Source organism: Streptomyces cylindrosporus (assembly GCF_022698165.1).
GTDB classification, from domain to species: domain Bacteria; phylum Actinomycetota; class Actinomycetes; order Streptomycetales; family Streptomycetaceae; genus Streptomyces; species Streptomyces cylindrosporus.
In genome coordinates this window covers 226375-281319 of sequence record NZ_JALDAY010000009.1, presented here as the reverse complement: position 1 = coordinate 281319, position 54945 = coordinate 226375, and the positions used below count along the sequence as shown (strand labels likewise).

At 71.3% G+C, this 54945-nt stretch carries 56 protein-coding genes (2 of these 56 cut by a window edge); 22 read left to right on the top strand and 34 right to left on the bottom strand.

Annotation, left to right across the window (positions count from 1 at the left end):
- Window positions 1-887: the 3' portion of an MFS transporter gene (locus MQP27_RS29715; RefSeq protein WP_242769036.1), read on the top strand. The gene continues 280 nt to the left of window position 1, outside the view; only the last 887 of its 1167 coding nucleotides appear in the window; its start codon lies beyond the left edge, outside the window; it ends in the stop codon at window positions 885-887.
- A gap of 16 nt (window positions 888-903) precedes the next feature.
- Here the strand turns inward: MQP27_RS29715 and MQP27_RS29710 are convergent, their stop codons facing one another.
- The 6 genes from MQP27_RS29710 to MQP27_RS29685 form a co-directional block, all read right to left on the bottom strand.
- Window positions 904-1557, bottom strand: a complete 654-nt coding sequence (locus MQP27_RS29710) for a DUF6518 family protein (RefSeq protein WP_242769035.1) — start codon at window positions 1555-1557, stop codon at window positions 904-906.
- Window positions 1558-1657: 100 nt separating this feature from the next.
- On the bottom strand, window positions 1658-3181 hold the full coding sequence (locus MQP27_RS29705; RefSeq protein WP_242769034.1) for an FAD-dependent monooxygenase: 1524 nt from the start codon (window positions 3179-3181) through the stop codon (window positions 1658-1660).
- 151 nt (window positions 3182-3332) lie between these two features.
- Window positions 3333-4127, bottom strand: coding sequence for an SAM-dependent methyltransferase (locus tag MQP27_RS29700; RefSeq protein WP_242769033.1), 795 nt, complete (start codon window positions 4125-4127; stop codon window positions 3333-3335).
- A gap of 105 nt (window positions 4128-4232) precedes the next feature.
- Window positions 4233-4511 carry a DUF6510 family protein gene (locus MQP27_RS29695; protein WP_242769032.1) on the bottom strand — a complete coding sequence of 93 codons (279 nt, stop codon included), beginning with the start codon at window positions 4509-4511 and terminating at the stop codon, window positions 4233-4235.
- Window positions 4512-4523: 12 nt separating this feature from the next.
- The gene (locus MQP27_RS29690; RefSeq protein WP_242769031.1) at window positions 4524-5234 is read right to left on the bottom strand and encodes a ferredoxin reductase; all 711 of its coding nucleotides are present in this window, start codon (window positions 5232-5234) and stop codon (window positions 4524-4526) included.
- Window positions 5235-5236: 2 nt separating this feature from the next.
- Complete coding sequence (locus MQP27_RS29685) at window positions 5237-5836, bottom strand: sulfite oxidase-like oxidoreductase (RefSeq protein ID WP_242769030.1); 600 nt, start codon at window positions 5834-5836, stop codon at window positions 5237-5239.
- Window positions 5837-5989: 153 nt separating this feature from the next.
- Here MQP27_RS29685 and MQP27_RS29680 point away from each other — a divergent pair, with 153 nt between their 5' ends.
- On the top strand, window positions 5990-6733 hold the full coding sequence (locus MQP27_RS29680) for a maleylpyruvate isomerase family mycothiol-dependent enzyme (protein ID WP_242769029.1): 744 nt from the start codon (window positions 5990-5992) through the stop codon (window positions 6731-6733).
- Window positions 6734-6736: 3 nt separating this feature from the next.
- Here MQP27_RS29680 and MQP27_RS29675 read toward each other — a convergent pair whose 3' ends face one another.
- Entirely contained in the window at window positions 6737-7114 is a 378-nt protein-coding gene (locus MQP27_RS29675; protein ID WP_242769028.1) for a MarR family winged helix-turn-helix transcriptional regulator, read from the bottom strand.
- An 86-nt stretch (window positions 7115-7200) separates the two neighbouring features.
- Here MQP27_RS29675 and MQP27_RS29670 point away from each other — a divergent pair, with 86 nt between their 5' ends.
- Complete coding sequence (locus MQP27_RS29670) at window positions 7201-8685, top strand: MFS transporter (RefSeq protein WP_242769027.1); 1485 nt, start codon at window positions 7201-7203, stop codon at window positions 8683-8685.
- A 72-nt stretch (window positions 8686-8757) separates the two neighbouring features.
- Window positions 8758-9042 carry a DUF6332 family protein gene (locus tag MQP27_RS29665; protein WP_242769026.1) on the top strand — a complete coding sequence of 95 codons (285 nt, stop codon included), beginning with the start codon at window positions 8758-8760 and terminating at the stop codon, window positions 9040-9042.
- On the opposite strand, the gene MQP27_RS29660 is transcribed toward MQP27_RS29665, so the two are convergent.
- The 3 genes from MQP27_RS29660 to MQP27_RS29650 form a co-directional block, all read right to left on the bottom strand.
- Window positions 9003-9668 (bottom strand): response regulator transcription factor, encoded by a 666-nt coding sequence (locus MQP27_RS29660; protein WP_242769025.1) that lies wholly within the window; start codon window positions 9666-9668, stop codon window positions 9003-9005. The two genes, MQP27_RS29665 and MQP27_RS29660, sit on opposite strands and share 40 nt — an antisense overlap.
- Window positions 9665-10918, bottom strand: coding sequence for a sensor histidine kinase (locus tag MQP27_RS29655; protein ID WP_242769024.1), 1254 nt, complete (start codon window positions 10916-10918; stop codon window positions 9665-9667). Before MQP27_RS29655 ends, MQP27_RS29660 begins: the two co-directional genes overlap by 4 nt.
- 92 nt (window positions 10919-11010) lie before the next feature.
- A complete protein-coding gene (locus MQP27_RS29650) occupies window positions 11011-11691 on the bottom strand; it encodes a TetR/AcrR family transcriptional regulator (protein WP_242769023.1) in 681 nt (226 codons plus the stop codon).
- A gap of 223 nt (window positions 11692-11914) precedes the next feature.
- Between MQP27_RS29650 and MQP27_RS29645 the strand changes: the two genes are divergently transcribed.
- Complete coding sequence (locus MQP27_RS29645; protein WP_242769022.1) at window positions 11915-12364, top strand: nitroreductase family deazaflavin-dependent oxidoreductase; 450 nt, start codon at window positions 11915-11917, stop codon at window positions 12362-12364.
- Window positions 12365-12416: 52 nt separating this feature from the next.
- Here MQP27_RS29645 and MQP27_RS29640 read toward each other — a convergent pair whose 3' ends face one another.
- Window positions 12417-13721, bottom strand: a complete 1305-nt coding sequence (locus tag MQP27_RS29640; protein ID WP_372511349.1) for a geranylgeranyl reductase family protein — start codon at window positions 13719-13721, stop codon at window positions 12417-12419.
- Between the two features lie 131 nt (window positions 13722-13852).
- On the opposite strand from MQP27_RS29640, the gene MQP27_RS29635 reads away from it, so the two are divergent.
- The 3 genes from MQP27_RS29635 to MQP27_RS29625 all read left to right on the top strand — a co-directional run bounded on the left by MQP27_RS29635 (window position 13853) and on the right by MQP27_RS29625 (window position 17099).
- Window positions 13853-15208, top strand: coding sequence for a dipeptidase (locus MQP27_RS29635; protein ID WP_242769021.1), 1356 nt, complete (start codon window positions 13853-13855; stop codon window positions 15206-15208).
- A gap of 67 nt (window positions 15209-15275) precedes the next feature.
- Complete coding sequence (locus MQP27_RS29630; protein ID WP_242769413.1) at window positions 15276-15983, top strand: MBL fold metallo-hydrolase; 708 nt, start codon at window positions 15276-15278, stop codon at window positions 15981-15983.
- A gap of 42 nt (window positions 15984-16025) precedes the next feature.
- Entirely contained in the window at window positions 16026-17099 is a 1074-nt protein-coding gene (locus MQP27_RS29625; RefSeq protein ID WP_242769020.1) for a protein kinase family protein, read from the top strand.
- Here the strand turns inward: MQP27_RS29625 and MQP27_RS29620 are convergent.
- From MQP27_RS29620 to MQP27_RS29595, 6 genes are all read right to left on the bottom strand, one after another.
- Window positions 17069-18109: an NUDIX hydrolase gene (locus tag MQP27_RS29620; RefSeq protein ID WP_242769019.1), complete on the bottom strand. Its 1041-nt coding sequence runs from the start codon at window positions 18107-18109 to the stop codon at window positions 17069-17071. The genes MQP27_RS29625 and MQP27_RS29620 overlap by 31 nt on opposite strands.
- Before the next feature lie 146 nt (window positions 18110-18255).
- Entirely contained in the window at window positions 18256-18468 is a 213-nt protein-coding gene (locus tag MQP27_RS29615; RefSeq protein ID WP_242769018.1) for a hypothetical protein, read from the bottom strand.
- Between the two features lie 38 nt (window positions 18469-18506).
- Entirely contained in the window at window positions 18507-18662 is a 156-nt protein-coding gene (locus MQP27_RS29610) for a hypothetical protein (RefSeq protein WP_242769017.1), read from the bottom strand.
- A 734-nt stretch (window positions 18663-19396) separates the two neighbouring features.
- Window positions 19397-20323, bottom strand: coding sequence for a carbohydrate ABC transporter permease (locus MQP27_RS29605; protein WP_242769016.1), 927 nt, complete (start codon window positions 20321-20323; stop codon window positions 19397-19399).
- Window positions 20320-21237 carry a carbohydrate ABC transporter permease gene (locus MQP27_RS29600; RefSeq protein WP_242769015.1) on the bottom strand — a complete coding sequence of 306 codons (918 nt, stop codon included), beginning with the start codon at window positions 21235-21237 and terminating at the stop codon, window positions 20320-20322. The genes MQP27_RS29605 and MQP27_RS29600 overlap by 4 nt, the downstream gene beginning before the upstream one ends.
- 36 nt (window positions 21238-21273) lie before the next feature.
- Window positions 21274-22542, bottom strand: a complete 1269-nt coding sequence (locus tag MQP27_RS29595) for an ABC transporter substrate-binding protein (protein WP_242769014.1) — start codon at window positions 22540-22542, stop codon at window positions 21274-21276.
- Window positions 22543-22808: 266 nt separating this feature from the next.
- Between MQP27_RS29595 and MQP27_RS29590 the strand changes: the two genes are divergently transcribed.
- Window positions 22809-24830 (top strand): NPCBM/NEW2 domain-containing protein, encoded by a 2022-nt coding sequence (locus tag MQP27_RS29590; protein WP_242769013.1) that lies wholly within the window; start codon window positions 22809-22811, stop codon window positions 24828-24830.
- A gap of 102 nt (window positions 24831-24932) precedes the next feature.
- Here MQP27_RS29590 and MQP27_RS29585 read toward each other — a convergent pair whose 3' ends face one another.
- Complete coding sequence (locus MQP27_RS29585) at window positions 24933-25880, bottom strand: ROK family protein (protein WP_242769012.1); 948 nt, start codon at window positions 25878-25880, stop codon at window positions 24933-24935.
- 234 nt (window positions 25881-26114) lie between these two features.
- Between MQP27_RS29585 and MQP27_RS29580 the strand changes: the two genes are divergently transcribed.
- Entirely contained in the window at window positions 26115-27164 is a 1050-nt protein-coding gene (locus tag MQP27_RS29580) for a LacI family DNA-binding transcriptional regulator (protein WP_372511347.1), read from the top strand.
- 505 nt (window positions 27165-27669) lie between these two features.
- Complete coding sequence (locus MQP27_RS29575; protein ID WP_242769410.1) at window positions 27670-28482, top strand: hypothetical protein; 813 nt, start codon at window positions 27670-27672, stop codon at window positions 28480-28482.
- Here the strand turns inward: MQP27_RS29575 and MQP27_RS29570 are convergent.
- Window positions 28428-30344, bottom strand: coding sequence for a serine/threonine-protein kinase (locus MQP27_RS29570; protein WP_242769010.1), 1917 nt, complete (start codon window positions 30342-30344; stop codon window positions 28428-28430). The genes MQP27_RS29575 and MQP27_RS29570 overlap by 55 nt on opposite strands.
- A gap of 99 nt (window positions 30345-30443) precedes the next feature.
- On the bottom strand, window positions 30444-31748 hold the full coding sequence (locus MQP27_RS29565; protein ID WP_242769009.1) for a DUF6986 family protein: 1305 nt from the start codon (window positions 31746-31748) through the stop codon (window positions 30444-30446).
- 211 nt (window positions 31749-31959) lie between these two features.
- Between MQP27_RS29565 and MQP27_RS29560 the strand changes: the two genes are divergently transcribed.
- Window positions 31960-32904: an endonuclease/exonuclease/phosphatase family protein gene (locus MQP27_RS29560; RefSeq protein ID WP_242769008.1), complete on the top strand. Its 945-nt coding sequence runs from the start codon at window positions 31960-31962 to the stop codon at window positions 32902-32904.
- Between the two features lie 67 nt (window positions 32905-32971).
- On the opposite strand, the gene MQP27_RS29555 is transcribed toward MQP27_RS29560, so the two are convergent.
- The 4 genes from MQP27_RS29555 to MQP27_RS29540 form a co-directional block, all read right to left on the bottom strand.
- The gene (locus MQP27_RS29555; RefSeq protein ID WP_242769007.1) at window positions 32972-33934 is read right to left on the bottom strand and encodes an electron transfer flavoprotein subunit alpha/FixB family protein; all 963 of its coding nucleotides are present in this window, start codon (window positions 33932-33934) and stop codon (window positions 32972-32974) included.
- Between the two features lie 61 nt (window positions 33935-33995).
- Window positions 33996-34784 carry an electron transfer flavoprotein subunit beta/FixA family protein gene (locus MQP27_RS29550; protein ID WP_242769006.1) on the bottom strand — a complete coding sequence of 263 codons (789 nt, stop codon included), beginning with the start codon at window positions 34782-34784 and terminating at the stop codon, window positions 33996-33998.
- A 220-nt stretch (window positions 34785-35004) separates the two neighbouring features.
- Entirely contained in the window at window positions 35005-35520 is a 516-nt protein-coding gene (locus MQP27_RS29545) for a flavin reductase family protein (RefSeq protein ID WP_242769005.1), read from the bottom strand.
- A gap of 208 nt (window positions 35521-35728) precedes the next feature.
- The gene (locus MQP27_RS29540; RefSeq protein WP_242769004.1) at window positions 35729-36142 is read right to left on the bottom strand and encodes a TlpA family protein disulfide reductase; all 414 of its coding nucleotides are present in this window, start codon (window positions 36140-36142) and stop codon (window positions 35729-35731) included.
- 75 nt (window positions 36143-36217) lie between these two features.
- Between MQP27_RS29540 and MQP27_RS29535 the strand changes: the two genes are divergently transcribed.
- The 3 genes from MQP27_RS29535 (at window position 36218) to MQP27_RS29525 (ending at window position 38510) form a co-directional block, all read left to right on the top strand.
- The gene (locus MQP27_RS29535) at window positions 36218-36634 is read left to right on the top strand and encodes a DUF4395 domain-containing protein (RefSeq protein ID WP_242769003.1); all 417 of its coding nucleotides are present in this window, start codon (window positions 36218-36220) and stop codon (window positions 36632-36634) included.
- A gap of 188 nt (window positions 36635-36822) precedes the next feature.
- Window positions 36823-37551, top strand: coding sequence for a lysophospholipid acyltransferase family protein (locus MQP27_RS29530; RefSeq protein WP_242769002.1), 729 nt, complete (start codon window positions 36823-36825; stop codon window positions 37549-37551).
- Between the two features lie 221 nt (window positions 37552-37772).
- Window positions 37773-38510: a class I SAM-dependent methyltransferase gene (locus MQP27_RS29525; protein WP_242769001.1), complete on the top strand. Its 738-nt coding sequence runs from the start codon at window positions 37773-37775 to the stop codon at window positions 38508-38510.
- Between the two features lie 11 nt (window positions 38511-38521).
- On the opposite strand, the gene MQP27_RS29520 is transcribed toward MQP27_RS29525, so the two are convergent.
- From MQP27_RS29520 to MQP27_RS29500, 5 genes are all read right to left on the bottom strand, one after another.
- A complete protein-coding gene (locus MQP27_RS29520) occupies window positions 38522-39223 on the bottom strand; it encodes a B3/B4 domain-containing protein (RefSeq protein WP_242769000.1) in 702 nt (233 codons plus the stop codon).
- 9 nt (window positions 39224-39232) lie between these two features.
- Entirely contained in the window at window positions 39233-39805 is a 573-nt protein-coding gene (locus MQP27_RS29515; protein ID WP_242768999.1) for a transglutaminase domain-containing protein, read from the bottom strand.
- Window positions 39806-39892: 87 nt separating this feature from the next.
- The gene (locus MQP27_RS29510) at window positions 39893-40963 is read right to left on the bottom strand and encodes a threonine aldolase family protein (protein ID WP_242769407.1); all 1071 of its coding nucleotides are present in this window, start codon (window positions 40961-40963) and stop codon (window positions 39893-39895) included.
- Window positions 40960-41709: an SDR family NAD(P)-dependent oxidoreductase gene (locus MQP27_RS29505; RefSeq protein ID WP_242768998.1), complete on the bottom strand. Its 750-nt coding sequence runs from the start codon at window positions 41707-41709 to the stop codon at window positions 40960-40962. Before MQP27_RS29505 ends, MQP27_RS29510 begins: the two co-directional genes overlap by 4 nt.
- 62 nt (window positions 41710-41771) lie before the next feature.
- The gene (locus MQP27_RS29500) at window positions 41772-43169 is read right to left on the bottom strand and encodes a DUF6421 family protein (RefSeq protein ID WP_242768997.1); all 1398 of its coding nucleotides are present in this window, start codon (window positions 43167-43169) and stop codon (window positions 41772-41774) included.
- A gap of 382 nt (window positions 43170-43551) precedes the next feature.
- Between MQP27_RS29500 and MQP27_RS29495 the strand changes: the two genes are divergently transcribed.
- The gene (locus tag MQP27_RS29495) at window positions 43552-44235 is read left to right on the top strand and encodes a glycerophosphodiester phosphodiesterase (protein WP_242768996.1); all 684 of its coding nucleotides are present in this window, start codon (window positions 43552-43554) and stop codon (window positions 44233-44235) included.
- Window positions 44236-44238: 3 nt separating this feature from the next.
- Here the strand turns inward: MQP27_RS29495 and MQP27_RS29490 are convergent, their stop codons facing one another.
- Window positions 44239-44781, bottom strand: a complete 543-nt coding sequence (locus MQP27_RS29490; RefSeq protein WP_242768995.1) for a GNAT family N-acetyltransferase — start codon at window positions 44779-44781, stop codon at window positions 44239-44241.
- A 71-nt stretch (window positions 44782-44852) separates the two neighbouring features.
- Between MQP27_RS29490 and MQP27_RS29485 the strand changes: the two genes are divergently transcribed.
- Window positions 44853-45245: a VOC family protein gene (locus tag MQP27_RS29485; RefSeq protein WP_242768994.1), complete on the top strand. Its 393-nt coding sequence runs from the start codon at window positions 44853-44855 to the stop codon at window positions 45243-45245.
- A gap of 26 nt (window positions 45246-45271) precedes the next feature.
- Here MQP27_RS29485 and MQP27_RS29480 read toward each other — a convergent pair whose 3' ends face one another.
- Window positions 45272-46189, bottom strand: coding sequence for a GNAT family N-acetyltransferase (locus MQP27_RS29480; protein WP_242768993.1), 918 nt, complete (start codon window positions 46187-46189; stop codon window positions 45272-45274).
- 176 nt (window positions 46190-46365) lie between these two features.
- Between MQP27_RS29480 and MQP27_RS29475 the strand changes: the two genes are divergently transcribed.
- Window positions 46366-47130 carry a VOC family protein gene (locus MQP27_RS29475; RefSeq protein ID WP_242768992.1) on the top strand — a complete coding sequence of 255 codons (765 nt, stop codon included), beginning with the start codon at window positions 46366-46368 and terminating at the stop codon, window positions 47128-47130.
- A 10-nt stretch (window positions 47131-47140) separates the two neighbouring features.
- On the opposite strand, the gene MQP27_RS29470 is transcribed toward MQP27_RS29475, so the two are convergent.
- The 3 genes from MQP27_RS29470 to MQP27_RS29460 all read right to left on the bottom strand — a co-directional run bounded on the left by MQP27_RS29470 (window position 47141) and on the right by MQP27_RS29460 (window position 52076).
- Complete coding sequence (locus MQP27_RS29470; RefSeq protein ID WP_242768991.1) at window positions 47141-49744, bottom strand: carbohydrate-binding protein; 2604 nt, start codon at window positions 49742-49744, stop codon at window positions 47141-47143.
- Window positions 49745-49872: 128 nt separating this feature from the next.
- A complete protein-coding gene (locus tag MQP27_RS29465) occupies window positions 49873-50412 on the bottom strand; it encodes a MarR family winged helix-turn-helix transcriptional regulator (RefSeq protein ID WP_242768990.1) in 540 nt (179 codons plus the stop codon).
- Window positions 50409-52076 carry an FUSC family protein gene (locus MQP27_RS29460; protein WP_242768989.1) on the bottom strand — a complete coding sequence of 556 codons (1668 nt, stop codon included), beginning with the start codon at window positions 52074-52076 and terminating at the stop codon, window positions 50409-50411. Before MQP27_RS29460 ends, MQP27_RS29465 begins: the two co-directional genes overlap by 4 nt.
- 196 nt (window positions 52077-52272) lie before the next feature.
- Here MQP27_RS29460 and MQP27_RS29455 point away from each other — a divergent pair, with 196 nt between their 5' ends.
- From MQP27_RS29455 to MQP27_RS29440, 4 genes are all read left to right on the top strand, one after another.
- Entirely contained in the window at window positions 52273-52815 is a 543-nt protein-coding gene (locus tag MQP27_RS29455) for a DUF5134 domain-containing protein (RefSeq protein ID WP_242768988.1), read from the top strand.
- 89 nt (window positions 52816-52904) lie between these two features.
- Window positions 52905-53840, top strand: a complete 936-nt coding sequence (locus tag MQP27_RS29450; RefSeq protein WP_242768987.1) for a M56 family metallopeptidase — start codon at window positions 52905-52907, stop codon at window positions 53838-53840.
- 75 nt (window positions 53841-53915) lie between these two features.
- On the top strand, window positions 53916-54587 hold the full coding sequence (locus MQP27_RS29445) for a phosphatase PAP2 family protein (protein ID WP_242768986.1): 672 nt from the start codon (window positions 53916-53918) through the stop codon (window positions 54585-54587).
- Window positions 54584-54945 carry the 5' portion of a hypothetical protein gene (locus MQP27_RS29440; protein ID WP_242769404.1) on the top strand. The gene runs 154 nt beyond the window's last position, so the window shows 362 of its 516 coding nt (coding positions 1-362); the start codon lies at window positions 54584-54586; its stop codon lies off the right edge, out of view. Before MQP27_RS29445 ends, MQP27_RS29440 begins: the two co-directional genes overlap by 4 nt.

Here is a 54945-nt window from a genome sequence, read left to right as displayed (position 1 = left end):
ACTCCGCGCTCGCCCTCGGCGCCGTACTGCTGGTCTTCGGCAGCGCCTACGGCGGGATCAACGTCGCCTTCAACAGCGCGGCCGTCGACCTGGTGAGGGCCCTGCGACGCCCGGTCATGCCCAGTTTCCACGCCGCCTTCAGCCTCGGCGGCATGATCGGCGCCGGGCTCGGCGGACTCGTCGCCGGTCATCTCTCGCCGACCCGGCATCTGCTGGGTCTCACCGTCATCGGCCTGGTCGTGACCGCCGTCGCGGGCCGGACCCTGCTGCGCATCGAACCCCCCGCGCCACCGGAGAACCTGGCGCCGGAGAAGTCCGTGCCGCGCCGCCGCCTCGACTCACAGACCCGTGGGCTCGTCGTCACCTTCGGTCTGATCGCCCTGTGCACGGCCTACGGCGAAGGGGCCCTGGCCGACTGGAGCGCCCTGCACCTCGAACAGGACCTGCACGCCTCGGCCGGCGCCGCGGCCGTCGGCTATTCCTGCTTCGCTCTGGCCATGACGATCGGCCGCCTCACCGGCACCAGGCTGCTCGAACGCCTGGGCCGCACCCGCACCCTGACCATCGGCGGCACGACCGCCGCCGTCGGCATGCTGCTCGGCGCGCTCGCCCCCTCCCTCTGGGCGGCCATCCTCGGCTTCGTCGTCACCGGACTCGGCCTCGCCAACCTCTTCCCGGTCGCCGTGGAACGCGCCGGCACCCTGGCCGGCCCCGACGGAGTCGCGATCGCCTCCACCCTCGGTTACGGCGGCATGCTCCTGGGTCCGCCCGCGATCGGCTTCATGGCCGACTGGTTCTCTCTCCCGGCCGCCCTCACCAGCGTCGCGGTCCTCGCCGCCACGGCCGCGGTCATCGGCGTCGCGACGCGGCACGCCGCCGAGCACTGAGCTGCCGTCCGCTGCGTCAGCCGGAGATCATCTGGAGGGGCAGTTCGACGATCGCGTAGGCGAGGAGGGCGCAGGGCACGGCCGCCGCCAGGGTGAGGGCTCGCTCGCGATGGGTGCGGGCCATGAGCAGGGGTACGAGGGCGAACGCCGCGAGACAGGCCCAGGCCTGGGACGCGTAGTGGAGGTCCCACGCGGCCGTCACGCCCTCCATGCCGAAGAGCCCGGCGAAGGCGGCAAGGCCGATGATCCGGCGCCCTGCGTCCGGGCCGCGCCGCCACCAGTGCGCGGCGACGCCGAACAGAGGCCCGGCCACGCAGGCCATGCCGAGCCAGACGAGCGGGAAGAGGAGGTCGCCCATGCCGTCGCGGCCGAACTCGGCACAGCCGTAGTAGCCGAGGACCAGTCCGGCCTCGGCGGCAAGACCGCCGGCCGCGGCCCGGGGCACGCCCCCTTCGCGGGCGAGCAGCGCACCGGCGACGAAGGCCACGGCGGACCAGACGGCGCCCGAGTTGGCGAGCTGGTTCCAGGCTCCCGGGAGCAGGCCCTGCGCGAGGTTGGTGAGCACGCCGAGCAGCAGCCCGCCGCCCGCGGCCGCCGGGACGGCCGCTGACCAGGTGCCACGGGCGCCCTCGCGCACCGCGAGTCCGTCGGGTGTCGTGGTCGTAGCCATCCCGGCCTCCGCGCTCGCGCTCGTCCCTGTGCCGCTTGTCGTGCACTGCGCGAACTATACACACCACGTATACGCGAAGTGTATAGAAGGTCGGTGCGTCTCACCAGGCGGAGGTGGCGGCGCTCCGGGCCGGGCGGCGGGCGCACCAGTGCTCCAGGGCGGCCGTGAGCTCACGGCCCCGGTGGGCGGGGTCCTGCTGGTCGGTGGCCCAGGCGATGTAGCCGTCGGGCCGTACCAGGACGAGCGGCGGTACGGCGGTGGCGCGCGGCTCCGCCACCGCGTGCACGTCCACGTCGTACCCCTCCACCTCGCCGGTGTACGACTGCCCGTCGGCCGACACCAGCAGGACGAACCGGCCGGTGCGCAGTGCCTCGTGGAGCCTGCTCGGTCCGTCTTCGGGGGACAACGGCAGGTCGGGGGCGCGCGCTCCGGCCGCCGGATGGGCGCCGAGCGGGGACGGATAGCGGATGGCGATACCGGACAGCGCGCCCGCGACCTTGTCCGCGACGGCCGGCACACGCAGGGCGCTGCCGCCGACGAGGCCGCGCAGCGCCCGCAGGGGCCGGGCGCGCAGTACGACGAGCCGGAGGAGCATTCCCGTCATACGCACCACTTCCCGGCCGACGGGGTGCCGTTCGGCGTCGTAGCTGTCCAGGAGTGCCTCGTCGGCGTCGCCGCGCACGGTGGCGGCGAGTTTCCAGCCGAGGTTGAAGGCGTCCTGCAAGCCGGTGTTCATGCCCTGGGCCCCGGCGGGCGAGTGCGTGTGCGCGGCGTCTCCGGCCAGCAGGACCCTGCCCTGCCGGTAACAGGGCACCTGCCGTTCGTCGTTGTGGAACCGGGACATCCAGCGGGCGTCGTGCATGCCGAAGTCGGTGCCCAGCACGCGACGCGTGTCCTCGCGCACCTCGTCGAGGTCCACGGGTGCGTCGTCGGGCAGTTGGCGCCGCCGGTTCCAGGTGATGACCCGGTACCAGTCGTCCCCGAAGGGCGCGACGAAGGCGAACCCGTCGCCGCTGCTGCTCACGGTGAGCACCTGGGACGGGGGTTCGGCGAGCCGTACGTCGGCGAGCACGACCGAGCGCATCACCGACGAACGCCCCACGTACGGCATGCGCAACTGGCGGCGCACGGTGCTGTGCACGCCGTCGGTTCCGACCAGGTACGCGGCGCGCTCGGTGCGCAGGCTCCCGTCCGGGGTGCGCAGTTCGGCGTCCACGCCGTCGGAGTCCTGCCGCAGCGAGACGAGTTCGGTGCCGGGGCGCACGCCCACGCCCAGCGCCTGAGCCCGTTCCCGGAGCACGCGCTCGGTCTCGTACTGCGGGGTGACCAGGACGTACGGGAACCGCGTGGGCAGCCGGCCCAGGTCGAGGTCGGCCCGGCCGAAGAGGCGGACGCTGTCGATCGTGACGCCGCCGGCGATGAGCTCGTCGGCGAGGCTGCGGCAGTCGAGCAGTTCGAGGGTGCGGGCGTGGACCGCGAACGCGCGCGTCAGGTTCGACTCCTCGGCCCGGCGCTCCACGAGCGTGGCCGCCACACCGGCCTGGGCGAGCTCGGCCGCGAGCAGCAGCCCGGTGGGACCGGCGCCCACCACGAGAACATCCGTGTCCGGGGTCTTGTCGGTCATCTCGGGTCCTCCGCCCGGTCCGACGTGCATACGGGGATACGACGGCCATGACGACCTTCGTGCCCGCGTGCCCTTGCGACAGCCCCGTAAACCCGGAGGAGTTGTGGCCCGGCCGGGCGGCCGGACGCGCGCGCCCCTCCCTCTGCTCCCTCTACGCCTTCAGCGCCACCCCGCCGAAGCTGTCCACCTCGGCCGGCAGCCCCGCACCCGTGCCCTCCGGGCGCCAGCGGGAGACCGAGACCAGGCCCGGCTCCAGGAGCTGCACTCCGTCGAAGAAGCGGGCCAGTTGCTCGGGGCTGCGGTTGACGCGGGGGTTGTCGCTCGCCGAGTTCCACTGCTCGACCATCGCGCGCTGCTGCTCCGGGTGGATCGCGTCGGTGCTGTCGCAGAACACCAGGTAGCTGCCGGACGGGAGGGCGTCGACGAGGCGCTCCACGATGCCGTAGGCGGTGTCGTCGGTGACGTGCGCGACGATGCCGAGCAGGATCAGCGCCACGGGCTGGGTGAAGTCCAGCGTCTTGGCGGCCTGTTCCAGGATGCCGTCGGGGTCGCGCAGGTCGGCGTCGATGTAGTCGGTCCGGCCCTCGGGCGTGCTGGTGAGCAGCGCCTCGGCGTGGGCCAGCACGATCGGGTCGTGGTCGACGTAGACGATCCGCGACTCGGCGGCCGCCCGCTGGGCGACCTCGTGGGTGTTGTTGGCGGTGGGCAGTCCGGTGCCGACGTCCAGGAACTGCCGGATGCCGATGTCGCGCACGAGGTGTTCGACGGCACGGACCAGGAAGCCTCGCTGGGCCCGGGCGATGTCGATGATGTGCGGGTTGGCGGCGACGATCTGGTCGCCGACCTGCCGGTCGATCTCGTAGCAGTCCTTGCCGCCCAGCCAGTAGTTCCAGATACGGGCCGAGTGCGGCACGTTGCTGTTGATGAGCGAGCCTTCAAGCGGCATGGGGACTCCCCGAGTTGGCCTGGTGTCCCCCACAACTTACGTCCTCGTGGCGTGAAACGCGCGTGAAGGTTGGATCTTCGCCGCATGAGCCTCGGCACAGGCGTTTCACGAGGTCACGGCGCGGAAACGGAACGCACCGGTTCCGCTGCCCAGAGTGAGCCAGACGTACTCCCCCTCCCGCACCAGCCGCAGGGCGACGTACGCGCACCCGGGGCAGCGCGCGGTCAGCCCCGGGTCCGGTCCGAAGACGTGCAGCTCGGCGAGCGGCCCCGAGCGCGCGCACTCGGGACAGCGCCACCAGGCCGTGGTCGCCTCCACGGCGAGGATCTCCGAGAGCGGCCCGGCGAGACAGTTCCCGTCGAGGTGGGCGGTGTCGTCTGCCATGGAGGCCTCCGGTCAGCCGAAGCGTTCGGTGCGGATGGTGGCGGGGTCGCGCCCGAGGTCGAGGAGCAGATCGCCGACGGTCTCCACGAAGCCGGTGGGACCGCAGACGTAGACGGTGCCGGTGGATTCGAGCCGGGCGGCCGGCTTCTCCAGGTCGGAGAGGGTGAGGCGGGCGGGGGCGCGGGCGGTGCCGGGCGGGGCCTGCCGGGTGTACAGGAGGCGGACGTCGAGTCGGGGATCGTGGTCGGTGAGCTCGTCGGCGTACCAGACGTCGGCGGGGGTCCGGACGGAGTACAGCAGCTGGAGGAGGCTCGGTGCGCCTGCCCGGCGGTGGGCGCGGATCATCGCCGCGAGGGGTACGACTCCGGAGCCGCCCGCGATCAGCAGGGCGGGCTCGGTCTGCTCGGGGCGCCGGACGAACCAGTTGCCGAGCGGCCCGCGCACCTCGACCTCGGCGCCGGGCGGCAGCTCCTCGGCGAGGTAGGGCGAGACCTCGCCGCCGGGCACGGACTGCACGCCCAGCTCGATCCGGTCGCCGTCGGCGGGCGCCGCCAGCGAGTAGCTGCGTACGGCCTGATAGCCGTCGTCGGCCGTGAGCCGCACGTCGACGTGCTGGCCGGGCAGATGGCCGGGCCAGCCGGGCACGGTGAAGACGAGGGAGCGGGCGGTGGCGGTCTGTGGGCGGCGCTCGTCGAGCCGGGCCGCGCGCCAGGCGAGGGCCACGGTCAGTCCCCCCAGTTGCGCTGCTCGCGCCAGGGGTCGCCGTACTCGTGGTATCCGACGGACTCCCAGAAGCCCGGCTCGTCGTCGTCGCTCAGCCGCAGTCCGCGCACCCATTTCGCCGACTTCCACAGGTACAGGTGCGGCACGAGCAGCCGGGCCGGGCCGCCGTGCTCCGGGGAGAGCGGGTAGCCGTCGTAGGTGTGGACGAGCCAGGCCTTGCCGTCGAGGAGGTCCTCCAGCGGGAGGTTGGTGGTGTAGCCGCCGTAGCTGTGCGCGAGGACGAAGTCCGCGGCCGTCTCGACGTCCTCGAAGAAGGCGTCGAGGGAGACTCCTCGCCAGGGGGTGTCGAACTTCGACCAGCGGGTCACGCAGTGGATGTCCGTCACCGTCTCCTGCTGCGGCAGGGCCATCATCTCGGTCCAGGACCAGGAGTGGGTCTCGCCGGTCTCGGTGGTGATGGTGAAGGCCCAGGTGTCGGTGGAGACGCGCGGTGTGGGCCCGGCGGACAGCACGGGGAACTGCTCGGTGGGGTACTGGCCGGGCGGCAGCCGGTCCGCGAGGGAACGGGCTCTTCCCCGGAATCCGGGTGAGAAGGAGCTCATACGGCATCGGTCCCCTCGACTCGCCGAGCACGACAGCCGGTCGCCTCCCATCATCGGCCGCCACCGCCTCGCCCGCATGCCGTTCCCCTCACCCGCACCGGAAACCCGCGGCGCTCTTCCCCTCGACCGCACTCCATCCGGCACACTCCCCCCATGGAGACAGCGGAGTTCGTGCGGATCCTGGACCGCGAGGGCGGTCTGCTCGCCGCGGCCGCCGAGGAGGCCGGGACCGAGGCCAAGGTGCCGCCCTGCCCCGAGTGGCAGGTGCGGGACCTGCTGCGGCACACCGGGATGGTGCACCGGTGGGCGACCGCCTACGTCGCCGAGGGGCACACCTCGTACCATCCGGACGGCGGGCTGCCCGACCTCGACGGCGCGGAGCTGCTGACCTGGTTCCGCGAGGGGCACCGCCGGCTGGTCGACACGCTCGCCTCGGCCGCGCCGGACGTGCGGTGCTGGCACTTCCTGCCCGCGCCGTCCCCGCTCGCCTTCTGGGCCCGGCGGCAGGCCCACGAGACCACCGTGCACCGGATCGACGCCGAGTCCGCGAGGGGCGGCACACCGGCCGCGGTCGACCCCGCCTTCGCGGCGGACGGCATCGACGAGCTGCTGCGCGGCTTCCACGCCCGCGCCCGGAGCAGGGTCCGCAGCGTCGAGCCCCGGGTACTGCGGGTGCGGGCGACGGACGGCGACGGCGCGGTGTGGACCGTACGACTGTCCCAGGAGCCCCCGACGACCGAGCGCGGCGGGACGGGTGAGGAGGCCGACTGCGAAGTGGCGGGCCCCGCCGTCCAGTTGTACCTGGCGCTGTGGAACCGGGTGCCGTTCCCGCAGGTGACGGGCGACGCTTCCGTCGCCGCGCTGTGGCGCGAGAAGTCGGCCGTCACCTGGAGCTGAACGTCACTCGCTCAGCATCCGCCCCAGTACCGCGCGCTGCACCGGCAGCACCTCGCCGTGCAGTGCGCGTCCCTTCGGCGTGAGGGCCACCCGGACGCCGCGGCGGTCCTCGGCGCACATGGCGCGCTCGACGAGGTCGTCCTTCTCCAGCCGGGCGATCAGCCGGGACAGGGCGCTCTGGCTGAGGTGCACGCGCTCGGAGATCTCCTGCACGCGGTAGGCGCAGGAGTCGCCGGACAGTACGTCCAGCACCTCGAAGTCGCTGGCGCACAGGCCGTGTTGGTGCAGCGCACGGTCCAGTTCGCACTGGGTGCGCGCATGCAGCGCGAGGATGTCCCGCCACTGGTCCACGAGCGCCTGCTCGGCCTTCTTCGCCGCCATGCGCGCACCGTAGCAGAGAAACAACTTTATTGCACGTGAATTAAATGCGTTTGCATCTCATGCACATGCATGTAGTGTCTGTCGTCATGACCTCTCCGCTCACCACTCCCGCGGCCCCGTCCTCGGCGGTCCGCTGGACTCCCCGGCTGTGGGGCACCCTGCTGGTGCTCTGCGCCGCGATGTTCCTCGACGCGCTCGACGTGTCGATGGTCGGCGTCGCCCTGCCGTCCATCGGCTCCGACCTCGACCTGTCCACCTCGACGCTGCAATGGATCGTCAGCGGCTACATCCTGGGTTACGGCGGTCTCCTGCTCCTGGGCGGACGCACCGCCGACCTGCTCGGCCGGCGCCAGGTCTTCCTGGTCGCCCTGGGTGTCTTCGCGGTCGCCTCGCTGCTCGGCGGTCTCGTCGACTCCGGACCGCTGCTGATCGCCAGCCGCTTCGTCAAGGGCCTGAGCGCCGCCTTCACCGCGCCGGCGGGCCTGTCCATCATCACCACGACCTTCGCCGAGGGCCCGCTGCGCAACCGCGCCCTCTCCATCTACACCACCTGCGCGGCCACCGGCTTCTCCATGGGCCTGGTCCTCTCCGGCCTGCTCACCGAGGCCAGTTGGCGCCTGACCATGCTGCTGCCCGCGCCGGTCGCCCTGACCGCCCTGCTGGCGGGCCTGAAGCTGCTGCCCCGCAGCGAACGCGAGAAGGACCACAACGGTTACGACATCCCCGGCGCCGTCATCGGCACCGCGTCGATGCTGCTGCTGGTGTTCACCGTCGTACAGGCGCCGGAGGTCGGCTGGGGATCGGCGCGCACGCTGCTGTCCTTCCTCGCCGTCGCCGTCCTGCTGACCGTGTTCGTGCTGGTGGAGCGGCGTTCGCCCGGTCCGCTGGTCCGGCTCGGCGTGCTGCGCTCCGGCAACCAGGTCCGCGCCCAGCTCGGCGCACTGGCCTTCTTCGGCTCGTACGTCGGTTTCCAGTTCCTGACCACCCTCTACATGCAGTCCCTGCTCGGCTGGTCGGCGCTGCACACCGCGCTCGCCTTCCTGCCCGCGGGCGCCCTGGTCGCGGTCTCCTCGACCAAGGTGGGCTCGATCGTCGACCGGTTCGGCACCCAGCGTCTGATCGCGGCGGGCTTCGCGCTGATGGTCGTCGGGTACGCGCTGTTCCTGCGCATCAACCTCGACCCGGTGTACGCAGCCGTGATCCTGCCGTCGATGCTGCTGATCGGCGCGGCCTGCGCGCTGGTCTTCCCCTCGCTCAACATCCAGGCCACCAACGGGGTCGACGACCACGAGCAGGGCATGGTCTCCGGTCTGCTCAACACCTCGGTGCAGGTGGGCGGCGCGATCTTCCTGGCCGTGGTGACGGCGGTCGTCACCGCCGGAGCCCCCGAACACGCCACCCCGCAGGCCGTCTTGGACAGCTATCGGCCCGGACTGGTGGTCGTCACCGGCATCGCGGTCGCCGGGCTGCTGATCACCCTCACGGGGGTGCGCACCCGCCGTACGACCAAGTCCGTCGTGGTCGCCAAGTCCACTTCCCCGGAGGCCGATCGCGTACCCGTACGCGACTAGGGGGACGCCTCCTCACGTGTGCCCGGCGGGGCCTGCTTGCCCCGCCGGGCACACGGCCGTGAGACTGGGGGCATGGACGGGTACGGGGGACGGCGTCACAAGGCCGAGCAGGACGCGATGGTCGTCGAGGTCGGTTACGCACTGGTCAGCGCGGTGTTCGCGGCGGCGGTGGTGTTCGGGGCGGTGGCCGGGCCGGCGCTCCTCTTCGATCTGCCGGACACCGTGGAAGGCGTACTCCTGCGTACGGGGCTGACGCTCGCGCCCGTCCTGTTCGTCGCCCGGGTCGTCAGCGTCCTGGTGCGCTTCCGGCGCGGGCCTCAGCCCAGCCAGCCCGGCCGCACCAACCCGGACTCGTAGGCGAGGACGACCAGTTGGGCCCGGTCCCGGGCGCCCAGCTTGACCATGGTGCGGCTGACGTGGGTCTTCGCGGTGAGCGGGCTGACGACCAGGCGGCGGGCGATCTCCTCGTTGGACAGGCCGATGCCGACCAGGGCCATCACCTCCCGTTCCCGCTCGGTGAGTTCGGCGAGAGCGCCCTCGGCCGCGGGCTCCTTGGAGCGGGCGGCGAACTCCGCGATCAGGCGCCGGGTCACCCCCGGCGAGAGCAGAGCGTCCCCTTCGACCACCGCCCTCACCGCGCGCAGGAGTTCGTCCGGCTCGGTGTCCTTGACCAGGAAGCCGGAGGCGCCGGCGCGGATCGCCTCGAAGACGTACTCGTCGAGTTCGAAGGTGGTGAGCATGACCACCTTGACGCCCCGCAGTGCCTCGTCGTCGGTGATCCGGCGGGTCGCGGCCAGCCCGTCCAGCGCGGGCATGCGGATGTCCATCAGGACGACGTCGGGCCGCAGTTCGCGCACCCTGCGCAGCGCCTCCTCGCCGTCCGCGGCCTCGCCGGCCACCTCGATGTCCGGCTGCGCGTCGAGCAGCGCCTTGAAGCCGGCCCGCACCAGTGACTGGTCGTCGGCGAGCAGTACGCGGATCACCGGTCGTCCTCCTTGCCCTTGGGCGGTAGTACGGCGAGGTCCTTGAGCGGTAGTACGGCGAGCACCCGGAACCCCCCGTCGGGGCGCGGGCCCGCCTCGATCGTGCCACCCAGGGCGGCGGCCCGCTCCCGCATTCCGGCCAGGCCGTTGCCGCTGCCGCCCGCGTCCGCGCCGGTCGCGGGCCCGTCGTCGTCGATGCGCAGCCGCAGCGCACGCGAGTCGTGCTCGACACGCACGCGCGCCTGCCGCGAACCGGAGTGCCGTACGACGTTGGTGAGCGCCTCCTGGACGATCCGGAACGCGGCGAGGTCCGTGCCGGGCGCGAGCCGGGGCGGCTCCCCCTCGACCGACACCGTCAGTCCGGCGCTGGCGGCCTGCTGCACCAGCTCCGGCAACCGGTCGAGGCCGGGCGCCGGCGCGCGCGGGGCGTCCCCGGGCGTGCGCAGGGTGTCCAGGACCTGGCGGACCTCGCCGAGGGCCTCCTTGCTGGCGGCCTTGATGGTGGTGAGCGCGGTGCGGGCCTGTTCGGGGTCGGTGTCGAGGAGGGCGAGACCCACACCGGCCTGGACGTTGATCACCGAGATGCTGTGGGCGAGGACGTCGTGCAGTTCGCGGGCGATCCGCAGCCGCTCCTCGTCCGCCCGCCGCCGGGCCGCCTGCGCCCGCTCGGCCCGCTCCCGGGCCCACTGCTCCCGCCGGGTCCGGGTCAGCTCGGCCACCGCCGTGATCGCCACCACCCAGGCGGCGACCACGGCCTCCTGTCCCCAGGGCATCTCCGCGTCCCCGGTCGGCGGCAGCCACCGGTACAGCCAGTGGGCCACCAGCACGTGCCCGGCCCAGAGCATGCCCATCGCGGCCCAGGCGGCCCGCCGGTGCCCCGCGACGATGGCGCCGAAGCAGGCCACGGCGACCGTGAGGAAGACCGGCCCGTACGGATAACCGGCGCCGAGGTAGACCATCGCGGCGCCGGCCGTGCCGAACGCGACGAACACCGGATACCGCTTCCGCCACAGCAGCAGCCCCGAACCGACGATCAGCAGCACACGCGCGAACACGTCGAGGTCGGCGCGCACACCGTGCTGCTGATGTGCGGCGTAGTTGGAGCCGCCGAGCACGAAGAAGGTGAGCAGCACGGTGGACGGCCACGGCCACTGTCGTGCCGGCCCCTCCTCACCCCGGCCCCGCAACCACGGCGGCCCGTGCCCCCACCACTGCGGCGGCCCGCCCCCGCGCCCACGCTGCTCGTCCATGCCCGCCACGCTAGACGGCATCCGCCCTGGTGAGCGTCAGCCGGGCGGGGTGACCGGGCGTACTCCCCGGGAAGTACGCCGGCCGACCGCGCCTATCTCAGCCCCACTCCACGGGCCAGCTGCCCCACCGCGTGCCGGAAGAACGGCTCCCGGTCCTCGACCACGCGGTTGAACTGGCCGAACAGTTCGAAGCCGACCAGCCCGAACAGCTGGGCCCAGGCCGCGACCAGGGCCGCCGCCACCTGCGGGGGCAGGTCGGGGGCGATGTCGGCGGCCAGGCGTTCGGCCTCGGGGCGCAGTTCGGCGGCGAGCGGGGGGAAGGTCACGCCGCGGCCCTTGACGGCGTCGCGGACGATGCCGATCAGGACGAGGCCGACGCGGCTGGCGGGGGGGACCGTGGTCTGGGGCGCCGTGTAGCCGGGGACCGGGGAGCCGTAGATCAGCGCGTACTCGTGCGGATGCGCGAGCGCCCACCCGCGTACCGCCTCGCACACGGTGACCCAGCGGCGAACCGGGTCGGTGGCGGTGTGCTGCACCGCCTCGGCGGCCTCGCCGAGCGAGTTGTACGCGTCGATGATGAGGTCGGTCAGCAGGTCGTCGCGGCTGGGGAAGTAGCGGTAGATGGCGGAGGAAGCCATGCCGAGTTCGCGCGCCACGGCCCGCAGCGAGAGTTTGGCGGCACCCTCGGCCGCGAGCTGTCTGCTCGCCTCTTCCTTGATGGCCGCGGTGACTTCGATCCTGGCTCGGGCGCGGGCTCCGTGTGCGCTGCTCATGCGGTTCAGTGTCCCACGAAACCAGAGCAGTGCACACAAACGAGAGCACTGCACAAAAAAGAGAGCGGTGCTCTTGCTTTGGATCACCGATCCGGTGCAGACTCTTCAACAAGCGAAGCGAGAGCAGTGCTCACAAAAGCGAGCGGCGCTCTCGTAAGTGAAGATCGCACCCGAAGATCGCAAGCGAAGATCGCAACCGATGTCTCAACCGATGGGGGTCACCATGTCCACGCACGTCCAGAAGCCCGGCTGGTTCACCGTCAACGTCTTCAACCGCGCCGTCGCCTGGATGACCCGCCGCGGCATCAGCATCTGGGGCTCCCGGGTCCTCGCGGTCCGCGGCCGCAAGAGCGGCGAGTGGCGGACCACCCCGGTGAACCTGCTGACGGTGGACGGCGAGCAGTACCTGGTGGCACCACGCGGTCACGTCCAGTGGACGCACAACATGCGCGCGGCCGGTGGCGGCGAGCTGCGCCTGGGCAAGAACGTCGAGGCGTTCACCGCGACCGAGGTCGCCGACGACGACAAGGTCCCGCTGCTGCGGGCGTACCTCAAGCGCTGGAAGGCCGAGGTCGGCGTCTTCTTCAACGGCGTCGGCCCGGACTCCCCCGACTCCGAGCTGCGTCGCATCGCCCCCGACCACCCGGTGTTCCGCATCACGGTCACCGGCTGACGGCGTCGCACTCGGCCCACCGGGAGCTCACGGCTCGACGCTCAGCCCCTCGTCAGGAGCCGGCCCCCTCCGTCTCCGTCGCGGGAGCCGACTCGGGCGTGGCTGCCGGCTCGGTGTCCGCCTGGCGTCGGTCGAGGGCCGTCAGCGCGCGCTGCGCCATCGGGTGGGTGCGGACGAGTTCGCCGAGGGACGTGGAGCCCTGGGTGATCCCCTTGAACGCGTTCCACGCCGGCCGGAATCCGGTCAGGGCCGCGTGGAACAGGCCGGGGCGGCGCTCGAAGACCGTCAGGAGCCGTCGGCCGACGCTCATCTCGACGCCGAGGCCCGCCTTGATCGCGAACGCGTAGTTGAGGGCCTGGCGGCGGGCGTCCACCGCGTCGTGCGCCTCGGCGATCCGGACCGCCCACTCCCCCGCGAGCCGCCCCGAGCGCAGCGCGAACGAGATGCCCTCCCGGGTCCACGGCTCCAGCAGTCCCGCCGCGTCCCCGCACACCAGCACCCGCCCGCGCGAGAGCGGCGAGTCGTCGGCGCGGCAGCGGGTCAAGTGCCCGGAGGAGATGCTCGGTTCGAACCCGGCGAGCCCGAGCCGCCCGATGAACTCCTCCAAGTACCGCTTGGTCGCGGCGCCTTCACCGCGCGCCGAGATCACACCGACCGTGAGCGTGTCGCCCTTGGGGAACACCCAGCCGTAACTGCCGGGAATCGGCCCCCAGTCGATGAGCACCCGCCCCTGCCAGTCCTCGGCGACCGTCTCCGGCACCGGGATCTCCGCCTCCAGGCCGAGGTCGACTTGGTCGAGCTTCACCCCGACATGTGCTCCTATCCGGCTCGCGCTGCCGTCGGCGCCGACCACGGCCCGCGCCAGCAGCGTCTCGCCGCCCTGCAGCACCACGGCGACCGTGCGCCGGTCCGGCACCGCCGAGCCGTGCTGCTCGACGCGCTGCACGGTGACGCCCGTACGCAGCTCGGCGCCCGCCTTCTGCGCGTGCTCGACCAGCTGCTGGTCGAACTCGGGCCGGTTGATCAGCCCGAACAGCATCTGCTTGGAGCGGCGGGTACGGGTGAAGCGGCCGTTGTTGGAGAACGTGACCGCGTGCACCCGGTCCCGGAAGGGCAGCTCGAAGCCGGGCGGCAGGGAGTCGCGCGAGGGGCCGATGATGCCGCCGCCGCAGGTCTTGTAGCGGGGCAGCTCGGCCTTCTCCAGCAGCAGCACGCGCCGTCCCGCGACCGCCGCCGCATAGGCGGCCGAGGCCCCCGCGGGTCCCGCGCCGACCACGACGACGTCCCACACCCGCTGCACGTCGTCCTGCACGCCGTCCGCCGAAGGGTCGTCCGCCGAAGAGTTCTCGCTGCTCACGATGGTCTGCTGCTCCCGATCAAACCGCTGCCGCACTGTCCCCCGCATCCTACGACCGACGTCGCCGCAGGCCACTGTGGGAGGATCCCGATATCCACTCGTACAACGTCGCACCCACGAGGAGCGTGCCCATGTCGTCGAATCCGGTCGCCGAGACCGTCGCCTCGCTGATGCCGAGAGCAAGGGCGGAGCTCGCCGAGCTCGTCGCCTTCAAGTCGGTGGCGGACTTCGACCAGTTCCCGCGGAGCGAGAGCGAGGGCGCCGCGAACTGGGTCGCCGACGCGCTCACCGCCGAGGGCTTCCAGGACGTGGCGCTGCTCGACACCCCCGACGGCACCCAGTCCGTCTACGGCTACCTGCCCGGCCCCGAGGGCGCGAAGACCGTCCTGCTCTACGCCCACTACGACGTGCAGCCGCCGCTGGACGAGGCCGCGTGGACCACTCCGCCGTTCGAGCTGACCGAGCGCGACGGCCGCTGGTACGGGCGCGGTGCCGCCGACTGCAAGGGCGGCGTGATCATGCACCTGCTGGCGCTGCGGGCGCTCAAGGCGAACGGTGGCGTGCCGGTGCACGTCAAGTTCATCGCCGAGGGTTCGGAGGAGATGGGCACGGGCGGCCTGGAGCGGTACGCCGAGGAGCACCCTGACCTCCTCACGGCCGACACGATCGTCATCGGCGACGCGGGCAACTTCCGCGCGGGTCTGCCGACGGTCACCACGACCCTGCGCGGGATGACGATGCTCCGCATCCGCGTCGACACCCTCGAAGGCAACCTGCACTCCGGCCAGTTCGGCGGCGCGGCCCCCGACGCGCTGGCCGCGCTGATCCGCGTACTCGACTCGCTGCGGGCCCAGGACGGCTCGACCACGGTCGACGGGCTGACCTCCGGATCCCGCTGGGACGGCCTGCAGTACGACGAGCAGCAGTTCCGGCGGGACGCGAAGGTGCTGGACGGTGTCGAGCTGATCGGCTCGGGCACGGTCGCCGACCGCATCTGGGCCCGCCCTGCCGTCACCGTCCTCGGCATCGACTGCCCGCCGGTCGTCGGCGCCACCCCGTCCGTGCAGGCCGGCGCCCGGGCCACGGTCAGCCTCCGGGTGCCGCCGGGCGTGGACGCCACCGAGGCGACGAAGCTGCTGCAGGCCCACCTGGAGGCGCACACGCCGTGGGGTGCCCGGGTGAGCATCGAACAGGTCGGCCAGGGCCAGGCGTTCAGCGCGGACACGACCAGCCCGGCGTACGCGGCGATGGCCCGGGCCATGTCGGTGGCCTACCCCGGCCAGGAGATGCAGTACGCCGGCCAGGGCGGCTCGATCCCCCTCTGCAACACCCTCGCCTCCCTCTACCCGCAGGCCGAGATCCTCCTGATCGGCCTGAGCGAGCCGGAGGCCCAGATCCACGCCGTCGACGAGAGCGTCTCCCCGGAGGAGCTGGAGCGCCTGTCGGTGACGGAGGCCCTGTTCCTGCGCAACTACGCGGCGAGCTGACCGCTCTGCCGTCAGCAGAGGGCCCTCGTCCGGGGACGGGGGCCCTTCTACGGTCGCGTCCATGTCCATGGAAGTCGTAGAACTCATCCCCGGCCACCTCCACCTCCTCCGCTTCCCCGTCGGCCAGGCCTACGTCTGGCGCGACGGTGAGGACTTGACACTGGTCGACGCGGGTCCGCCGGGTTCAGGGGCGGCCATCGCCGCCGTGGCGGCGTCCCTCGGCGACATCCGGCGCATCGTGTTGACCCATTTCCACGAGGACCACGCGGGTGGAACGGCCCAACTCGCGAGACTCAGCGGCGCGGAGGTCCTCGCCCACCGCATGGACGCCCCGGTCGTCCGGGGTGAACTCCCGGCCCCGCCGCCGGTGTTCGAGGACTGGGAGCGCCCGCTCCACGCACAGGCTGTCCGGCGTCTCCCACAGGGCGACTGGTCGCGGCCGACGGCCATCACCGAACTCTCCGCCGACGAGGTTCTCGACTTCGGCGGCGGAGCACACGTGATCCACGTCCCCGGTCACACCCACGGCAGTGTCGCCCTCCATCTCCCGGCCCACGGCGTCCTGTTCACGGGCGACGCCGTCGCCGCTTCGCCGGTCGACGGCAAGGTGATGCCCGGCGTCTTCAACCTGGATCGCGCGCAGGCCATGGCCTCTTTCCACCGGTTGGCCGAACTCGACACCGACGTGGCCTGTTTCGGCCATGGCGATCCGGTGGTCGGGAGGGCTTCGGCGGCGATCCGGCGATCGGCGGACACGTACGACGCCTCTCGCTGAACATGGGGATACGTACGACGCCTCTCGCCGAAGATGGGGCTCATGCCACGCAGCCCCCGCCTCACCCACCACACCACCACCGCCACCACCCTCGCCCAGCTCAGCGACACCGAACTCGGCGCGCTGGTGGCGGGCGGTGTGCCGGCTGGGCACGGAGTCGGTGGGCGGGCGACGTTGATCGATGTCGACGGTGTTCAGGTCTTCGTCAAGCGGGTGACGCTCACCGACGTCGAGCGGCGCCCGGACAACCATCGCTCCACCGCCAACCTCTTCGGCACACCGCCGTACTGCCACTACGGCATCGGCAGCATCCCCAGCCCGGGCTTCGGCGCCTGGCGGGAGCTCGCCGCGCACGAGATGACCACCGACTGGGTACTGGCGGACGCGGTTTCGGGGTTCCCGCTGCTGCACCACTGGCGCGTCCTGCCCGAGTCCGGGAACCTCCTCCCACCCCAACTGGCGGACACGGAAAGGGCCGTCGCCTACTGGGGCGGCGATCCGGGGTTGCGTCGGCACCTGGAGGCCTTACGGACGGCCACCGCGAGCGTCACGCTGTTCCTGGAGTACGTGCCGCACACCCTCCACGACTGGCTCCGCGCCCAACTCGCCGCGGGCGACGCGGACAAGGCCTGCCGCCTGGTGGACGAGGGGCTGGAGGCCATCACCTCCTTCCTCCACGCCCGCGAACTCCTCCACATGGACGCCCACTTCGGGAACATCCTCACCGACGGCCGCCGCCTCTACCTCACCGACTTCGGCCTCTCCCTCTCGTCACGCTTCCGACTCGCCCCGCCCGAGCGCGAGTTCTTCGACCGCCACCGTCCCTACGACCGCGCGTACACCTCCCTGTACCTGGTTCTGTGGCTGGTCACGGAGTTGTACGGCCATCGCGGCGAGGAGCGCTCCGCCTTCATCCGCGCCTGCGCCGGCGGTGCCCGGCCGGAGGGCATCCCGGAGGCCGCCGCCGAGCTCGTCTCACGGCATGCGCGGACGGCCGCCGCGATGGACGCGTTCAGCGGACGGTTCCAGACGGAGAGCCGGCTGACCGCACCTCCGTACCGGATCTGGGAGTACGGCTCCCGCGGTCACGGCGCCGGGATGCCGGCCTCCAGGTAGAGCGCCGCGCCGCGTTCCCGGGCCCGCAGTGCCCAGCGGAGCCGCTCGTAGCGCACCGGTGGCAGCAGTTCCGCGGCCTCCTCCTCGGTCGCGAAGCGCCAGTCGCGCAGTTCGGGGCCGGGCAGCATCAGACGGGCGGCCTCGGCGGAGTCGAGGCGGCCGCCGTCGAAGAGGAGGCGCAGGCCGCCGTAGCCGGGCGGGCGCGGTGCCTCCCAGTCGACGACCAGGAGGCGCGGTACGTCGACGAGGTGGATGCCGGTCTCCTCGACGACCTCGCGCATCCCCGCCCGGGCGGGCGCCTCGCCCGGCTCGACGACACCGCCGGGGAACTCCCAGCCGGCCTTGTAGGTGGGGTCGACGAGCAGCACCCGGTCCTGCTCGTCGAAGAGCAGCACGCCCGCGGCGATCGTCTCGGCCGTCGGCTCGGGCGTCTGCACGATGTCGCACGCGCCGGCCTCGCCGGTGGCGACGGCCTCGGCGATGCGGACGGCGGTCTCGTACGGGGTGAGGGCGCCGCTGTCGACGGGATGGGCGTCCGCGGTGAGCCAGGAGGCGAGGGCGGCGCGGTACGGCTCGATGTGGTCGTACGACCACTGCCGTACCCGCATCTCGCCGTCGGGGAGGTCGGGCGGGACCTCCCGGCCGGCTATTCGCTCGCGCAGGATCGTTTCGGCCGGGGCGAGGAGAATGTGCCGGACGCCGATCCGGCGGGCGGCGAGGCCGCCGAAGATCTCGTCGCGGTACTCCTGGCGCAGCAGGGTCATGGGGACCACCAGGGTCCCGCCGAGCTCGGCGAGCATGGCGGCCGCTGTGTCGATCACGAGCCGTCGCCAGATCGGCAGGTCCTGGTAGTCGCCGACCTCGGCGAGGTGCTTGGCCGGCAGCAGGTGTGCCAGTGTCCCGCCGACGACCTCGGGGTCGAAGAGCGTGCTGTTCGGGATCAGCTCGATCAGTTCCCGTGCGGTGGTGGTCTTGCCCGCACCGAACGCGCCGTTGATCCAGACGATCACGGACTCCCCCTCTTATGTTGGCCCCCTGAGGCTTGCCCGCTCCACCCTGCCACGGAAACCAGCCCCAGTTGAGGGCGCACATGGGGCGGCGCCGGTGCCCCTTGGAGCAGGGGGCACCGGCGCCGTTTCTCCGGCCTCGACCGGGGTCAGTCGTTCTGCCCGAGGACCTTCCCGGTGTCCGAGAGACTGCCGTCGCCGACGGTGTCGGCGACCGTGCCGACGGTGTCCTCGACACTGAGGTCACCGAGCGACTGATGGTCACCGAGCGTCTGGTGGTCGCCCCCGTGCGAGGGGGTGATGGCCGCGACGACGAACCCGGTGGCGAGGGAGGCGATGGCGAGCATGCTGCGCTTCTTCATGCCCGGTTCAACTGCCGGGACGGGCCGAGGGTCACGGTTCAACCGGTCGACCGGCGCGAAGTCCGGCGCCTGCCCAGCAGCATACGGAGCACGACCAGGGCCGCGTTCCGGCGTTCGGGCTTGCGCGACCAGATGGCCGGCACCGCCGCGACCATGAGCACGGAGAGAAGTGCGACTACGGCCGACGCGGTCATGAAAACGACTGCGTGATCACGGACGGCGGCGGCAACTGTCGCAGCGGTAACGGCAACACCGGCGGGCACAGCCCGAGTGCGGCCCGAATGCGATGGCACGGTTTCGTTCCGGGGCCGACGCCCCGTATTCTGGGTATTGATGATTCCCTCCTTGAGCCGAGCGAATTGTCACCAGCGGCTCCCCGTCGTCAGCGGGGGGCCGCATTTTCATTGTGCTCGGCCTCGAGGAACGCTCTGTCGGAAACCGGCAACCAGCAGTAGCCGTCGGAGCGGCGAAGGTGGTTAACAGTGCGCCCGTGACCAACCCGGAGGGAGGAAAGACGCTTCGCGGGGCGGGTTCAGGGCGCGTCACCAGCGGAAACGTCCACGCGCCCGCAGGCCGTCGGACATCGCGCACACTGGGCCAACGCGCCCAAGAGAAAACTACTGGACACCAACTTGGTGACGGTTGGCGGTTTCCATGCCGAGTCGGCTTCCATCCTCCGCCAACCCGCCCGGCCATCCCGGATCGCGCCGCATGCACAAACAGTCATTCATCTGCGGCGAAATTCATGATCCAGACAAGTTGCGGCCAACTCCCTGCCAACTACGCATCGATCGATCATTTCCAAGATCCCCGATGATCGAATAGAAGATCATCCGAATCTACCAACTTGCAATTGAATGGCCGAAAGTCGTCGGCGAGCGGTCGGGCTGTCTGCTGATGGACCCGTCCAGTCATGCTCACCCGCCCGTCATCCCTTCGTCGACCCCAGCGTCAGCCCCGCGATGAAGTGCCGTTGCAGGAGCAGGAAGACGAGGATCGTCGGGAGTGCCACCAGGACGGAGCCCGCGGCCAGCAGGTTGTAGTCGGTGAAAAACTGGCCCCGGAGGTTGTTCAGGGACGACGTGATGGGCAACTTGTCGGGGTTGGAGATGAAGATCAGGGCCCAGAGGAAGTCGTTGTAGATCCAGGTGAATTCGAGGGTGGCCAGGGCCGCGAGCGCGGGGCGGCACAGGGGCAGGGTGATGCGCCAGAACTGGGTCCACACGCCCGCGCCGTCGACGATCGCCGCCTCCAGGATCTCCTGGGGCAGGGTGCGCATGAAGTTGGCGAGGACGAAGACGCAGAAGCCCATCTGGAAGCCGATGTTGACGAGGATCACGGCCCAGTAGGAGTCGTACATCGTCAGTGAGTCGGACATCCACCAGGGCAGCGGGATCTTGTTGAACAGCACGTACAGGGGTGTCACGAGCACCTGTTGGGGCAACAGGTTGCCCGCCGTGAACAACATCAGCAGGACCAGGCCGCCGCGCAGTCTCAGGCGCGAGACGGCGAAGGCGACGAACGCGGCCAGGAAGAGCGTGACGATCACCGCGGGGACAGCGATCAGCAGGGTGTTGGTGAAGTACTTGCCCATGCCGGACTCGGTGTAGGCCCGGCGGTAGTAGTCGAGGGACAGGTGCCTCGGCCAGGAGAGGTAGCCGTGCTGCGCCGTCTCGTCGTACGGGCGCAGGCTGGCGTAGACGGCCAGCAGGAGGGGAGCGAGGAAGAGCAGCGAGACGGCCGTGAGGAAGATGTGCACCCCCCAACGGCCGCGCCGGGGATGGGACTTCGGCGGCCGGGCGGCCGGCGCGGCCGAGCGGTGCACGGGTGCGGTGGTGCGGATGTCTGCCGTCATCGGTCGCGCGCACCTCGCAGCTCTTGGACCAGGAACGTCACGATGAATCCGAGCGATACGACGAGCAGGACGACCGCGATCGCCGAGCCGAAGCCGATCCGGCTCGCCTCGCCGATGATGTTGTCGGTGATGAGGACGGAGAGGAGTTCCAGGCCGTTGCGGCCCTTGTTGACGGCGTAGACGATGTCGAAGGCACGCAGGGCCTCGATCACCGTGATGACGCCGACGATGACGTTGACCGGGCGCATGGTCGGGAAGACGACGCGGAAGAAGGTCTGGCGCTCGTTGGCACCGTCGATCGCCGCCGCCTCCTTCAACTCCGGGTCGACGGACTTCAGTCCGGCGAGGTAGAGGATCATCACGTAGCCGACGTGCCGCCAGCCCGCCGCGATCATGATCATCCAGAGGTTGAGGTGGGAGTCGCCCAGCCAGTCGATCGGGTCGTCGTGATTGTTCAGGACCGTGTTGACCACGCCTTGGTCGGTGCCGAGGATCAGCTGGGCAATGAAGCCGACGATGGCGAGCGAGAGCACGACCGGCATGTAGAGGACGGACTGGTAGAAGCGGCTGAAGCGGACGCCCCGGTCGATCAGGACGGCCAGCAACAGGCCGAAGGGCGTGGCGATCAGGCCGAGGAAGAGCAGCCACATGATGTTGTGGCGGACCGCCGGCCAGAACGGCGGGTAGTTGTCGGCGAGGTTGCGGTAGTTGTCCAGGCCGACCCAGTGGATGTCGCCGATGCCGTCCCAGGCGGTGAAGGACAGCCCGATCGAGGCGAGCGTCGGGCCCCAGACGATGACGATGTCGAGCAGGACCGGGATGCCGAGCAGCAGGCCGAGGACGACGGCGTCGCGGCGGGTGAACCGCCTCAGCCGCCGCCGTCCTCCGGCGCGCCGCGGGAAGGTGAGCGCCACGAACGATTCCCCCAGTGATCAGCCGTCGGACGGTGCTCAGCCGACGGGCTGCGAGAAGATGGTCTTCTTCTGCCGCTCGATGCTGTTGCACAGCCCGTCGACGTCCTTCGGGTTGCCGATGAAGTCCTGGATGGACTGGATCATCACCGTCGAGGCGAAGTCGGGCCGGGTGTCGCGGTCGAGGAACTGCGAGATCTGCTTGGCGGCCGAGACGAGTTGCGCGGACTTCTTCTGCAGCGCGCTGTACGACGACGTGTCGGCGCCGTCGTTGACGGCCACGTTGTTGGGGTCGTACTTGAGGTAGGTGTTCTCGGCCTCGGGCGTCCCGAGCCATTTCAACAGGGCCTTCGCACCGGTGACGTTCTTGGACTTCTTCGCGACGAGGAACCCGTCGATGGGCGCCTCGACCGCGTCCTGACCCCACTGCGGGTCGATCTCGGGGAAGGCGAAGAAGTCGATGTCGTCGCGTTCGTCCGCCGGGAACTGGGTGCCGGGGTGCGGCATGCCGAACACCGCCATGCCGGTCTGCCGCTTCTGGAGGCTCTGCCCGGCCTCCTCCCAGGTCCGGCCGAGGGCGCCCTTCTGGTAGTACGGCATGAGTTCACGCCAGGTGTCGAAGACGTTCTTCACCTTGGTGTCGGTCCACGATTCCTCACCGGCCATGAGGGACTTGTGGAAGTCGTATCCGTTCAACCGCAGATTGATGTAGTCGAAGGTGCCCATCGCCGGCCAGCCGTCCTTGTCGCAGAAGGCGACCGGATTTCCGTCCTGCTGCATCTGTTTGGCGAGGGCGATGAAGTCGTCCCATTTCGCGGGCTGTTGATAGCCCTTCTGCTGGAACAGGCTCTTGCGGTGGAAGACGGCCCACGGATAGTAGTAGTACGGCACGAAGTACTGCTTGCCGTCGTGCGTGGACTGCGCCTTCAGGGCGTCCGAGAAACCCGAGAAACCGCTCCAGACATCGCTGATCTCGGTGAGCAGGCCCTTCTCCGCGAAGTACTGCATGCGGTATCCCGCGAACCACATGAAGATGTCGTCGGGGGTGCCCTGCAGATAGCGGTTGATGTTCTCCTGGAAGTCGTTGTGGTCCTTGGTGTTGACCTTCACCTTCTTTCCGGACTTCTTCTCGTACGCCTGGAAGGCCGCCGCGTACGCCTTCTTCGGTACGGCGTCCGAGGCGTTGGAGCCGACGGACACCTCCTTCTTGTCGCCGCCGGGGCCCTCACCGCACGCCGACAGCAGGGCGGGGAGCGTGACCGCACCGACGCCAAGGGCCGCACCACGTAAGAGATTTCGCCGGGACATCCGATGACCTGCCCATACTTGGGCTGGACCAATCCGCTGGAACGATGACTGTGCCATGTGCCCCTCCCGGGAGTGCCACGCAACACAACCGAACGCGTGGCTTGGATCTCACCTCCATGTGGCCTCGGCGTCAAGGGTTCTGACGGGATATCGAACAACCGTTACCCATCTCTTCCAACACAGTCAGACACGTCCTACCGTAAACGCGCAGCCATGACGAGGACATGACGTCATCCAACCTTTCGCGTGTTTGGAGGAACGTAACGATGCGTCACCTGCACACCCGCACAACCCGTCGAAGAGTGGCCGGAGGGATCGCCGCGGCACTCCTCGCCGCGGCCGGACTCACCGTCCCGGCCGTCGCGGCACCCGCCACCGAGCCCGCCGCACCCACCCTGGCCGACGGCCTGGCCCTCACCCCTCCGATGGGCTTCAACAACTGGAACTCCACGAACTGCCGTGCCGAGTTCAACGAGTCCATGGTCAAGGGAATCGCCGACCTCTTCGTCGAGAAAGGCCTCAAGGACGCGGGCTACCAGTACGTCAACCTCGACGACTGCTGGGCCCTGCCGAGCCGCGACTCAGACGGCAGACTCGTACCGGATCCGGTCCGCTTCCCGAACGGGATCAAGGCGGTGGCCGACTACGTGCACTCCAAGGGACTCAAGCTCGGCATCTACACCAGCGCGGGCACCAAGACATGCAACAGCGCCGGATTCCCGGGCGCCCTGGGCCACGAGTACAGCGACGCCCGGCAGTTCGCGGACTGGGGCGTCGACTACCTCAAGTACGACAACTGCAATAACCAAGGTGTAGACGCCAAGTTGCGTTACACGACCATGCGCGACGCACTCAGGGCGACCGGGCGGCCCATCGTCTACAGCATTTGCGAATGGGGCGAGAACAATCCCTGGGAATGGGCCTCGGACGTGGGCCATTTGTGGCGCACCACCGGTGACATCAGCGACAGCTGGGGCTCCATGCTGGGCATCCTGAAGAAGAACCTCCCGCTCGCCCCGTACGCCGGACCCGGCCACTGGAACGACCCCGACATGCTGGAGGTCGGCAACGGCGGCATGACCGACACCGAGTACCGCTCGCACTTCTCGATGTGGTCGGTCATGGCCGCGCCGCTGCTCATCGGCTCCGACCTGCGCAAGGCCTCCCAGGCAACCTTCGACATCCTGGACAACAACGAGGTCATCGCCGTCGACCAGGACCCGCTGGGCAAGCAGGGCACGGTCGTCTCGTCCGAGGGCGGACGCTGGGTGGTGGCCAAGGAGATGAAGGACGGCAGCCGCGCGGTGGCCCTCTTCAACGAGACCGGCACCGCCCAGCACATCTCCACCACCGCCACCGCCGTCGGCCTGCCCGGCGCCCGCGCCTACACCCTGCGCGACCTGTGGCAGCACAGGAGCTACAACACCGCCGGCACCATCGCCGCGACCGTCCCGGCCCACGGCACGGTCCTCGTACGAGTGTCCGCCGACCGCAAGTGGGCCGCGCACCCGCCGGCCGTCGAACTCGGCCTGGAGGGCAGCCCGTTGGTCGAGGCGGGCAAGGCGGCCATGCTGACGTCCGCCGTCACCGACCTCGGACGCACACCTGCCGAGCACGTGTCCGTCGGCCTCACCGGACCCAACGGCTGGACGGTGAAGGCCACTTCGCACACCACCGCCAAGGCCCTCCCGACCGGCCGCTCCCTGCGCACCAGTTGGTCGGTCACCGCTCCGGAGGGAACGCCGACAGGATCGTACGACCTCACACTCAAAGCGAGTTACCGCTCGCCGACAGGCATGCGCGTCGACAGCGCGCTGCCGCTGACGGCGTCCGTGGTCGTGCCGCCGCCCTCCGGCACGTCCGGGCTCGGCGACCTTCCCTGGCTGTCGGCGACCAACGGCTACGGCCCGGTCGAGCGCAACACCAGCAACGGCGAGAGCGCCGCGGGCGACGGGCATCCGATCACCCTCGGCGGAGTCGTGTACGCCAAGGGACTCGGCGTCCACGCGGAGAGCGCCGTCGAGTACTACACCGCCAAGGCGTGCGAGAAGGTCACCGCGGACGTCGGGGTCGACGACGAGAAGGGCGCGAACGGCACCGTCGCCTTCGAGATCTGGGCCGACGGCACCAAGGTCGCCTCGACCGGCGTGCTCACCAACGCGATGCCGGCCCAGCCGCTCACCGCGGATGTGACCGGCGCCCAGGTGGTCCGGCTCGTCGTCACCGACGGCGGCGACGGCATCGACTCGGACCACGCGGACTGGGCGGACGCGCAGTTGAGCTGCTGAACCCGCGCCCCCGGCGGCTCAGCAGCATGCCCGAACGTTCCTGCTGCTGAGCCTCCGCGAGGCCCGGTCCCGCACGACCCTCACGGGCGCGCCGAGCGCCCCTCAGACCGCGGCCGCGTCCGCCCGCTTGGCGAGCGCGGCCGCGGCGGCCCCCACCAGGCCCGCGTCCGTGCCCATCTGGGCCGGCGCGATCTCCAGGCGCTGCACGAAGGAGAGGGTCGCGTAGTCGCCGAGGGCCTTGCGCAGCGGTGTGAACAGGACCTCCCCCGCGTTGCCCACTCCCCCGCCGATCACCGCGATGTCGATCTCGACTAGGGTCGCGGTGGCCGCGATGCCGGCGGCCAGCGCCTGGGCCGCCCGTTCGAAGGAGGCCACGGCGACCGGGTCGCCGGCCCGGGCCGCGGCGGCGACCGCGGCGGCGGACGTATCGCCGTCGGGGCCGGGCAGCCAGCCGTTCTCGACGGCCCTGCGGGCGATGTTGGGCCCGCTCGCGATGCGCTCCACACAGCCGCGCGAACCGCACGGGCACAGGTCGCCGTCCAGGTCGACGCTGATGTGGCCGATGTGGCCGGAGTTTCCGGTGGGTCCGGGGTGGAGCTGGCCGTTGAGGACCAGACCGCCGCCGACGCCCGTGGAGACCACCATGCACAGCGCGTTGTCGTGACCGCGGGCGGCGCCCTGCCAGTGCTCGGCCGCGGTGATGGCCACTCCGTCGCCGATCAGCTCGACCGGCAGTCCGCCGGCCGCCTCCCGGACCCGCCGCACCAGCGGGTAGTCGCGCCAGCCCGGCACGTTCACCGGACTCACCGTGCCGGCGGACGCGTCCACCGGGCCGGCGCTGCCGATGCCGAGGGCCGTGGCCCGTCCCCACAGGGGCGAGGCGGTCAGTTCGCCGAGGACCTCCTCCACGGCGCCCATCACGGTGTCGCCGTCCTCCTGCGCGGGCGTCGCGCGCTGGGCACGCACCAGGATCTCGCCGTGCCCGTCCACCAGGGCGCCGGCGATCTTGGTGCCGCCGATGTCGAGCGCGGCCACGAGGTCGGTGTGCATCAGTGTCGGATCTCCCGAAACCATCGGTTCCCCGTCGACCAGGGGAAAGGTTCCCCCTTCAACTACGGAGAAGTGTGGGCCGGTCTCGCGGTGGGGGCGCAGGCCGGAGATTGCGGTGGACAGTCTCTCTCGCATATGACAACGTTGTCCAGGCTCTATGCTCGACGCCACATCCTCATACAAACTCATGGTCCGACGCATCCCCGTGGACGAGACGAGACAGGACAGCGCATCGTGCCCGAGACCGCCCGCCGTACAGACCGCCATTCCGGAGCCAGATACGGCAATCGTCCGACCATGAAGGACGTTGCCGCGCGTGCCGGAGTCGGTCTGAAGACCGTCTCGCGCGTGGTCAACGGCGAGCCGGGCGTCACCCCGGAGACCGAGCGCCGCGTCCAGGAGGCCATCGACGCGCTGGGCTTCCGGCGCAACGACAGCGCGCGCGTGCTGCGCAAGGGCCGCACCGCCAGTATCGGCCTGGTCCTGGAGGACCTCGCGGACCCGTTCTACGGCCCGCTCAGCCGCGCGGTCGAGGAGGTGGCTCGTGCCCACGGGGCGCTGCTGATCAACGGCTCCAGCGCCGAGGACCCGGACCGTGAGCAGGAGTTGGCGCTCGCGTTGTGCGCGCGGCGGGTGGACGGGCTCGTGGTGATTCCGGCGGGCGACGACCACCGGTATCTGGAGCCGGAGATCAAGGCGGGCGTCGCCACGGTCTTCGTGGACCGCCCGGCCGGGAGGATCGACGCCGACGTGGTCCTGTCGGACAACTTCGGCGGTGCCCGCGACGGGGTCGCCCATCTCATCGCCCACGGCCACCGCAGGATCGGCTTCATCGGCGACATGCCCCGCATCCACACGGCCGCCGAGCGGCTGCGCGGCTACCGGGCCGCGATGGAGGACGCCGGCATCCCGGTCGAGGACTCGTGGATGTCCCTGGGCGTCACGGACCCGCAGCGGGTGCGCCGGGCGGCCGAGGAGATGCTCACCGGTCCGGACCCGGTGACGGCGATCTTCGCGGGCAACAACCGTGTGACGGTGACCGTGGTGCGGGTGCTGGCCGAGCAGAGCCGCCGCGTCGCCTTCGTCGGCTTCGACGACATCGAGCTCGCGGACCTGCTGCAGCCGGGCGTGACGGTGGTGGCGCAGGACGCGGCGGCGCTCGGCCGTACCGCCGCCGAGCGGCTCTTCCGGCAGCTCGACGGCGACCTGATCACCCCGGAGCGCATCGAGCTGCCGACCCGCCTGATCACCCGCGGCTCGGGCGAGCTCCCGCCGACGGACTGAGCCGGTCATGGATCCGTCGGAGGACCGCACGCCCCGGGCCACGCCGACCGGGCCGCCGAAGGAACCCGGACTGGAGGCCCCGCTGCGGCCGGTGGAGAAACGCGCCCCGCAGCGGCCGACGGACCCGACACGGCAGGCTACTGCGACGGGGCCGCCGGACGACTACACACGGCAGACCGCTCCCACAGGACCGCCGACGGACCAGACACGACAGGCCGCCCCCACAGAACCGCCGACGGACCAGACACGACAGACCGCCCCCACAGAACCGCCGGACGACTCCACACGGCAAACCGCGCCGACGAGGCCGTCGGACGACCGCACGCTGGAGGCGCCGATGGGGCCGCCGGAGAACCACGCGCCGCGGACACCGACGGAACCGCCCGAGAACCACACGCCACGGACGCCGACGGAACCGCCCGAGAACCACACGCCACGGACGCCGACGGAACCGCCCGAGAACCACACGCCACAGGCACCCGCGCAGCCGCCGCAAGGCCGCACGCTGGAGGCGCTGGGGCTGGCCGAGGCGCCGCTTGACCATCCGCTGCTCTACCCGGGTGCGTGGCCGGCCGAGTCGGGGCTGCTCGACGGTGACCGGCTGCTGCCCCTTGACCGGCTGGTGCACGAGGACCGCACGCCCGTCCTCGCCGTCGGCTCCAACGCCTGCCCGGGCCAACTGCGGCGCAAGATGGCCGAGTTCGGGATCGTCTCGCCGATCCCGATGGTGCGCACCCGGGTGACGGGCATCGACATCGGCGTCTCCGCGCATGTCAGCCGCCTCGGGTACGTGTCGGCGTCACCGTTCGAATCGCCGGGCACGGTACGGGAGTTGTTCGTGACCTGGCTCGATGCCGAGCAGCTCGCGGTGATCGACGCGAGCGAGGGCGTACCGCTGCCGGAGGGCAACTACCGGCGCGCCTGGCTGCCTTCGGCCGACGTGCGGATCGAGTCGGCGGACGGGGCGGTGCTGCCGGGCGCGTTCGTGTACGTCAACCGGCGCGGGGTCCTGCACGACGGCACCGGCGCTCCCCGCTCACACCCGGGCCAGCGGGAGCTGATCACCGAACTCCTCCTCGCGTCCGCCCGGTTGAGAGAGCTCTTCGGGATCACGCCCGAGGAGTTCTGCGCGCGGGCGCGGGCCGACCGGCGGCTGTGCGAGCGCGGCACACGGCTGTTCGCGGAGGAGAAGCTGGTGACGGAGTCCGGCGTGGAGCGGTTCGTGGCGGGTCTTTCCTCGGGGTCAGCAGAAGTCAGCAGAGGTCAGCAGACCGGGAGTCCCGGGATCGGTTCGTCGTTGTCCCCGCCCTTGATGTAGACGTCGCTGACGTAGACGTTCGTGTTGCCGCTGTCGTCGTCGGTCTTCGCCCACCAGACGTTGGTCCACTGGCCGTAGGTCTCGCGACGGCCCAGGTTCTGCTGGCAGAAGAAGTAGTTGGTGCCGGCGCCGAGGACTCCGACCTCCGTGCCGGAGGCGGTGTGGGACTTGGCCTCGCGCCAGACTGTGCAGTTGTACTTGCCGCCGCCTATGGAGGTGCAGGCCGGGGCCGGGCTGGTGGAGCCGCTTCCGCCGGTCGTGCCGCCGCTTCCGGAGCCGCCGCCGTCGCTTCCGCCGGTTGTGCCGCCCGACGTACCGCCGCCTGTCGTCCCGCCGCCCGAGGAGTGCGCCGGGGAGGACTCGGAGGCACCGCTGCTGGGCTCGCTCCCGCCTTTTCCGCCGGGCGTCGCCGTCGCGGTGGGCGTCTTCTTGCCGCCCCGCTCAGGGGACTTGGAGCCGCTGGGGTGACCGGCATCGGCGCGCTCGGACGCCGAGGAGGTGGCCGTGGCGCTCGTGGCGGAGGAGGAAGGCCGGTCCCCGGCCTCGGCATCGCCCTTGTCGTTCAGCAGCGCCACGGCGGTTCCGGCCGCCGCGAGGACGAGGACGACAGCGACGGCGGCGAGCAGGACGCGGCCCTTGTTGCGCCGGGGCGAGTCGGAGGTGGCGGCCATGGGGCCGGTGATGGCCTGGTCCGGGGGCACGGGAGCGCCGTAGCCGTGCGGGGCGGGGGCCGGCTGACCGAACGGGCCGACGCCCTGCGCTGGGGTCCCGAAACCCGGTGTGCCCGCGGGACTTGGCGGCTGGGCGGCTCCGAAGCCCTGAGCGACGGCTGGGCTGGTCGCGTCCCGGCCACCGGGGCCCTGGGCCGCGGCGGGCCCCGTCGTCCCGGGCCCGGCCGACCCCACCGGTCCCGGCACCGGGGGCACGCTGCGTTCCGTCTCCGACCGCGGTGGTGTGGCGCCGCGCAGCGTGGTGGTCGGCGTGTCCGTCCCCGTCGCGTCCGCGACCCCCTGCAGCAGCGCCACGGCCTCCTCGGCCTCCGGGCGGGCCTCCGGGCGCTTGTCCATGAGCTGTCGGAGGACGGGGCCCAGGGCGCCGGCGCGCTGTGGTTCCGGGAGGGGCTCGCCGATGATCGCGGTGAGCGTGGAGTACGTCGACGTACGGCGGAAGGGCGAGGAGCCCTCCACCGCCGCGTACAGCGTGGCGCCCAGGGCCCAGATGTCCGAGGGGGGGCCGGGGTCGCCGCCCTGGGCCCGCTCGGGTGCCAGGTAGTCCAGGGAGCCGACGAGCGCGCCGGTGCGTGTCAGATGGGTCTCCGAACCGTCGTCCGGGTCCTCCATCGTGGCGATGCCGAAGTCGGTGAGGACCACTCGGCCGGAGCGTTCGAGCAGGATGTTGCCGGGCTTCACGTCGCGGTGCAGCACTCCGGCCCGGTGGGCGGCGGCCAGCGCGTCCATGACCTTGGCGCCGATCCCGGCCGCCTCGCGCGGGTCGAGCGGTCCGCGCTCGCGCAGCACGTCGTCCAGGGACGGCCCGTCGACCAGTTCCATGACGATCAGCGGGCGGCCGTCGACCTCGCCGATATCGTGCACGGCGACGACTCCGGGGTGGCGTACCCGGGCCGCCGCCCGTGCCTCCCGCTGCATCCGCACGCGCAGATCGGCCAGTTCGGGTCCGTCGGCGTCGCTGTAGGTGCGCAGTTCCTTGACGGCGACCTCGCGGCCGAGGACCTCGTCGACGGCTCTCCAGACGACGCCCATGCCGCCGCGGCCGAGCTGGGACAGGACGCGATAGCGCCCTGCCAGCAGCCGGCCGGTGCCGTCCGCCTGGCCGTTCCCGCCTGAGGATTCCCCCGAAGCCACCGCTGCCTGCCCCGTTCCTGTGACACACCAATGCGTGCCGTACAGACTACGTGGCGGGTGTGACAACGCCAGGCGCCCGTGAGTGCTGTGACAGGTCCGCTACTTGGCGGACGCCGTCAGGTCACCGCGCCGCGGCGAGGCGAAGCCCTCCAGGTCGGCCCGGGTCAGCCCGGTCACCCGCGCGACCTCGGCGATGTCGAGGGCGCCGCAGTCCAGGCCGCGCAGCAGATAGCCGCTGAGGGCCTTGGCGGTGGCGGGCTCGTCCATGACGTCGCCGCCGGCCCGGTTGGCGTAGCGGGCGAGCCGGGCGGCGGCCTGCTCGAAGCCCTCGCGGTAGAAGGCGAACACGGCCGCGTAGCGGGTGGGGATGTGGCCGGGGTGCATGTCCCAGCCCTGGTAGTAGGCGCGGGAGAGCGCGCGGCGGGTGAGGCCGTAGTGCAGCCGCCAGGCGTCGTGGACCTTCTCCGTCGGGCCGACCGGCAGGACGTTGGTCGAGCCGTCCGAGACGCGTACGCCCGTGCCCGCCGCCGCGACCTGCATGATCGCCTTGGCGTGGTCGGCGGCCGGGTGGTCGCTGGCCTGGTAGGCGGCGGAGACGCCGAGGCAGGCGCTGTAGTCGAAGGTGCCGTAGTGGAGTCCGGTGGCACGCCTCTCGGCGGCCTGGATCATCCGGGCGACGGTGGCGGTGCCGTCGGTGGCGAGGATGGACTGGCTGGTCTCGATCTGGATCTCGAACCCGATCCGGCCGGCCTCCAGCCCGCGCGCCTTCTCGAACTCCTCCAGGAGCCGCACCATGGCGGTGACCTGCTCGGGGTAGGTCACCTTGGGCAGTGTCAGCACCAGCCCCTCGGGCAGCCCGCCGGCCTCCATCAGGCCGGTGAGGAAGACGTCGAGGGTGCGGATGCCCCGGTCGCGGACCGGCGCCTCCATGCACTTCATACGGATGCCCATGTACGGCGCCGCGGTCCCGTTCTCGTACGCCTCCGCGATCAGCCGCGCCGCACGGGCGGCCGCCGCGTCCTCCTCCGCGTCCGGGCGGGGGCCGTAGCCGTCCTCGAAGTCGACCCGCAGGTCCTCGATGGGCTCGCGCTCCAGCTTGGCCCGCACGCGCGCGTACACGGGCTCGGCGAGTTCGTCGGAGAGGCCGAGGACCGCGGCGAAGGAGGCGGCGTCCGGGGCGTGTTCGTCGAGCGCGGTGAGGGCCTGGTCGCCCCAGGAGCGGATGGTGTCGGCGGCGAAGACGTCACCGGGGACGTACACCGTGTGGACGGGCTGGCGGGTGCCGGGGCCCCCGGGGTAGCGCCGCTCCAGCTCCGCGTCGACCGGTGCGAGGGAGGCGCTGATCTCCTCGCTGACGGCGCCCGCGAGGCTCGTCGCGACGTTCTCCTGCTGGCCCTGACCCATTCCCAGACCCTCCTGTTTTCCGCCCTACGGAATCAACAATCCGTTGAATGAAGTTATCCGGGCCCTTCGGGATGGTCAACACCATGTCCACGCGGAGCCACGCCTTGATCTGGGCATGTTCACGCCGGGCTCACCCCCGGGTATGACACTGCCCTACGCACGACTCTCTTCACGCCCGCCCCGTCCGGCCGCCGCCACCGAAGGAGCCTCCGTGCAGATCCAGCGCCGAGTCACCCGCCGTCTGGGCCTCAAGGCCCTGTTGGCCGCGGCGGTCACCCTGCCCCTGTCCAGTGCGGCGGCCCCCACCTCGTCCGCCTCCTCGCGCTCCGCGTCACCCGCGTCCGCTCCACCCGTCTCGGCAAAGGCCCTCCGCGTGCCCCCTCTTGAGGTCATGACCTTCAACCTGCGCTTCGCGAGCACCGCCGAACCCAACAGCTGGCGCGACCGCCGACCCGTGATGCGCGAACTCCTGCGCCGCGCCCGCCCTCAGATCATGGGCACCCAGGAGGGTCTCTACCAGCAGCTGCGGGACATCGACGCCGACCTCGGCCCGGACTACGACTGGATAGGCACCGGCCGCGAGGGCGGCAGCCGCGACGAGTCCACAGCGATCTACTTCGACAAGCGGCGCCTGGCCCCCTTGGAGCACTACACCTTCTGGCTCTCCGACACCCCGGAGGTCATCCGCTCCAACACCTGGGGCGCGGCCTTCCCCCGGATCGTCACCTGGGTCCGCTTCCGCGATCTCGCCGACGCCGGACGGGAGTTCTACGTCCTCAACACGCACTTCGACCACCGCAGCCAGTACGCCCGTGAGCGCAGCGCCAGGCTGCTGACGGAGCGGATAGCGCAACTCGGCGGCTCGCTGCCGGTCGTGGTGACCGGTGACTTCAACGTCGCCGCGCACGACAACCCCGCCTACGACACCCTGGTGGACTCGGGACTCGTCGACGCCTGGGACTCGGCGGCCCGGCGCGGCCCGCTGTACGCCACCTTCCACGCCTACCGCGGGCTCAAGCCGGGCGGCGAGCGCATCGACTGGATCCTCACCTCGCCGGGCGTGCGGACGCTGCGGGCGACGATCGACACGTATTCCAGGGACGGCCAGTTCCCCAGCGACCACTTCCCCGTCCAGGCCTCGGTCGTCCTGGGATGAGCCGAGGCCCCCGTGACCGTTCGCGCGGTCACGGGGGCCTCGTACAGCCTTGGAGCGATCGGGGTGATCAGCCCTTGCGGGTGTTGATCTCCTCGGTGAGCTGGGGGACGACGTCGAAGAGGTCGCCGACGACGCCGTAGTCGACGAGGTCGAAGATGGGGGCCTCGGCGTCCTTGTTGACCGCGACGATGGTCTTGGAGGTCTGCATGCCCGCCCGGTGCTGGATGGCGCCGGAGATGCCGTTGGCGATGTACAGCTGCGGCGAGACGGACTTGCCGGTCTGGCCGACCTGGTTGGTGTGCGGGTACCAGCCCGCGTCCACCGCCGCCCGCGAGGCACCCACGGCCGCGCCGAGGGAGTCGGCGAGGGCCTCGATGATCGCGAAGTTCTCGGAGCCGTTGACCCCGCGGCCGCCGGAGACCACGATCGCCGCCTCGGTCAGCTCCGGACGCCCGGTCGACTCGCGCGGGGTACGCGCGGTCACCTTGGTGCCGGTCGCCGCCGCGGAGAAGGCGACGGTCAGGGCCTCGACGGCGCCGGCGGCCGGGGCGGCCTCCACGGCCGCGCTGTTGGGCTTGACGGTGATGACCGGGGTGCCCTGGGACACGCGGGTCTTGGTGGTGAAGGACGCGGCGAACACCGACTGGGTCGCGACCGGACCGTCCTCGCCGGCCTCCAGGTCGACGGCGTCGGTGATGATGCCGGAGCCGAGGCGCAGCGCGAGGCGGGCGGCGATCTCCTTGCCCTCCGCGGAGGACGGCACCAGCACCGCGGCCGGGGACACGGCAGACACGGCGGCCTGCAGGGCGTCCACCTTCGGCACGACCAGGTAGTCGGCGTACTCGGCGGCCTCGTGCGTCAGCACACGCGTCGCACCGTGCTCGGCCAGCGTGGCGGCGGTGTCACCGGCGCCGTTGCCCAGCGCGACGGCGACCGGCTCGCCGATGCGGCGGGCGAGCGTCAGCAGCTCCAGGGTGGGCTTGCGGACGGCACCGTCCACGTGATCGACGAAGACGAGAACTTCAGCCATGGGAATGCTCTCCTGCGAATTGCGAAGTCTGAGGGGCGGTAAGGGAGTTGAGCCGCGCGGCTCAGATGAACTTCTGGCTCGCGAGGAACTCGGCGAGCTGCTTGCCGCCCTCGCCCTCGTCCTTGACGATCGTGCCCGCGGTCCGAGCCGGACGCTCGGCCGCGGAGTCGACCTTGGTCCAGGCGCCCGCCAGACCGACCTCGTCGGCGTCGATCTCCAGGTCCGACAGGTCCCAGGACTCGACCGGCTTCTTCTTGGCCGCCATGATCCCCTTGAAGGAGGGGTAACGCGCCTCGCCCGACTGGTCGGTGACCGAGACGACGGCCGGCAGGGAGGCCTCCAGCTGCTCGGTGGCGGAGTCGCCGTCCCGGCGGCCCTTGACGACCCCGTCCTCGACGGAGACCTCGGACAGCAGCGTCACCTGCGGCACCCCCAGCCGCTCCGCCAGCAGCGCCGGCACGACACCCATCGTGCCGTCCGTGGAGGCCATACCGGACACCACCAGGTCGAAGCCGGCCTTCTCGACCGCCTTCGCCAACACCAGCGACGTGCCGATCGCGTCCGTGCCGTGCAGCTCGTCGTCCTCCACATGGATCGCCTTGTCGGCGCCCATCGACAACGCCTTGCGCAGCGCGTCCTTGGCGTCCTCCGGGCCCACGGTCAGCACCGTGACCTCGACGTCGTCGTCGGAGTTCTCGGCGATCTGCAGCGCCTGCTCGACCGCGTACTCGTCGAGCTCGGAGAGCAGACCGTCCACGTCGTCCCGGTCGACGGTCAGGTCATCGGCGAAGTGCCGGTCGCCAGTGGCGTCGGGCACGTACTTCACAGTGACAACGATCCTCAAGCTCACGCCGGCTCTCCTACTGCAATCGTCATTTCGGTGCTGCCTACTTTCAGGCAGCATAGGCGCCTCAAGCGGCCGATCCCGATCGGGGCGACCCGCGCTCCGAGCGAAATATTACTCGCCAGTACACCCAGTTCGTTCCCGCTAAGCAAGCGCTTTGAACTGTGACCTTTGCAACGCAGCGTAATCGGAACTCGACCGCTTCGCAGCGGGAGCCGGCGGTGGATCAGTCGCGCAGGCCGTTGAAGCGGCCCTGGTGATACAGCAGGGGACGGCCGGGCCCCGCGGGGTCGCCGAGCACGACCTCGGCCAGCACGATCCGGTGGTCCCCGGCGGGCACACGGGCGACGACACGGCAGACCAGCCAGGCGAGGACGTCGTCGAGGACGGGCACGCCCTCCGGTCCCTCGCGCCAGGCGGTGGGGGCGCCGAAGCGGTCGGCGCCGCTCCTGGCGAAGGTGGCGGCCAGCTCCTGCTGGTGGTCCCCGAGTATGTGGACGCCGATGTGCTCCGTGCCCGATATCGCGGGCCAGCTGGAGGCTCCGGTGCTGATGCCGAAGGAGAGCAGCGGGGGTTCGGCGGAGACGGAGGTGAGCGAGGTGGCGGTGAAGCCGACCGGGCCCGCGTCACCGCGTGCGGTGATCACGGCGACTCCCGCGGCGTGCCGCCGGAAGACGGAACGGAGCAGGTCGGGAGAGGCGAGCTGGGGAGTACGGGTGCCGAGGTCCGGCGTGGCCGTCATGGAGTTGTCCTTCTGCGAGGAGGGGCGAGCGGGGTCGGGGCTGCTCAACAGCCGGGACAGCGCGCGCTCGCGGTGCGGGCCAGGTCGACGTGGACCCGCGCGAAGAGAAGGAGTTCCTTGGGCATACGGTCAGGCTGACGATAGGTGGTGCGCCCAGTCAAGTACGTTCCGGCATATGGGAGATGCCTCACCGTCCCGGTCACAGCCGTCAGACCGCCTCCCCCAGCGCCGCGATGACGTCGGCCTTGCGGGGCTGGCCGGTGGCGCGCCGCACGATGCGGCCGTCGGCGTCCAGGACCAGCACGGTCGGCGTCTTGAGGATGTCGAGTTCGCGTACGAGTTCCAGCCGGTCCTCGGCGTCGATCTCGACGTGGGTCACGCCGGGGACCATGCCCGCGACCTCGCCGAGGATGCGCCGGGTGGCCCGGCAGGGCGCGCAGAAGGCGCTGGAGAACTGCACGAGCGTCGCCCGCGGTCCCAACTCCTCGCCCAACTCGGCCGTCCCGAGCCGCTTTTCGCCGTCGCGCCCGCGCACCCGCACTCTCCCGCTCCGCTGCCGATGAAGCACTCCGTAGGCGCTCGCCATCGCGAGCACCGCCACGCACACCACAAGTCCGGTCATCCACTGCTCCAGCGTTCACGAGACTGCAAAGATTCCCGATGTCCTGAATCGTTTCCCGTGCGGAATGCTTGATTCATGGACATCGACGTGAGGGGCCCCCGCTTCGGTGCGGCCGTGACCACTCTGGTGCTGGCCATTGTGCTGATCACCGGGAACATCTGGCTGCTGGCCTGGCAGACGCTGGCGTTCGCGCTGGGCGCGGCCGGTGGAGTGGGCCGTTCGCCGTACGGCCTGCTGTTCCGCAAGGTGGTACGGCCCCGGATCGGGCCGCCGACCGAGTTCGAGTCGCCTCAGCCGCCGCGGTTCGCGCAGGCCGTGGGGCTCGTCTTCGCGGGCGTGGGCCTGGTCGGGTACGGCCTGGGTCCCGAGTGGCTCGGGCAGGCCGCGACGGGGCTGGCGCTCGCGGCCGCTTTCCTCAATGCCGCTTTCGGGTACTGCCTGGGTTGCGAGATGTACCTGCTGGTGCGCCGGGTGACGGTGCGCACGCAGTAAAGGCGAGTTAAAAGTACGAGGTGGATCACCGGGCGACGTGACGAGGATCTCCGCCTTTGCCCGGAACTTGGACTGGCTCCCCGGCCGTTCTTCGGGCACGATCTGCGAGATGCCGTAAACCTACGGCTGCGTAACTTTCCCGCCGGGAGCGCCTTCCCAGGCTGAGAAGGAAGGGTCCACCCCGTCCCATGGCAGAGCTTGTCTACCGCCCCGTCGTCGGTCTCGCCCTCACGTTGTTCAAGGCGTGGGACCTGAAGATCGACTGCAAAGGGTCGGAGAACATCCCGCGCTCGGGCGGCGCCGTGCTGGTGAGCAATCACATCAGCTACCTGGACTTCATCTTCGACGGTCTGGCGGCCCTTCCGCAGAAACGTCTCGTTCGCTTCATGGCGAAGGAGTCCGTCTTCCGGCACAAGATCTCCGGGCCGCTGATGCGGGGCATGAAGCACATCCCGGTGGACCGCAAGAACGGCGAGGCCGCCTATCAGCACGCGCTGGAGTCGCTGCGCGCCGGCGAGATCGTGGGTGTCTTCCCCGAGGCGACCATCTCGCAGTCCTTCACCTTGAAGAGCTTCAAGTCGGGTGCCGCGCGCATGGCTCAGGAGGCCGGCGTCCCGCTCATCCCCATGGCCCTGTGGGGCACCCAGCGTCTGTGGACCAAGGGCCACCCGCGCAACTTCAAGCGCAGCCACACCCCGATCACGATCCGGGTGGGCGAGGCGATCGAGGCGTCCAAGGACAAGTACGCCGGCGCGATCACCCGCCAGCTGCGCGAGCGCTGCCAGGAACTCCTGGAGGCGGCCCAGCGCGCCTACCCGGTCCGCCCGAAGGACGCGAACGACACCTGGTGGATGCCTGCCCACCTGGGCGGCACGGCCCCGACCCCGGAAGAGGTCCGGGCGGCCGAGGCACGCTGAGGCCGGTCGAAAGTCGAAAAAGGCCCCCTCGCTCCGCCGGGAACGGCCCCGCGAGGGGGCTTGGCAGGCCAACGGGCCGCATCCGTAGACCACTTGGGCACCAGTCCCCCGCCTTCCGCCGACAGCTCGTCACACGGCCGTACGGAGCCTCCGCAGCAAGCCTTTGACCTGCGCCTTTTCACTCACCGGGCCTAGGATCTCCCCGACTGAGAGGGGATCCCATGGACCGGAACACGCGCACGGTGGAGGACGTACTCCGCCTCCTGGACGGGCTGTTCGTCTCCGGCGGTGACCGGTGGACGGCGGATGCGGGGGCGTCCTGGTGGGACGGGTTCTACGCGGATCCCGGCCGGCCGGTTCCGTTCTTCGTCGCCAAGCCCGACGAGAATCTGGTCTCCCACGTCGACCGCGCTCTCCTCGCCGCCCCGGGCCGCGCCCTCGACCTGGGGTGCGGTCCCGGCCGTAACGCGCTGTATCTCGCGTCTCTCGGGTTCGAGGTCGACGGCGTCGACCTGTCGCCCGTGGCGATCGGCCGGGCGCGAGAGCGGGCCCGTGCGGCGGGAGCCGACGCCCGCTTCCTCACCGGTGACGCCTTCGCACTGCTCGGCACCGAACTCGACGAGCCGTACGACCTCGTCTACGACTCCGGCTGCTTCCACCACCTGCCGCCGCACCGCCGTATCAGCTACCTCGCGCTCCTCGACCGGCTCCTCGCGCCCGGCGGCCTGTTCGGCATCACCTGTTTCGCCGCCGGTGCGATGGGATCGGAGCTTCCGGACGCGGAGTTCTATCGCCGCGGCCGACTGGAGGGCGGACTGGCGTACACGCCGGAGGCACTGCGCCGGCTGTTCGGCGACCTCACCGAGGTGGAGTTGCGGCGGATGCGCGACGAACCGCCCGAGTCCCCGCGCTTCGGCGAACCCTTCCTCTGGACCGCTCTGTTCCGCCGGGACGCCTGACGGCCGCGCCCTCAGCTCGCTGATTCCGGCGCGCGCAGCTCGACCCGTGCGCCAGGGCTGAACTTCTGCAGCAGCTCGGCGAGTTCGGTGCCCGCAGCCGCGACCTCGGCGACCGGCATGGGCGCCAGGCTCTCCAGCAGGAAGATGCCCGAGACGGTCTCCTCGGTGAGCCGAGTGCGCGGCCCCTGGCGCCAGTTCCAGCGGCGGCAGGTCACGCCCGCGTCGTCGCGCCACACCACCTCGCCCGCGTCGGGGTGTTCGACGACCTCCTCGCCGCCGGCCACGGTCACGAAGTCCTCGTCGCCGGTGGCCCGGACGAGCCGCATACCACCCTGGATCCGGTCGACGTCCTCGCCCCCGACGGGGATCAGGTGGGCGACGCTGATGGCGTTGTAGAGGTCGACGAGGAGATTGATCCGGGGCAGACCGCCGTCCGCCAGGGCCCTCTTGGCCAGTGCCTCCGCGGAGTTGCGGGTGCGCGAGGGCTTGGAGCCGAACGCCGTGTACGCCTCGCGCCAGGCGGCCATGTGCGGGTCCTCGTGCGGGGCACGGCCGTCCAGGCGTACGGCGAGACGACGGGCCGCGTCGTCCAGGAGGGCCGAACTCTCGGCCGTGGACGGCCCGTTGGTGAGCCCGTGCGCCTCGATCGCCACATGGGTGAAGCCCGGCGCGAGGGCGCGCACCTCGTCGGACACGGTCAGGGAGAGGGTCATCGCCTTGCCTCAGAGTGCGGTGGGGAGGGTCTTCCAGAGGTACGGCCGGTCGGGGGCGGCTTGGAGGACGCTCAGGACGGCCGGATGAGGTTCAGCATACAGGACTGGATAGTCCACCTCATTGAACTCGGGATCGGGCACGAAGGCCAGCCGCTCGCCGTCGAGGGAGAACCGGGCATCGACACCCGGCTTGTTCCCGCGCGGATCCTGCCGGTGCCAGGCGCCGTTGAAGCGGACCGCGACCAGACCGTGCACCACGTCGAACTTCTGGTAGCAGAGCGCGGTCGGGATGTCCTCGACCCGTAGCAGCGCGGCGAGCGCGTGCGCCTTGGCGTAGCAGATCCCCGTGCCCTGCTCCAGGACGTCGGAGGCCCGCCAGGTGACCCGCATGTCGCCGGAGTCCTGCGAATGCGGGATCGTGTCGCGCACGAACTCGAACGCCAGGCGCGCATAGGCATACGAGTCCACCGCATCCTTGGCGAGCCGTGCGGCCGTCTTCCGGACGAGCGGATGGTCGTGGTCGATGACCTCGTCAGCGGCCAAATAAGCGGACAGATCGGGGGTGTTCTGGATCAGCTCCATGGCTGCAGAGCATAGGAAAGCGATCACCCGACAGTCAATGACTTTTCAGGTGACCGCATACCTATGCAGACTGCCGCTCCCGTGCCGCTACCGCGCCATCTCCTCCTTGAGCGCCGCCACGAACGCGTCCACGTCCTCCTCGGACGTGTCGAACGCGCACATCCAGCGCACGACACCGGCCGCCTCGTCCCAGAAGTAGAACCGGAACCGCTTCTGCAGCCGCACGCTCACGTCGTGCGGGAGCCTGGCGAACACGCCGTTGGCCTGCACGGGGTGGAGGATCTCCACGCCGTGCACCGCGCGCACGCCCTCGGCCAGGCGCTGGGCCATCTCGTTGGCGTGGCGGGCGTTGCGCAGCCACAGGTCCTTGGCGAGTAGGGCCTCCAACTGCACCGAGACGAAGCGCATCTTGGAGGCGAGCTGCATGGACAGCTTGCGCAGGTGCTTCATGTGGCTGACGGCGTCCTGGTTCAGGACCACGACCGCCTCGCCGAACAGCGCGCCGTTCTTCGTCCCGCCCAGGGAGAGGATGTCGACGCCGACCGCATTGGTGAACGTCCGCATGGGGACGTCCAGGGAGGCGGCCGCGTTGGCTATGCGGGAGCCGTCCAGATGGACCTTCATGCCGTGCGCGTGGGCGTGCTCGCAGATCGCGCGGATCTCGTCCGGCGTGTAGAGCGTGCCGAGCTCCGTGCTCTGGGTGATCGAGACGACCTGCGGCATCGCCCGGTGCTCGTCGTCCCACCCGTACGCCTGCCGGTCGATCAGCTCGGGCGTGAGCTTGCCGTCGGGGGTCGGTACGGTGAGCAGCTTCAGGCCGCCCATGCGCTCCGGGGCACCGCCCTCGTCGACGTTGATGTGCGCGCTCTCGGCGCAGATCACCGCGCCCCAGCGGTCGGTGACCGCCTGGAGCGCGACGACGTTGGCGCCGGTGCCGTTGAAGACCGGGAAGGCCTCCGCCGTGGCGCCGAAGTGGCTGCGGATGACGCCCTGGAGGTTCTCGGTGTAGTCGTCCTCGCCGTACGCGACCTGGTGCCCGCCGTTGGCCAGGGCCAGTGCGGCGAGCACCTCCGGATGGGCCCCGGCGTAGTTGTCGCTGGCGAAGCCGCGGACGTCCGGGTCGTGATGACGGCGGGCGTCGGTCTTCGGGCGGTTCACGGCTTCTCGGTCAGCCACAGACGCTTTCCGTTCACTTCGGCGGCGGGCTTGCTCCACACGTCGACGATGGCCTCGGCGAGGTCCTTGACGTCCGTGAAGCCCGCGAACTTCGCGTTGGGACGCTCGGCGCGCATCGCGTCGTGCACCAACGCCTTCACCACCAGGATCGCAGCCGCCGAGGTCGGCCCCTCGGGGCCCCCGGCCTTGCGGAAGTAGTCGCCCATGGCCAGGGTCCACGCCTCGGCGGCGGCCTTGGCGGCGGCGTACGCGGCGTTCCCGGCGGTCGGCTTGGACGCGCCGGCCGCGCTGATCAGGACGTAACGGCCGCGGTCGCTGCGCTGGAGCGCCTCGGAGAAGGCGAGGGAGGTGTGCTGCACGGTGCGGATGAGCAGCAGCTCCAGGAAGTCCCAGTCGTCGAGGCTGGTCTTGATGAAGGTCTCGCTGCCGCGCCAGCCGCCGACGAGGTGGACCACGCCGTCGACCCGGCCGAAGTCCTTCTCGATGCCGACGGCCCAGTCCCGGGTGGACTCCAGGTCGAGCAGGTCGACGGGCTCCCCGGTGACGGTGGCGCCGCCGGCGGCGTCCCGGGCCGCGCCCACGGCCTCCGCGAGCCGTTCGGGATCGTTGTCGGCGGCGACGACGGTCGCGCCGGCCTCGGCCAGCCGGACCAGCGCCGCCCGCCCGGCCGGACCGCCCGCCCCGGCCACCGCGATCACCGCACCGCTGAGAGCTCCGTTCCCCGCCATCTTCTTCGCCTCCTGAGCAGCCGCCTGGGCGGCCTGTGCAATGTTCCCGGTGCCGCGATCGCTCACGCGGCGGCCCGCTCGGCGCTGTCGGCGGTGATGCCCTTCGTGGAGGCGATCACGTTCTTCAGCTTCTTGGAGAGGGCTTCATAGAACATGCTCAGCGGAAACTCGTCCGGAAGCACGTCATCGACGAGCTTTCGCGGCGGCTGGCTCAGGTCGAGGGCGTCGGGACCCTTGGCCCACTTGGAGCCCGGGTGCGGGGCGAGGTACCGGGAGACCAGGTCGTACGCGGCGAACCAGTGGACGAGCTTCGGGCGGTCGATGCCGGCCCGGTAGAGGTCCTCGATCTCGGCGCACAGCTGGTTCGTCACCTGCGGGGCGCGCTGCCAGTCGATGAACAGCTTGTTGTCGGTCCAGCGGACGACGTCGTGCTTGTGCAGGTAGGCGAAGAGGAGCTGGCCGCCGAGGCCGTCGTAGTTGCGTACCCGCTCACCGGTGACCGGGAAGCGGAACATGCGGTCGAAGAGGACCGCGTACTGCACGTCACGGGCCTGCGGGACGCCGTCGGCCTCCAGCTTCACGGCCTCCTTGAAGGCGGTGAGGTCGCAGCGCAGCTCTTCGAGGCCGTACATCCAGAACGGCTGGCGCTGCTTGATCATGAACGGGTCGAAGGGCAGGTCGCCGTGGCTGTGGGTGCGGTCGTGGACCATGTCCCACAGGACGAAGGCCTCCTCGCAGCGGGTCTGGTCGTGGACCATCGCGGCGATGTCCTCGGGCAGCTCCAGGCCCAGGATGCCGACGGCCGCGTCGGTGACCCGGCGGAAGCGCGCGGCCTCGCGGTCGCAGAAGATGCCACCCCAGGAGAATCGTTCCGGCGCCTCGCGCACGGCGATGGTCTCCGGGAAGAGCACGGCGGAGTTGGTGTCGTAACCCGCGGTGAAGTCCTCGAACTTGATGCCGCAGAACAGCGGGTTGTCGTAGCGGGTGCGCTCCAGCTCGGCCAGCCAGTCCGGCCAGACCATGCGCAGCACGACCGCCTCCAGGTTGCGGTCCGGGTTGCCGTTCTGCGTGTACATCGCGAAGACGACCAGGTGCTGCAGGCCGTCCGCGCGGCCCGCCGCGGGCTGGAAGGCCAGCAGGGAGTCGAGGAAGTCGGGCACCTGGAAGCCGTCGGCGGCCCAGCGCTCCAGGTCCTTGACCAGGGCCTGGTGGTAGGCGTGGTCGTGCGGGAGCAGCGGGGAGAGCTCCTCCACGGCCGCCACGACACGCCGTACGGCCGCCTCGGCGTCCGCCCGTGCGGGGGCGCCCTCGGCCTCGAAGTCGATCGATCCGTCCTTGGACTGCCATGGCCGGATCTGCTCCACGGCATCCTTGAGCACCGGCCACGCCGGGTGCTCGACCACCCTGGTCGCGGGAGGAACCTGCTCCCCCGTCGCCGCCTGCACAAGAATTTCCGTCATGTCCCATCCTCCACGGGAGAACCTCGCGTAAGGAGACCGTATACATACGAGCTTTCTCCCAGCAAGGGGAGCCTCGGGAAATTATCCTGCGCACCCACATCGTCACCGAACTTTTTCCTGCCGGACGCGGTGGAGGCGGTTCTTCCGGGTATACGTACGGCCCGTGCGGGTATCAGCCACTGGTCAATGCCCGCAGGACTCGCCCACGGCAGGGTGACCGCCCCCGCCGGTACGAGCCAGGTCCGCCCCGCGCGTCACGCCGATCCCCCGTGTACGAGCGGGTTCATCGCCGGGCCGGGCCGTTAGGCTGCGGCTCTGCCCGCGCGACCGTCCGCTCCGGTCCGTGTGGCCCGAGCCGCCGTCGACGGAAGCGAGTTGAACCTTGAACTTCCTTACCATCGGTCATCGCGGAGTCATGGGTGTCGAGCCCGAGAACACCCTCCGTTCCTTCGTCGCCGCCCAGCAGGCCGGCCTCGACGTCATCGAACTCGATCTGCATCTGAGCAAGGACGGCGCCCTCGTCGTCATGCACGACACCGACGTGGACCGCACGACCGACGGCACCGGCCCGATCGCCGACAAGACCCTCGCCGAACTGCGCGCCCTGGACGCGGGCCGTGGGGAGCGGGTACCGGTCTTCGAGGAGGTCCTGGACGCCGTACGGTCGCCGCTGCAGGCCGAGATCAAGGACGTGCAGGCGGCCCGCGCGCTGGCCGAGGTCATGCTGAAGCGGGACCTGGTCTCGCGGGTGGAGGTCTCCTCGTTCCACGACGAGGCGGTCGCCGAGATCGCCCGGCTGGTGCCCGGCGTGCGCACCGCGCTGATCGGCAGCCGCTACGGCACCGACGTCGTGGACCGCGCCGTCGACGCCGGTGCCTCGACCGTCTGCCTCAACATCCGCCGCCTGACCATGGAGGTCGTGGAGCTGGCCCGCAAGGCGGACCTGCGGATCATCGGCTGGGTGGTGAACACGCAGGACCATCTGCGTCTCGTACGGGCCCTGCAACTGGACGGCGCGACCACCGACTACCCGGAGATCAAGCGCACCGGCCGCTTCACCGCATGAACGTCACGCCAGCTCCTTGACCAGCAGCTCGAACTGCAGGTCGGCGCGCTGCGGAATGCCGAAGCGCTCGTCGCCGTACGGGAACGGGGTCATCTTTCCCGTACGGCGGTAGCCGCGGCGCTCGTACCACGCGATCAGGTCCTCGCGTACGGAGATCACCGTCATGTGCATCTCGGTCGCGCCCCAGGTCTCGCGGACCGTGCGCTCCGCCTCCGCGATGATCACCTTGCCGAGTCCGCCGCCCTGGAGCTTCGGGCTGACGGCGAACATCCCGAAGTAGGCGTGGGTGCCGCGGTGTTCGAGCTGGCAGCAGGCGACGATCACGCCGTCCCGCTCGACCGTCAGCAGCCGGCTGTCCGGCGACGTGATGACCGCGAGCACACCTTCCGGGTCCGTCCGCTGCCCCTCCAGGATGTCCGCCTCGGTGGTCCACCCGGCACGGCTGGAGTCCCCGCGGTACGCCGACTCGACCAGCGAGACGAGGTCGTCCACGTCGGCGTCGGTGGCGTCACGGAAGGTCAGTCCGTCGGCGGCGGCGGTGTCCATGGTGCGGGTCTCCGATCTCGGGCGCGGCGCGGGCAGGGACGAGCGTAACGCCACCACTAGGCTCCCTGTGCATGGTGCATGTTCTCAGCAGCCGGACCCTGCTCCACCCCACCGACCCCGAGCGCTCGCGCCGCTTCTACGGCGAGCAACTGGGCCTCGCCGTCTACCGCGAGTTCGGCACGGGCCCGGAGCGCGGCACCGTCTACTTCCTCGGCGGCGGCTTCCTGGAGCTCTCGGGACGCGCCGAGGCCCCGCCCTCCCCGGCCGTACGGCTGTGGCTCCAGGTGGACGACGTGGCCGCGGCGCACGAGGAGCTGCGGGCCGCGGGGGTCGAGATCGCCCGGCCGCCGGTGAAGGAGCCGTGGGGGCTGGTCGAGATGTGGATCGCCGATCCGGACGGGATGCCGATCGTGCTGGTGGAGGTTCCGGCGGATCATCCGATTCGGTACCGGCCGGGGATCTGACCCTTGCCGGTTCCGCGCGAGGTCGGTCAGCCGGGCCGGTGCTCCCAGCCGCGGTCCGTGCGGGTCAGCTCGGTGAAGCCCGCGCCCAGCAACAGCTCGATCGCGGCCTTGTCCTGGGCCGGCTCGTAGGCGAGGAGGCGGTCCACGCCGGCCAGGCGGAGCCAGGCGGCGGCATGGGCGAGGAGCCGGTGTTCCAGGCCCGTGTCGTACGAAGCGGGGTCGATGTGCAGGTTGCCGATGTCGGCGAGGCCCGCGGCACGCGCGTGGCGTTCGGGGCGGGCCAGGGCGGTGTCGACCTCGATGAAGCCGCGGGCGGCGCCTGTGTCGTCGTATGCCGTGAAGCGGGTGCCGCACTCCCCCAGGGTGCGCTCGAAGCGCGGTCCGGGCCCGGCTTCCGGCCTCGGCAGGTCCGCCACCCGTGCGATCAGGAGGACCTCCGTGTCGCCCGCGTGCCGGAAGCCGGAGCGTTCGTAGAGGGCGCGGACGTGCGGCCAGTTGCGGGGCAGGCCGTGGACGACGGGGGCCGGGACCGCGCCGCCGGCGTAGCGGACGCGGACGTTCCAGCGGGCGAGCAGGGCGAGGCAGGCGGCCATCAGCTGCTCGGCGGCGAGGTCGGAGTCCGGCCAGAAGGACGCGGGCGGCCGGAACACGAACCAGTCGATCTCACCGGCGTCCCGGTAGGTCTCGCCGACCTCCGGGCCGGTGCGGTAGCGCAGGAGGTGGGCGGCGGCCACGACCGAGCCGCGCTGTTCGGCGACGAGCGTCACGCGCTCGCCGACCCAGGGGTCGGTGATGGACTCGCTGGGCCGGCGTTCCAGTTCGCTGAGGACGGTGTTGACCGAGACGGAGACGCCGGGCACGACGGCGGCGACATGCGCGTTGATCAGTTCGGTGAGCTGGTCGCGGTCGTCGCGGCGGAAGGGGCGCACCGTGAGCGCGGACATGCGGGACCTCCGGACAGGGGTGGTGGGCTGGAGGCCGCCATGCGATGCGGTACGAGGGGAGGGTACGTCGGTGGCGGCGCCGGGCGCGAGGGGGTTGGCGTCGGATGGCCGGGGGCCGGGCGTGGGACTAGCGTGCTGGAGGGGGTCGGCCTCGGATCTGCTCCGGAAGGAACGCCATGAAGCTCGACAAGCCGGTGACCGGCGGGCCCTGCTGGACCGAGCTGGGAACCAGTGACCTGGACGGCGCGAAGCGGTTCTACGCCGAGCTCTTCGGCTGGCGCCATGAGACGGATCCCCGGCAGGAGGCGGGCGGCTACACGGTCGCGCACGTCGGGGAGGCGGCGGTCGCCGCGCTGACGCCGCTGTACCAGGAGTCGCAGCCGGTGGCGTGGAACGTGTCGTTCGCGGTGCCGGACGCGGACGAGGCGACGCGGAAGGTGACGGCGGCCGGCGGGACGGTGCTGCTCGGCCCGATGGACGTGTTCGACATCGGCCGGTTCGCGGTGGCGGTCGATCCGACCGGTGCCGTCTTCCAGCTGTGGCAGGCGCGCACCTTCCCGGGCGCCGGGCTCTTCAACGCGCCCGGCTCACTGGGCTGGGTGGAGCTGCTGACCCGCGCCCCGGAGCGCGCCGTCGACTTCTACACCACGGTGTTCGGCTGGAGCGTCAACGCCTCGGAGCACTACACGCAGTGGGGCATCGACGGCGCCGACTTCGGCGGAATGATGAGGATGGACGACAAGTTCCCGCACGAGGTCCCGGCGCACTGGCAGCCGTACTTCGCGGTGACCGACGTCGACACCACCGCGACCACGGCGACCGGGGCGGGCGGCAACGTCCTGATGGAGCCGACGTCCCTGGGCGACGTCCGGCGGATCGGAGTGCTGAGGGATCCGCAGGGCGCGATGTTCGGGGTGTACGCCGAGGGGCCGCAGCGCTGAGGACCGCTCCTCAGGGGTGTGCGGGGGCGGTACGGCCCCGGCCGCGGGGCCGCTGGTTGGGCAGGGTGAGCGGTGTGATCGTGATCCGGTCGATGACCGGGGCGTAGGCGGAGCGCTGGCCGTGTCGGTTCCTGCTTCGGCCGTCGAAGTCGGGGAGTTCGTCGGCGGTGAAGGTCACGGTGTTGGCGCCCTGGTCGAGGGTGACCGGGACGGACAGCTGCCAGAAGTTGTTGAAGTGGAAGGTGGTCGGGAACAGGACGCGGTGCGGGGCCGCTCCGTTGACGGAGATGTCCGCGTGCCGGCAGACCGGGTCGGGGTTGTAGTGCGTGGCGGGCGCCTGCTCGCCGTTGGAATAGCGGACGGTGAGCGCGTGGCGTCCGGGGTGCTGGGCCGTCACGGTGAGGGTGAGGGAGTTCGCGGGGCCGGCGCCGATGCCGTCGACCGCTTTGCCACCGGTGGCGTACGGGTATCCGGTCACCTTGGCCGTGCCGGTCAAGGAGCCTTCCTCGGCGGCGGTCACTCGCGCCGGCAGCAGCCCGCGGGACGGGCCGACACGCAGCCGGTCGACCACCAGCCGCTCCGAAGTCCCGGTCACCGTCACCTTGTTGATGCCTCCGGCCAGGAAGAGAGGTACCGCACCGCGCTCGACCCGTCCGACGTCCTCGCCGTTGACCGTGAGCAGGCCGTCGCCGGTCCCCAGCAGGTCGACGGTGACCGTCGCCTCGCCGTCGTCGGCCGCGTGCACCCAGAAGGTGACGGTGCCGCCGCGCGGGAGGACCACGGCACCGGGGCCCGAGGCGCCAGGCTCGATGTAATCGACCTGTGCCCCGCCGCCGAGAGCCGCGAACTCGGCTTCGTACAGCGCCACTTGGTCCCTGTTCCGCAGGGCGAGGTCCAGCCTGTCGACGACCGCGTCGCCCTTGGTCACGCCGAGGTCGGGGTCCTGGGCGGAAAGGGTGATCCGGTGCGGTCCCGCGGTCAGCTCGACGGTCGTGTCGGTGTGGCCCCACACGGCCCACTTGTAGCCGAGCGGCAGCCGCAGCTCGCGTGCGTCCCGGCCGTCGACACGCAGGAAGACGTTGGTGGGCCCCTGCTCCCGTACCAGCTCGGCCTCGTTGTGGGAGTTGGCGAAGATCCGGAGGTCGTACGTGCCGTCCTGCGGGACCTCGACGCCGAAGGCGAGGACGAGGTCGGAACCGGTGCGCAGGCCGCCCACGTGGTAGCCGCCCGAGGTCGCGAACCTGTCGACGTCGGACGGGGACCCCTCGGGCCCGTTCCGGGAGTAGCCGCCGCCCGTGTGCTCCGCGTCCTCCGCCTCGTACGTCCGCCGCCAACTCACCGACGCCGGAAGCAGGTTGGCGCCATTCCCGCCGGGAGAGACGATCAACTGGTAGGCCGACATCTCGTCGAGGCCGGTCAGCGGCAGCCTCACCCTGCCGTCCACAACCGGCAGTTCGATCTCGCGCAGCAGCAACGGCTGTTCGGCGGCGCCGACTTGGCCGGTCCACGGGATCTCCTGCAGTCGCAGATGCACCCGCCCGCCGAAGATCCCCTCGTCGACGCCCTCGACGACCACGTCCGCGGCACCGCTCGCGCCGCCGAACAGCACCCGCGCCTGCCGCTTCTCCCGGTCGAGGGCGGCGACGCCCTGGAGGGTGTACTGCACGTTGGGCCGCGGCGCCCTCACCTGGACCGTGGTGCCGGACAGCTGTCCGTACGCGTTGAACAGCCACCACTGCCCGTTGCCCTTGTTGGCCTCGACCGCGGAGTCGTTGAGGTTGCCGGCGATGTTCCAGTACGCCAGGTCGGCGTCCACCTTGCACTCCTCGATCGCGGCGATCCACTGGATCATCTGCCCGGGGACGGAGAGGTGGTAGTTGTGCGCGTACTCGTTGAGGTTGACGGGCAGCGGCCCGATGCCCAACTCCCGCTCCAGCTCACGGTACTTGGCGACGTTCGTGCGGACCTCGTCCGGCGAGGACAGCTCGTGCCAGGTGACCACGTCGGGCAGGACGTCGTGATCGCGCGCGAACTCCAGGAAGCCGCGCACCTCCGGGTACAGGACGCAGGTGTTGGGCCCGGCGATGCGCGCCTCGGGGTCCAGCTCCCGGATGAGCCGGTACGCCTGTGCCCAGGCCGCGAAGAAGGGGCCGGGCTCGGTGTGCCAGGAAACGCCGTCGTAGCTCCACTCCCCCGTGCCGAACATGTTGCCCTCGGGTTCGTTGAACGGCACGTACACCACATGGGACTTGAGCCCGTCGAGCGTCCGCACCTGCTCGACCTGGCGGCGCAGCACGTCCAGGTGGTTCGCGAGCCGTTCCGCTCCGGTGGCGCCCGGCCATTCGTAGGGGAAGCCGCGGTGGAAGTCGGGGATGTAGACGTAGACGTCCTTGCCTCCCGCGGCGACGAAGGACGGGAGGATCTCCAGGGCGTCGGCACCGGGGTGCTGGATGCCGTCCTGGGCCTTGGTGGTGACCGTGCGGACGTACATGCCCTCGACCACGGCCCGGCTGGGCACCCCGTCGCCGTACAGGCCGTAGAGCGTGCCGCTCGCGCCGCCGTGGAAGGGGCCGGTCTCGGTGCCCAGGTCGACCGTGAGGGTCTCGGCTGTCACGGCATCCCTCTTTCGTTCGGCATGTCGTACGCCAGTCGGTGTTCCGAACCGGCCCGGGTCGAACGTAAGGAGTCCGTATCGATCACGTCAACGGTCGTCCGGCCCCCGAAACTTCCGAAAGCCGCCGCTCAGGCGCGCAGTGCGTCGAGGCGGCCCTCCAGCTGCCCGAGCAACTCGCCGAGCAGTCCGGCCAGTTCGCCCTGTCGCTGGGGTTCGAGGACGGAGAGCACGGCGGTCTCGTAGGCGAGTTGCTCGGGCAGGATGCCGTCGACCAGGTCGCGGCCGGCGTCCGTGAGGCGGAGGTGGGCGACGCGGCGGTCGCGGGTGTCGACGCGGCGCTCGACCAGGCCGCGCTCGGTGAGCAGCTTGAGGCGTTTGGTGACGGCGGCGCCGGAGGAGAAGGTCTCGCGGGCCAGCTCGCCGGGGGTCAGTTCGTGGCCGGTGCGGCGCAGGGCGCCGAGCAGGTCGAACTCGGGGCGGCTGAGGCCGGCCCGGCGCAGAGGGGCGTCCTCGGCCTGCTGGAGGAGGGCGGCGCAGCGGTTGATACGGCCGATGATCTCCATCGGGCCGGTGTCGAGGCCGGGGTGTACGGCCTGCCACTGCCGGACGACCGCGGAGACGGTGTCGCCCCCGGTCACGCCCGCCCGCCGTCCGTTCGCTGCCGTCATCGCCGTACGCCCTCCGCTTTCCCGTCCGCGTGCAGCCCCTGGTGCCGGACCGTCGCCGCGAGCGTACGGTGTCCGGCCTGCTCGGCGCGCACGACCCGCTCCTGGGGCAGCGCGCGCTGCCACCACTCGCCGGACGCGGCGTCCACGGTGGCGCGCAGGTCGGCCAGGGCCGCGGTGAGTGACCGGCGGGCGGACTCCAGGGCGGCGGGCGCGGGGGCCGGGCCGGCCAGGAGGCGGGCGGCGCGTTCGCGGGCGCGCTCGACGGCGGTCAGGGCGTGGTCGACTCGATCGCCGGAGCGGCGGTTCGTCACGGCGACGGCGGCGAGGAAGCCGACCAGGGCGCCGACGAGGGTGTCCAGGACCCGCTCGGTGATCAGCTGCCCGGGTTCCTGTGTCCGGGCGAACTCGGTGATGAGCAGCGCCATCGGAGTCACGCACACGCTCCCGAGCCAGTAGTTGCGGCCCATCAGCGCCTCGGCCCCGAAGTTGAAGGCCACGCAGAGGAGAACGAGGAGCACCTGACTGACATGCGCGAGGGGGACGACGGCGGCGAAGAGGAGAACGCCGAGGAGGTTGCCGACGACACGCTGGACGCCGCGGCTCCAGGTGAGGGCGAGGTTGGCCTGGTAGAGGGAGGCGGCGGTGACCAGGGCCCAGTAGGGGCGGCCGACGCCGAGGGCGAGGGAGACGTAGCCGGCGAGGGCGCAACCCAGGGCGGTACGCGCGGCGATGGGCGCGAGCGGGCCGAGCCGCCGCCACAACGGGCGGACCGGGGCGGCGAGTTCGGCCTCGACACCGAGGAGCTCATCGGCCGCGGCCGGGTCGTGGACCTGCGGGATCGGGCCGGTGCCGGTCAACTCGCGCGCCCAGGCGCGCAGTCGCCCGGGGTCGGTGTCGGCGGGGGCGGCGAGGGCGACCTCGGCGCGGACGAGGAGGCCTTCGAGAGCGCGCCGGGTGCGGGGGTCACGGGCGGCGAGGAGTGTCTGCCAGGCGGCCTGGACGGCGGCGGCCGCGGGGGCGCGATGGCGGGGGTGGGGGTGGTCGTCGGCGCCGTGGGCTTCGGCGTACGCGGCGGACGCGTTCAGGGCCTGGGCGGTGGCTCGGCGTTCCGGGCCGTGCGGGCGCAGGAGGCCGGGTGCCATGCCGACGAGCCAGGCCCAGGCGCCGGCCGCGAGGGCCAGGGCGAGGTGGCCGGGGACCTGGGCGAGGGTCTGCGGGGCGAAGAGGGAGGCGGAGCTGATGAAGGTGAGGACGACGTTGCCGGGCGGGCCGACGCGGGTGGCGTCGCACAGCGCCTTCTGGGCGGCGGCCAGCAGGGCGCCGACGGTCACCAGTACGACGGCGCCGGTGGCGAGGGACGCGGTGAGCAGGGCGACGGCGAGACCGCCGACCATGCCGAGGATCACCCAGGCCAGGACACGGGCCCGGGCGGCATAGGGGCGGTTGTGGGCGTAGAGGGCGCACAGGGAACCGGCCATCGTGTACATGGCCAGGTCGAGGCGGCCGAGGGCCAGGAGCGTGAGGTTGGGCGGGGCGACCGAGGCGACGACGCTCAGGGCGGGCTTGAACCAGATGTCGGACGGGCGGCCCAGGTGGAGGGGGGTGGTGAGGGGGAGGCGGCGGGGGCGTGGGGCGGTGGGGGCCGGGGTCCTGTCCAGTGTCATGTGACATAACATTAGCAGGTGTTTTACTCGTAAAGGAATTCGAGGGGACATGAGGGCCCCCTCCGCGCCCGGGGCCCCGCGCCCTCACCCCCCCGTGCTCCCTCGAATGCTCCCCGTGTACACCCTTGCGCTCGCGTGCGCACCGCATCGCCGGGGCATCGACGGACTGTCGACACCGTTGAGCGGGGAGGTGCGTGTGCACGGACCGGCTTCGCCCGGCTGGCTGCTGGTCGCGCTGTGTGCGGCGACCGGCGCCTACTGTCTGCTGCGCATGCGCAGCACCGTCGAGGAGCAGCGCCGTTCCGCGGGCGGCGAGGCGCTGATGGGCTTCGGGATGGCCGCGATGGCCGTGCCGGCCGCGGTGTTCAGTCCGCCGTCGTGGGCCTGGCCCGGGTACGCGGCGCTGTTCGGCGTGGCCGCGCTGCGCGCCCTGTGGTCGGCGCGGACCAGCCGACACCATCTGCACCACCTGGTCGGCACCTCGGCCATGGTCTACATGGCGATCGCGATGGCCGTCTCCCCCGCACACCACGCGGGACACGGCGCATCCGCCGGAGTCCCTTTGCTCACCGGGGCGTTGCTGCTCTACTTCACGGTCTACGTCCTGCTGTCCGGCGTCCGCCTGATACCGGTGGCCGCGGGTGGCGGGGCCGTGGCCTGGGGCGATCGGCCGGAGCTGGCGCGGGCGTGCCGGCTGTCGATGGGGATCGCGATGGTGGCGATGCTGATCACGCTCTGAACGACCGCACGCCACGGGCAACCGTTGTTTGCGTCACTTTGCCGCGGCGCCCGTGTCCCGGTGGGCGCCGCGCTCATAGGGTGATCGCCATGATGGTCCCCGCGGCACTGTTGCTGCTCGGCGCGCTGACCGCCGTGGTCGCGCCTCGGCTGCTCGCCCGGGCCGGCTGGCCGGACCACGAACCGGTGGTGGCGCTGTGGATGTGGCAGTGCGTGGTGGCGGCCGTACTGCTGTGTTGTGCGTTGTCGATGACGTTGAGCGCGGCGGCGGCCTGGCAGGCGGTACGGGGTCATGTCTTCGCCTCGGCACCGCACGCGGTCGTGGAGGCGTACGCGCTGCGGGGGACCGGCCCTTGGGCGGCGGCGACCGCGGTGACGCTGGCGTGCGCCGGGCTGTGGAGCGGGGCGATGCTGGTCCGGGAGGTCGTACGGGCGCGTGCGGGCCGTCGGCAGCGGCGGGCCGAACTCCTCGTCCGCGCACCGCTGTTGCCCGGCGAGGAGTCGGTGGGCGGGCGGCTGGTGGTGCTGGAGGGCGAGCGGGCCGACGCGTGGTGGCTGCCGGGGGCGGCGCCGCGACTCGTGGTGACGACGGAGGCGTTGCGCCGCTTGAAGGGGCGGCAGCTGGATGCCGTACTCGCGCACGAGCAGGGGCATGCGCGGGCTCGGCACGACTGGCTGCTGCACTGTTCGGCGGCGCTGGCGGGCGGGTTTCCGCAGGTGCCGGTGTTCGCGGCGTTCCGGGACGAGATGCACCGGCTGGTGGAGCTGGCGGCGGACGACACGGCGTCCCGTCGGCACGGGCGCCTGACGACGGCGCTTGCGTTGGTCGAACTCAACGAGGACCGGGGCGTGTTCGGCCCCTCCCCCACCACCGGGACCCACGTCCCCCAACGGGTCCACCGCCTCCTCACCCCACCGGCTCGCCTCACACCGGCCCGCCGCCTGGGCCTGACGGCGACGGCGACGCTCGTACCGGTGGTGCCGGTCGTGGTGGCGTTGGTGCCGGGGTTGCGGGCGCTGGGGTAGACACAGGGTGCCTGGCACCGAAGCCCCCCACCCCGGCATTCGCCTCGCACCCCGCCGGTCGGCGAGGATCACTGTATGCACACCCCGCCCGTCGACTCCCCGCCCCACCCGCCGGACCACCGCACCACCGCCCTCGCCGCAGCCGTCCTGGCTGTCGCCTCGGTCCTCCTGCTCATCCTGGTCGCGGCCGAGTGGCACCCCCTGATCAGCCTCGACGGCGACATCGCCCGCACCACGCACCGCTGGGCGGTCGACGAGCCGGACCTCACGCACACGTTCCGCATCCTGACGGACTGGGTCTGGGACCCCTGGACCATGCGCCTGCTGACCGCACTGGTCGTGGTGTGGCTGCTGTGGCGGCGCTCGGCGTGGTGGACGGCCCTGTGGCTGGCGATGACCGTCGCTGTGGGCAACGTCCTGCAGCAGTCCGTCAAGGCCGCGCTCGACCGCCCCCGCCCGGTCTGGCCCGACCCTGTCGACTCGGCCCACTACGCGGCCTACCCCTCCGGCCACGCCATGACGGCCACGATCGTCTGCGGCTCCGTCCTGTGGCTCGTCCACCGTTACGGGGCACCCCGCGCCCTGCGCCGTACAGCCCTGTGGGTGGCCGCGATCTCGGTGACCGGCGTCGGCCTGACCCGGATATGGCTGGGCGTGCACTGGCCGTCGGACGTGGCGGGCGGCTGGCTGCTGGGAGCACTGGTGGTGACGCTGGCCGTACTGGTCCACCGGAGGTGGGGGCCCTGAACCCGCAGGCGCGCAGCTACGGCTATGTCGGCCCGGCGGAATTGCGGGCGACTGTCCGGGAGGTCAGCGAGGGACACACGATCCGCTCGGCCGCCGACCTGGAGGCCTGGGTGACCGGACGCGATGCCGACGAGGCACTGGAGCCGTTCACCTATGTCGTCGGGCTGGACGGATTCCTGCGACTGGCACCCCGCCGAAGTGAACATGTGGCGTGTGCCGGTGGTCGACGGGTGCTTGCCGCAGGCGAGATGACCCTGGGCCGCGCCTCCGGACAGTGGACGGCTCAGGAGGTCAGCAACCAGTCCACGGGCTACTGCCCGGACCTCGACTCCTGGCCGGCGGTCGCCGCCGCCCTGGA

Bases quoted from the DNA above. Each gene is read 5' to 3' on its own strand.
- MQP27_RS29675 (WP_242769028.1), bottom strand. From the start codon at position 7,114: ATGGCGGCGAAGAAGGCCGAGCAGGCGCTCGTGGACCAGTGGCGGGAC.
- MQP27_RS29635 (WP_242769021.1), top strand. From the start codon at position 13,853: ATGTCGTCGAATCCGGTCGCCGAGACCGTCGCCTCGCTGATGCCGAGA.
- MQP27_RS29505 (WP_242768998.1), bottom strand. From the start codon at position 41,709: ATGGCGGGGAACGGAGCTCTCAGCGGTGCGGTGATCGCGGTGGCCGGG.
- MQP27_RS29445 (WP_242768986.1), top strand. From the start codon at position 53,916: ATGCACACCCCGCCCGTCGACTCCCCGCCCCACCCGCCGGACCACCGC.
- MQP27_RS29615 (WP_242769018.1), bottom strand. From the start codon at position 18,468: ATGAAGAAGCGCAGCATGCTCGCCATCGCCTCCCTCGCCACCGGGTTC.
- MQP27_RS29460 (WP_242768989.1), bottom strand. From the start codon at position 52,076: ATGACACTGGACAGGACCCCGGCCCCCACCGCCCCACGCCCCCGCCGC.
- MQP27_RS29705 (WP_242769034.1), bottom strand. From the start codon at position 3,181: ATGACCGACAAGACCCCGGACACGGATGTTCTCGTGGTGGGCGCCGGT.
- MQP27_RS29645 (WP_242769022.1), top strand. From the start codon at position 11,915: ATGTCCACGCACGTCCAGAAGCCCGGCTGGTTCACCGTCAACGTCTTC.
- MQP27_RS29525 (WP_242769001.1), top strand. From the start codon at position 37,773: ATGGACCGGAACACGCGCACGGTGGAGGACGTACTCCGCCTCCTGGAC.
- MQP27_RS29700 (WP_242769033.1), bottom strand. From the start codon at position 4,127: ATGCCGCTTGAAGGCTCGCTCATCAACAGCAACGTGCCGCACTCGGCC.
- MQP27_RS29680 (WP_242769029.1), top strand. From the start codon at position 5,990: ATGGAGACAGCGGAGTTCGTGCGGATCCTGGACCGCGAGGGCGGTCTG.
- MQP27_RS29450 (WP_242768987.1), top strand. From the start codon at position 52,905: ATGATGGTCCCCGCGGCACTGTTGCTGCTCGGCGCGCTGACCGCCGTG.
- MQP27_RS29515 (WP_242768999.1), bottom strand. From the start codon at position 39,805: ATGGAGCTGATCCAGAACACCCCCGATCTGTCCGCTTATTTGGCCGCT.
- MQP27_RS29465 (WP_242768990.1), bottom strand. From the start codon at position 50,412: ATGACGGCAGCGAACGGACGGCGGGCGGGCGTGACCGGGGGCGACACC.
- MQP27_RS29665 (WP_242769026.1), top strand. From the start codon at position 8,758: ATGGACGGGTACGGGGGACGGCGTCACAAGGCCGAGCAGGACGCGATG.
- MQP27_RS29500 (WP_242768997.1), bottom strand. From the start codon at position 43,169: ATGACGGAAATTCTTGTGCAGGCGGCGACGGGGGAGCAGGTTCCTCCC.
- MQP27_RS29545 (WP_242769005.1), bottom strand. From the start codon at position 35,520: ATGACGGCCACGCCGGACCTCGGCACCCGTACTCCCCAGCTCGCCTCT.
- MQP27_RS29595 (WP_242769014.1), bottom strand. From the start codon at position 22,542: ATGTCCCGGCGAAATCTCTTACGTGGTGCGGCCCTTGGCGTCGGTGCG.
- MQP27_RS29535 (WP_242769003.1), top strand. From the start codon at position 36,218: ATGGACATCGACGTGAGGGGCCCCCGCTTCGGTGCGGCCGTGACCACT.
- MQP27_RS29480 (WP_242768993.1), bottom strand. From the start codon at position 46,189: ATGTCCGCGCTCACGGTGCGCCCCTTCCGCCGCGACGACCGCGACCAG.
- MQP27_RS29485 (WP_242768994.1), top strand. From the start codon at position 44,853: ATGGTGCATGTTCTCAGCAGCCGGACCCTGCTCCACCCCACCGACCCC.
- MQP27_RS29605 (WP_242769016.1), bottom strand. From the start codon at position 20,323: ATGACGGCAGACATCCGCACCACCGCACCCGTGCACCGCTCGGCCGCG.
- MQP27_RS29695 (WP_242769032.1), bottom strand. From the start codon at position 4,511: ATGGCAGACGACACCGCCCACCTCGACGGGAACTGTCTCGCCGGGCCG.
- MQP27_RS29540 (WP_242769004.1), bottom strand. From the start codon at position 36,142: ATGACCGGACTTGTGGTGTGCGTGGCGGTGCTCGCGATGGCGAGCGCC.
- MQP27_RS29590 (WP_242769013.1), top strand. From the start codon at position 22,809: ATGCGTCACCTGCACACCCGCACAACCCGTCGAAGAGTGGCCGGAGGG.
- MQP27_RS29630 (WP_242769413.1), top strand. From the start codon at position 15,276: ATGGAAGTCGTAGAACTCATCCCCGGCCACCTCCACCTCCTCCGCTTC.
- MQP27_RS29685 (WP_242769030.1), bottom strand. From the start codon at position 5,836: ATGAGCTCCTTCTCACCCGGATTCCGGGGAAGAGCCCGTTCCCTCGCG.
- MQP27_RS29520 (WP_242769000.1), bottom strand. From the start codon at position 39,223: ATGACCCTCTCCCTGACCGTGTCCGACGAGGTGCGCGCCCTCGCGCCG.
- MQP27_RS29710 (WP_242769035.1), bottom strand. From the start codon at position 1,557: ATGGCTACGACCACGACACCCGACGGACTCGCGGTGCGCGAGGGCGCC.
- MQP27_RS29475 (WP_242768992.1), top strand. From the start codon at position 46,366: ATGAAGCTCGACAAGCCGGTGACCGGCGGGCCCTGCTGGACCGAGCTG.
- MQP27_RS29530 (WP_242769002.1), top strand. From the start codon at position 36,823: ATGGCAGAGCTTGTCTACCGCCCCGTCGTCGGTCTCGCCCTCACGTTG.
- MQP27_RS29555 (WP_242769007.1), bottom strand. From the start codon at position 33,934: ATGGCTGAAGTTCTCGTCTTCGTCGATCACGTGGACGGTGCCGTCCGC.
- MQP27_RS29670 (WP_242769027.1), top strand. From the start codon at position 7,201: ATGACCTCTCCGCTCACCACTCCCGCGGCCCCGTCCTCGGCGGTCCGC.
- MQP27_RS29625 (WP_242769020.1), top strand. From the start codon at position 16,026: ATGCCACGCAGCCCCCGCCTCACCCACCACACCACCACCGCCACCACC.
- MQP27_RS29565 (WP_242769009.1), bottom strand. From the start codon at position 31,748: ATGGGTCAGGGCCAGCAGGAGAACGTCGCGACGAGCCTCGCGGGCGCC.
- MQP27_RS29650 (WP_242769023.1), bottom strand. From the start codon at position 11,691: ATGAGCAGCGCACACGGAGCCCGCGCCCGAGCCAGGATCGAAGTCACC.
- MQP27_RS29655 (WP_242769024.1), bottom strand. From the start codon at position 10,918: ATGGACGAGCAGCGTGGGCGCGGGGGCGGGCCGCCGCAGTGGTGGGGG.
- MQP27_RS29585 (WP_242769012.1), bottom strand. From the start codon at position 25,880: ATGCACACCGACCTCGTGGCCGCGCTCGACATCGGCGGCACCAAGATC.
- MQP27_RS29490 (WP_242768995.1), bottom strand. From the start codon at position 44,781: ATGGACACCGCCGCCGCCGACGGACTGACCTTCCGTGACGCCACCGAC.
- MQP27_RS29610 (WP_242769017.1), bottom strand. From the start codon at position 18,662: ATGACCGCGTCGGCCGTAGTCGCACTTCTCTCCGTGCTCATGGTCGCG.